This window comes from Streptomyces sp. NPDC003393, assembly GCF_053589015.1.
In genome coordinates this window covers 1-55902 of the sequence record NZ_JBSFRB010000009.1, presented here as the reverse complement: position 1 = coordinate 55902, position 55902 = coordinate 1, and the positions used below count along the sequence as shown (strand labels likewise).

Below are 55902 nucleotides of genomic sequence, written 5' to 3'. Positions count from 1 at the left end.
GGCGACGGACGACAGCCGTACGTTCCACTCCAGGCCGTCGAGCAGTGCGGCTCGGGACAGGTTGGAGCTGCCGACGTAGGCGGTGTCGAAGCCGGTGTCACGCCCGAAAAGCCATGCCTTGGCGTGCAGGCGCGTGGATCTCGTCTCGTAGTTGACCTTCACCGTGGCACCGAAGTTCCGGACCAGACGGTCGAGGGCGTGACGGTCGGTGGCACCCATGTACGTGGTCGTGATGACCCGGATCTTCACGTTCCGTTCCTTGGCGGCGCGCAGCGCGTCCTCCAGGACCCGGATCCCGTACCACTTCACGAAGGCGCAGATCAGGTCGATGCGGTCAGCGGTCGCGAGCTCGGCCCGCAGCTCGGCGCCCAGGCTGAGGTCTTCCGGCGAGTTGGTGAGGAGAGATGTCTCGGACAGCGGGGTGAGCGGGCGGACGGCGTAGGCCCCCGGTGCCTCCTGCTGGGCCAGCGCCAGCAGTTGCCGCGGGCCTTCCACGAGTGTGCTTATGGGCTCGGGGTCGCTCTGAGCGAGGGTGTCCGCCGCCAGTGACCTAAGGAGCCGGTTGGCGAAGGGCACATGCTTGTCCGGCGGGAGCTGGTTGAGCCTGTGGGTGATCACTTCGCTGATGTGACGCGCCAGCACATGGGGGGAGGACTCTTCGCTGACCGGTGCGTCGATGGCCTTCCACCCCATGGCCTCGAGCTGCCCCAGCTCATCGTGTACCCGCTGGGTGATCAGCTTCTCGTACACCCCGGCAATGGGCTTGCCCTGCTCCCGTGCCTGCGCCACCACGACCCCCTCGACCGCACGCCAATGTGCACTGTGCATCTGTTGTAACAGGGCGCACTGACAACGGAGGGTCGTGCCCACCCTTTACCCCAGGTAAGGCTCGCGACGGCGCTCGAGGAAGTGCCGGATGCGCAGCCGCTGTGTGTGATGCATGGGCAGCGTCCCCAACTCGTCCGGGGCGATGAACCGCAGCTCCATCGACTCGTCGGAGAGCGCCAGTTCCCCACCCGTGATGCGGGCGGTGAAGCACACGTTGAACTGGCGCCGAACCTCGCCGTCCGTGTAGGCGATCACATGCCGTGGATCGGTGTAGGTGCCCACAAGGCCCGTGATCTCGACGTCCAGGCCGGTCTCCTCCTTCACCTCGCGCACGGCCGTGCCCGGCAGCGAGTCGTCCATCTCCATGCCGCCACCCGGCAGCGCCCACAGCCCGTTGTCCCGGCGGCGTTGGAGCAGGATGCGCCCCGCCTCGTCGGTGACCACCGCCGAAGCGGCGACTACCAGGCTGTTCGGCTTGGGGGCGTTGGGATCGTCGTAGTACTCCGTACGCGCCATCGGCTATCCCTCCACCGGCCGGGCCGTGTCCCACACCGCGTCGAAGCTCGCGGCGTACGTGTCGAACATGCCCCCCTCGGTGCTGCGCCGCAGATGCCATACGGGAGCCGCGTACGCGTTGACGCCCCACACGTGGGTGTTGACGAGCATCTGGTCATCGGCACGGTACAGGGAGTTGTACAGCGTTGCGCCGTGGGTGCGTAGCTCGATGCCGGCTGTGCCGGCCAGCGGTTGGTAGTGCATCAGGGCAAGGCGGCAGCGGGAGTCGATGCCGTGGCCGTAGCGCTCCTCCCGTCCGCGCTGCCGGACGTTGGGACTGTCGGCGTCGCCGACCGCGATCCGCACGGTGCAGCCCTCGGCCGCCCGTTCGGTCAGCAGCGTGTTCAGCTTCGGATAGGCCTCGTGGAGGAAGACGGCAGCGTAGACAAGAACGTCGATGCGCTGGCGAGCCTGCTCGAAGAGGTCGATGAACACGGAGACGGGCAGGTCGGCGCGTTGCGTGTACAGCGCTTCGAGGTCGGGGCTGACACCGCGGGCTTTGCGAGGTTGCCGGATGGCGGGCCACAGGGCGTGCACGTCTTCTCCCAGGATTTCCGCGGCGCGTAAGGCGGTAGTCCGCCGCGGTACTCGGTTCAGATTGACCCATCGCTCGACGGACTTGGGATCCACCTCGGTCTTCGCCGCAAGGGCTTCATAGGTCCAGCCTCCCGCTGCCATGACAGCCCTCAGCCTCTCGTTCGGCATGCAGTCTCCCTCAGGGATCGAGACGTTCCTAGGGACGTTCTACTGCGTTCAGGACGTCCTGAAGTGCCCGTTGGGGGTGGTTCCTCCGTCCGAGGGAGCCAGGCAACGATTCCGGCGGTAACGACAGTTGACCCCGGCGGCCGCGCGAACGGCCCCGGGGCATGGCCAACGCTGCTGAGGAGCGCCGACAGCATGCAAACTACCGTTCCCGAGCCGGACCGCACGCCCCGTGCCAAGATGACCATCAGGGTCTACTCGGTCAACCGTGCGGGCACCGTGAGCGAGCCGCGCGCCACCGTGATCGTGCCCTACGACGACTTGCCGGAGCCCTCACTGCTGACGCTGGCGCCGTTCGCGCCGTGCCGCTGCCCGCGATGCAGGGAAGTAGGGGCCGAAGACGAGTAATTGGTCTGCGCGCCGGAACCGGACCCGTTCACAGAAGCGCGGCCACATCCAGCGCCAACCCCACGGCCAAAGTAACTGTCCTTCGGCTCAGCTTGTTGGTGTGCCGTGGCACGTCTCGTACGGTCCTTCCGAGCCGCACCAGCACGGAGTGCCCTGCTGCGGCGGCCACGCCACCGCCCGCCCGCGGGCCGCCAGCGTCGTCGCGTACTGCGGAAGCAGGGTCGGGTCCGACGGGGACGAGCCCTCCGAGGCGGCGAAGGCCTCGTAGGAGGGGAGGGTGCCGGAGACGATGCCGAGGTTCTGGGTGCCGGAGGCGGCCAGTTCTCGCAGGGACGCCTCTATGGTCGCCAGGTGGGTCTCGTGGGAGGGGTACTCCGTGGTGAGGTCCGGGTAGGCCGTGAGCAGTTCTTGCAGCTCCTGGGTCGGCCAGTGGAGGACCGCGACCGGGAAGGGGCGGGAGAGGGCCTCACGGTAGGTGCCGAGTTCGGCGCGCAGGCGGACCAGTTCGGCCCGGAGTTCCGCCGGGTTGTCGGAGCCGAGGGACCAGACGCGTTTGGGGTCGTGGAGTTCGTCCAGGGAGACCGGGGCGGTGTTCAGGGTGTCGGCCAGGGTGTCCCAGTCGTCGTGGGCCGCGCCCAGCATGCGGCGGACCCGGTGGCGGCCGAAGAGGAGGGGGTGCGTGGCGTACGGGGGTTCCGGGACGTCCCTGAGGATCAGGTCCACCGCCTCCGTGAACGTCTTGTGCGCCGACTCCAGTTCGTCGTGGGACTCCAGGGACTCCGCGATGATCACCCAGGGGGCCGGGTTGCGGGGGGCCGCCGTGCGGATGCCCTCGATGATCGCCCTCGCCTCCGCCTCGTGGTCGTACTCCCACAGGTTGGAGGCCTTCAGGGCGCGGACCAGGTGGGGGTTCTCCAGGCCGTCGCCGGAGGAGAGCAGACGGTCGTACAGGGCCGTCGCGGCGGGGCGGTCGCCGGACAGTTCCAGGTGCGCGGCGGCCCGGAGCAGCAGGGCCTCGGCGTCCTCGGGGTACAGGCCGGCGGTCCGCTCCAGGCGGGCCGCTTCGGCGGCGTGGTCGACGGTGTCGGCGTTGTCGGCGGGCGGCGTGTCGGGGCGCATGGGGGACACCGTACTGCCGGGCGGTGACGAACGTGAGGTATCTGCTGGCCAGGGTGCCCGGTGGTGGTCCGTCGGACGCGCGGGCGGGTCCGCGTCCTCGGCCGGTTCATCGGCCCGCCGCGACCGCCCCAGGTACGCCCGCCCCCGCTGCGCCCCCGCGCCCGCCCCGCAGCGCCCCCGCGCGACCGCCTCGGCGCGCCCGCCCCCACGCGGCCCCCCCCGACCGCCTCCGCCCGGCCGCCGCCCTCAGCGTCCTCCCCGCGCCGCCGCCACTGTCAGCGTGCCGGCCGCGGCCAGGCCCGCCGACACCAGCAACGCCACGTTCGCGCCGCGCGCCGGGCTCGCCGCCGACGTGGCGATCGCGATCGTCAGGGCGACGCCCGCGCAGGAGCCGATGTAGCGGAAGGTCTGCTGGGCGCCCGAGCCCATGGCCGCCCGCTGCGCCGGTACGGATTCGACGGCGACCAGCGGCAGGGCCGCGTTCAGCAGTCCGCTGCCCACGCCGCCCACCAGCAGTCCGGGGAGCAGGCGTACCCAGGAACCGGAGCCGATCGCGCCGAGCATCGTCAGGACGGCGACCGCGTGCAGGACGAAACCGAGGGCCAGTTGGCGGCGGGGGGAGAGCCGGCCCGCCAGGTGCCGTGCCAGGAGCGCGACGGCGAAACTCAGGCCCGACCAGAGCAGGAACAGCCAGGCCGTGGCGAGAGGGGACAGGTGGAGGTTCTGCTGCAGCAGGGCGGGCAGGAAGCTGAACAGGCCGATCACCGCGAGGCCCGTGAACAGGCCGCCCGCCGAGGACGCCAGGAAGGGCGGGTGGCGCAGCAGGGACAGGTCGATCATGGGGCCGGCCGTACGGCGCTCCACCGCCACGAAGACCCCGACCAGCAGCACCGCCGCCGCGAGCAGGACGCCCACCGAGGGGCGGAGCCAGCCGTCCCGGCCCAGGGTCAGGGCCGCCACCAGGGCGATGAGGGCCAGTCCGAAGGCCAGGGCGCCGGGAACGTCCGGGCGGCCGGGCCTCGGGGCGCGCGACTCGGACAGGGCGCGCGCGCCGAGCGCCGTGACCACCAGGGCCGCCGCGCCCAGGACGCCGTATCCGATGCGCCAGTTCGGCAGGGCGCCCGAGACCAGGGGGCCGACCGCGATGCCACCGCTCACGAACGCGCCCCAGACGCCGGTCGCGTGGAGCCGGCCGCGCGCGGTCGGGAAGGCGTGGACGATGAGACCCAGGCTGCTGGCCAGGAGCGCCGCGCTCGCCGCGCCCTGGGCGATGCGGGCCGACGTGAACTGCCAGGTGGAGGTCGAGAAGGCGCCGAGGACCGTGGTCAGGCCCAGGGCGAGCGTGCCGGCGAGGAAGACGCGGCGGCGGCCGTGGTCGTCGGCCAGGCTGCCGGCCACCAGGAGCAGCGCGGCCAGGCCCAGCGGGGTGCCGTTGAGCAGCCAGGCCTGGGCCGAGAGGGGGGTGTGCAGGGCGGCCGCGGTCTCGGGGAGCGTGACCATCGGCGCCGTGTACGTCATCAGGGCCACGGCGGTGGCGGCGCTGGTCACCGCGAGGGTGGCCCGGGGGCGTGGCGGCGAGTCCCGGAGTCCTTCCCGTGGACGGGCCGTGCCGCCTTCGGATGCGGCCGAAGCCGAGGTCGGGGGCGCGGGTTCGGCCGCGGCCGCGGTGGCGTCTGCCGTGGTGGGGGAGTCGAGGCCGGTCATGGCCTTGTCCTTCCGGGGGGCGGGGGGGTGCACGGGTTTTCGTGTCGGTTCAATGATTGAACTCGGGAGCTGTCGCCACCGTAGCAGCCTAGGTTCGTTCATTGAACCAAGGTGTCGGAAAGTGGCTACAGTGGGCCTCATGGCACTGGGCAAGGACTACGCGACGCAGGAGTGCTCGATCGCCCGCGCGCTGGAGATCGTCGGGGAGCGCTGGACGCTGCTCGTCGTCCGCGACGCGCTCTACGGCGTACGGCGCTACAACGACTTCCTGGTCCACCTCGGTGTCCCCCGCGCCGTTCTCGCCGCCCGGCTCCAGACGCTGACCTCCGAGGGCATCCTCGAGAAACGGCGGTACCAGCAGTCGCCGCCCCGGGAGGAGTACGTCGTCACCGAACGCGGGATCGCCCTGTGGCCCGCCCTGCGGGCGCTCGGCCTGTGGGGGCGCGAGCACTTCGGCGAGGAGCAACTGCGCGTCTTCCGGCACGCCGACTGCGGCACGGAGCTCGGGCCGTACGGCGAATGCCCCGCCTGCGGAACCGGGGTGCCCGTCCCGGACGTGCTCATGGAGCCGGGGCCCGGACTCGATCCCCACCCGGCGGACCCGGTCAGCCGGGCGCTGCTGCGGCCGAAGAGGCTGTTGCAGCCGCTCCAGACCGATCCTGTATGACGAAGTCGTCTGTACGATCGAGGCGACAGCCGGCTCCATGGACAGCCGGGACGAAAGGAAGGGGGAGTCGACCGTGATCCGTCACCGGGTCGGTGCGCGACTCGCTCCCGTGCTGCTGTCCCTGCTGGTCCTGGCCCTCCAGCTGTCGCTGCTCGACACCGGCAGTCTCTCCGTCACCGTCGCGGCCGGGGCGGCGCTCGTCGCCTGCGCCCTGCTCGCGGCGCGCTCCGTGCCGGTCATGCCGCTCACCCGGGTGCGAACAGCCATCCGCGACCGAGCACGCCGTACGGCCTTCCTGCCGCAGCGCGATCCCGACGCCGCGGGCCGGCGACGGCCTCGAGCGCCCGGACACGCCCTCCCGACGACCGCCGTCGCGTAGGGCGCACTTCCCGTTTCCTCCTCGGCCCTGCGCGGGTCCGGTCGTCATGCCGCCATGTCTTCGACCCCGGCACGACGTATGACCCCGGAGGGCTCATCCATGTCCGCACTGCTGTCCGTTTTCGCGACTCTGGTCGAGCGGCTCGCCGACCTGCTCCAGCCGCTGTTCCACGCCTCCGCGGCCGCCGCCGCGATCGTCCTGTTCACCGCGCTCGTACGCCTCCTCGTCCTCCCCCTCTCACGCGCCGCCGCACGCGGGCAGCGCGCCCGGGCCGCGCTCCAGCCGAGGGTCGCCGAGTTGCGGAAGAAGTACCGCAAGGATCCCGAGAGGATGCAGAAGGCGGTGCTCGAACTGCACGCCGAGGAGAAGGTGTCACCGCTGTCGGGATGCCTGCCCAACCTGCTCCAGCTGCCCGCCTTCTTCCTGCTGTACCGCCTCTTCTCCAGCTCGACGATCGGCGGCGAGGACAACGGGCTGCTCGGCCACCGGCTGCTGGCCGCCCCGCTCGGCGGCCGGTGGGCGGACGTCCTGGCGGACGGCCAGGTCTTCGGGGTGTCCGGGTTCGTGTACGTCGCGCTGTTCGCGGTCGTGGCCGCCGCCGCGACCCTCAACTTCGTGCGCGCGAAGCGGAGCGCGGCCGAGAGCGGTGCGGTCGCGCTCGGCGGCGGCGAGCAGACGCCCGGGCTCGGCGCGGTGAGCAAGGCCATGCCGCTCATGTCCTACGTCACGCTCGTCACCGTGGCGGTGGTGCCGCTGGCCGCCGCGCTGTACGTGGTGACCAGCACGGCGTGGAGCGCGGTCGAACGGGCGGTGCTCTACCGGTGACCCCGCGCGTGGACCTGCCCACGGTCCAGTACGTGAACGGGGTATTGCGGACTGGACCTCGACCTTGGAGGATCGACCGGTCCTCCGACGGCCGCGTCCGCCGCACCCAGGTCGCGTCGCTCGGCCGGGCTGCCCGCGATCGAGGGAGATGGGGAACATGAAGCTGCTGCGAGTCGGTACGGCGGGGGCGGAGCGGCCCGCGCTGCTGGACGCCGAGGGCACCCTGCGTGACCTGTCGGGAGTCGTCCCGGAGATCGACGGCGCGCTGCTCGCCGACGACGCGGCGCTCGGCCGGGTCCGGGCCGCCGCCGACGCCGGCGAACTGCCCGCGCTCGACGCGACCGGGCTGCGGATCGGGCCGCCGCTCGCCCGCATCGGCAAGGTCGTGTGCATCGGGCTGAACTACCACGACCACGCCCGTGAGACCGGGTCCGAGCCGCCCGCCGAGCCGGTGATCTTCTTCAAGGCGGCCGACACGGTGGTCGGGCCGAACGACACCGTGCTCGTACCGCGCGGCTCCACCAAGACCGACTGGGAGGTGGAGCTGGCGGTCGTCGTCGGCCGTACGGCCCGCTACCTGGAGTCCGACGAGGAGGCGCTCGCGCATGTCGCCGGGTACGCCGTGTCGCACGACGTGTCCGAACGCGAGTTCCAGATGGACCGGGGCGGCACCTGGGACAAGGGCAAGAACTGCGAGACGTTCAACCCGCTCGGGCCGTGGCTGGTGACCGCCGACGAGGTGCCCGACCCGCAGAACCTCTCCCTCAGACTGTGGGTCAACGGGGAGCTGAAGCAGGACGGCACGACCGCCGAGCAGATCTTCCCGGTCGCGGAAGTCGTGCGCTACGTCAGCCACTTCATGACGCTCTACCCCGGCGACGTCATCAACACCGGCACCCCGGCCGGCGTGGCCCTCGGGCGGCCCGACCCGAAGCCGTTCCTGCGCTCCGGCGACGTGGTCGAGCTGGAGGTCGAGGGCCTGGGGCGCCAGCGTCAGGAACTCAAGGACGCGTAGGCAGTCCCCGGAGGACCGGGGAACGGGGGGCTGCGGTGTTCCCGTGTCGGCCGCGCCGCTGGGACGGGTCACGCCCCCACGGCGGAGCCGCATGGCGGCGCCGCCGCGCCCCCGCTTCGGTCAGCCGAGGAGATCTGCCAGCCTGCGCCACTGCTCCCGCGGGAGTGCGTCGCGGTCGCCCGTGCCGGTGACGATCTGGAGGGCCACGTGGTCCGCGCCCGCCGCCCGGAACTCCTCCACGCGGGCCCGGATCCGGCTCTCGTCGCCCCAGGCGAACACCGCGTCGACCAGGCGGTCGCTGCCGCCGTGCCGCACATCCTCCTCGGTGAAGCCCAGGCGCAGGAAGTTGTCCGTGTAGTTCGGCAGTTGCAGGTACATCGCGAGGTAGCCGCGGGCCGTCTCGCGGGCGCGGTCCGGGTCCTCGTCCAGGACGACCTTGAACTCCGGTGCCAGCAGCGGCTCCTCGCCCAGGGTGTCCCGGGCTCGCGCGGTGTGCTCAGGGGTGACCAGGTACGGGACCGCGCCCGCCGCCCGGTCCCGGGCCAGCCGCAGCATGCGGGGGCCGAGCGCGGCCAGCACCCGGCGTGCGGCGGGCACCCCCGCGGCGTCCAGGCCGTCCAGATAGGCGACCATCGCCGAGTACGGGCGCCGGTACTGCTCCGCGAGCTTGGCGTGGCTCACCCCCAGGCCCAGGACGAACCGGCCCGGGTGGGAGGCCTCCAGCTCGGTGAGGCCGGCCGCGCACGCCTCGGCGTCGTACTCCCAGATGCTCTGGATGCTGGTGCCGACGACGAGCTTCGAGGTCGCTTCCAGCAGCGGGGCGGCGTTGTGGGGCGCGCTGCTGCCGCCGAGCCATGCGGCGCCGTAGCCGAGCTCCTCCAGTTCGGCCGCGGCCTCGGCGATCTCGCCGCGCCGGGTCGGGTCCTCCGAACGGAGGCCGATGCTCCAGACGCCGTACCGGCCGACCTTCTCCTTCAGCGCGGCCGTTTCCTTCGGCGTGGCTGCCGTGTCGCTCATCGATTCCGATCCCTCCGGGCGGGTGCGGTGATCATCTCGCGTACACGCACCCCGACCCGCGGGGCCTCGCCGTTGATCCCCCGAGGGGACTACGCCTCCCTCGGGGGATCACGGTTGTCCGTGGCCGGCCCGGCACGGCTACCGGTCGAGGAACGACTCCAGGGCCTCCACCACGAGCTGGTGGTCCTGCACCTGCGGCAGGCCCGACACCGTGACCGCGCCGATCACGCCGACGCCCTCGACGATGATCGGAAAGGAGCCGCCGTGCGCCGCGTAGGTGTCAGGGTCCAGGCGGGAGGAGTCCTCGAAGGTCGTCCCCTTGGCCCGGAAGCGCGCGCCGACCAGGTAGGAGGCGGAGCCGTAGCGCTCCACCACCCGGCGCTTGCGGGCGATCCAGGCGTCGTTGTCGGGGGTGGAGCCGGGCAGGGCCGCGTGGAAGAGCTGCTGGCCGGCGCGGTGGATGTCGATGGCCACCGGCGCCTGCCGCTCCCGCGCCAGCTCCACCAGCAGCGAGCCCAGCACCCAGGCGTCCTCGTGACTGAACCGGCTGAAGACCAGGCGGCGTTCCTGCGCCTGGAGCTCCTCGAGGGTGGGGACGGATTCCGGGGTCGCGGTCACAGTCGCACCGCCACTCCGTCGCGGGCCGAGCGGCGGGCCGCCTCCAGGACGTCGAGCGCGGCGGCCGCCTCACGGGCCGTCACCGGGTTCGGCGCACCCTCGCGCAGGGCGGCGGCCACGGCGGCGTAGTAGGCCGGGTAGTCGCCGGGCAGGGTCGGTACGGCACGGCCGCCGCCGGTCACCGGGGACTCCCCGGCACCCACCCGGCCCCACAGGGACTCGTCCTCCCGGCCCCAGCCCTCGGGACCCGGACGTGCCCCCGTCCGCAGCGCGTCCTCCTGCGGGTCCAGCCCGTACTTGACGTAGCCCGCCCGCGAGCCCAGCACCCGGAAACGCGGGCCGAGTTGGGCGGCGGTGGCGGAGACGTACAGGTGGGAGCGGACGCCGCCGGCGTGGGTGAGCGCGATGAAGGTGTCGTCGTCGGTCTGGGCACCCGCGCGGCGGATCACCGACTCGGCGTACACCTGTGTGACCGGGCCGAACAGGACCAGGGCCTGGTCGACCACGTGGCTGCCGAGGTCGTAGAGCAGACCCCCGATCTCCACCGGGTCACCCGACTCGCGCCAGCCGCCCTTGAGTGCCGGACGCCAGCGCTCGAAACGCGACTCGAACCGCCATACGTCGCCCAGCTCGCCGTCGGCCATCAGCCGGCGCAGCGTCAGGAAGTCGTTGTCCCAGCGGCGGTTCTGGAAGACGGACAGGAGCAGTCCGCGCTTCTCGGCGAGGGCCGCGAGGTCGCGTGCCTCGGCCGCCGTGCCCGCGACCGGCTTGTCCACGACCACCGGCAGTCCGGCCTCCAGCGCGGCCGTGGCGAGCGGGACGTGCGTCTTGTTCGGAGAGGCGATGACGACCAGGTCGAGTTCGCCGGCGCGGGCGAACAGCTCGTCGGGGCCGGCCACGGTCCGCACGCCCGGGTGCCCGGAGCGGGCCTGCGCCTGCCGATCCGGGTCGGAGGTGACGACCGTGTCGAGGACCAGGCCGTCGGTGGTGGCGATCAGCGGGGCGTGGAAGACGGAGCCCGCGAGGCCGTAGCCGATGAGGCCCACGCGGAGGGGGGTGCCTGTCGTACCTGTCATGGCACCCACTTTCGCAACGCTGTTGCCAAAGTGCAAGCGGCGGGGAGAATGGGGACCGTGAGCGGTACGAACAGCAGGGCAGGCACGGGCGGCGGAGCCGGAGGCGCGGGTGGCATCGGCGGGATCAGGGGCGACGCGGCGGGTGTGAACCTGCTGGGTGTGCGCAGCCACAACACCGCGCTGGTGCTCGACCTGCTGCGCACGGCCGGCGAGCGGGGCATCAGCCGGCTGGAGCTCGCCGAGCGCACCGGGCTGACCCCGCAGGCCGTCAGCAAGATCACCGCCCGGCTGCGGGAGCAGGGACTGGCCGCCGAGGCCGGGCGGCGCGCCTCCACCGGCGGCAAGCCGCGAACGGTGCTGCGGCTGGTGCCGGACGCCCGACACGCCGTGGGAGTGCACCTGGACCGCGACGAACTGCGGGTGGTCCTCGTCGACCTCACCGGCGCCGTCGTCGGGCAGTGGCGTGCGCCGCTCGACCTCGGGGCGGGGGCCGAGTCGGTGCTGGACGCCGTGGAGCGGTCGGTGCGACCGCCGGCCGGGTCGGTTCCGGAGGGCTCGGTCCTCGGGGTGGGCGTCGCACTGCCCGGGCCGCTCGACCACGCACAGGGGGTGCTGCACCGGGTGACCGGGTTCCCCGAGTGGGACGGCTTTCCGCTGCGGGACGCGCTCGCCGCGCGCCTGGGGCTGCCGGTCGTCGTCGACAAGGACACCAACGCCGCCGCGCTGGGGCTCACCGTCGCCGGAGAGGGCGGCTCCTTCGCCTATCTCCATCTCGGCACCGGACTCGGGGCCGGGCTGGTGATCGGCGGGAGCGTGCACCGGGGCGCGCGGACCGGGGCGGGGGAGTTCGGCCACCAGGTGATCCAGCTGGACGGGCCGCGGTGCGGGTGCGGTGAGCGGGGGTGTGTCGAGGCGTTGTGCCTGGCGGCCGTGGAGCGGGGGGACGTCCAGGAGGCGGCGCGGGTGCTGGGGGCGGGGGCGGCGAATCTGGTGGGGCTGCTGGACATCGATCTGGTGCTGCTGGGCGGGCGTACGGTCGCGTCCGCCCCGGAGGTGTTCGTGGCGGGGGTCGGCGCGGGGGTCGCCGCGCGGGCCCGGCGGGGCGGGAGCGCTGCGTGCGGGGTGCCGGTCCGGGCGGCGCCGGGCGGGGAGTGGCGGGTCGCGACGGGGGCGGCACAGCTGCTGCTGGCGCCGTTGTTCGGGCGGGGAGACGGATGAGGGCACCCGCGGGGACGGTCGCCGGGGAAGCGGGGTGCCTGCCCCGCGTGCCGGGCGCCTTCCCTCAAGGGGGTGCCACCCGCGTGCGTGCGTGCCGCCCGGGGTACGTCCGGGGCGCCGCACACCGGGTGAGGTGCACCGGGATGACGCACCGGGGCGGCGCGCCACGGGGGCGCCACTGCCCGCGGCCGAGTCGACTCGACCGCCCGCAGTTGCCCCGGCACGACTGCCCGCAGCCAGGTCGGCCGCTGGGCCGGTCGGGCGGAAACGCGGGGCTGTTCGAGGGGCGTGTCCGGGGTGGCTCCTTGGAGACGCCGGGACTCGGGAAGGTCACGTGGTCATGCGACTGTGCACGCCCCTGTTCCCCTGCCTTGCCGCAGCCGCCCTGCTCCTGACCGGCCCCGCCCCCGCCCGGGCCGACTCGCGTCCCGCCTGCGCGGGAACGGACGACCGTCAGTTCCCGATCGCCAGCCGTATCCACGGCGGCCCTGCCGCCTACCGCGCGGGCGGCGGACACGGCACCTTCTCCCTCGACCTCACCAACACCACCACCAGCACCTGCACCGCCGTCCACCCCGTCGTCGTCCTCGTCGACGACAAGCGCGCGCTCAAGGCCGGCCAGGTCCGGCTGGAGTTCTACGACGGCGCCCGAGCCCACCCCGTGCGCCTGGAGTCCACCGACCAGGACGAACTCGTCGGTCCGTTCGACGCCGGGCTGCCCGGGTTCACGGTGGGGCCGGGCAGCACGGTCACCGTGAAGGTCAGGCTCTCGTTCACCTCCGACGCCGTGGCGAACGAGGTCACCGCGACCGCCGCCGTCGTACAGCGGCACGACGACGACGGCGACTGGGTCGGGCAGTCCAACGACTACCGGTTCCGTATCCGGTCCCACCCCCACGCCCACACGCACAAGCACGCGCGGACGGACACCGCCCCGTCGGCCACCTCCACCCCCACGGCCTCCGCCGACCCCGCCGCCCCCGACGACGACCTCCCCTTCGCCGACCAGCTCGCCCGCACCGGCCTCGCCGCCGCGTACGCGGTGATCTCGGCCGTCGCCCTGCTGCTGGTCGCCGGCGGCACGCTGCTGCTGACCTGGAGGCGCCGCTGAACCCGTGGCCGGCCGCGGCGATCGACGACCCCGAGTGAGCCGCAGCCCACCCCGGCCGCGGATGCCGACACCTTCCGGCGCGGCCCGGCGCCCGTCTGCGCCGCCCTCCAACCCTGCCCCGCTGTCCGTACGGCACCGCGCGTGTCGCATCGTGGAAGCGGACCGCGGGAAGCCGAACCGTTCCGGCAAGATCGGGTCACTCGTTAGGCTGAGGCCCATGCAGGCCCGCGTACGGCAGGAGATCCGCAACATGGCAGAACGCAAGCCCGTCCAGTCGTGGCTCACCGACATGGACGGGGTCCTGATCCACGAGGGTGTCCCGATCCCCGGTGCCGACGCCTTCCTCAAGAAGCTGCGGGACTCCGGCCACCCCTTCCTGGTGCTCACCAACAACTCCATGTACACCCCGCGCGACCTGCACGCCCGGCTGAGGCGCATGGGCCTGGACGTGCCGGTGGAGAACATCTGGACGTCGGCGCTGGCCACCGCCCAGTTCCTGGCCGACCAGCGGCCGGGCGGCAGCGCCTACGTCATAGGCGAGGCGGGCCTGACCACCGCGCTGCACGACGTCGGCTACATCCTGACCGACCACGACCCCGACTTCGTGATCCTCGGCGAGACCAGGACGTACTCCTTCGAGGCCCTGACGAAGGCGGTGCGGCTGATCAACAACGGCGCCCGGTTCATCGCCACCAACCCCGACAACGTCGGCCCGTCCGCCGAGGGCGACCTGCCGGCCACCGGCTCGGTCGCCGCCCTGATCACCGCCGCGACCGGCAAGAAGCCGTACTTCGTGGGCAAGCCCAACCCGCTGATGATGCGTGCCGGGCTGAACGCGATCGGTGCCCACTCGGAGAGCTCCGCGATGATCGGTGACCGCATGGACACCGATGTGCTCGCCGGTCTGGAGGCCGGGATGCGCACGTTCCTGGTGCTGACCGGGGTGACGCAGCCGAAGGACGTCGACCGCTACCCGTTCCGGCCGTCCCAGGTCGTCGACTCGATCGCCGACCTGGTGGACCTGGTCTGACCCCTCCGTACCGCTTCCCGTCACCCGGACGGAGCAGCGGCGCTCCGCCGCGGATGCGGGACCGGTCCCCCGGGCGTCTCCTGGTACCCGGAGGTTCACGATGGGTTCACTGGACATGACGCTCTGTGCGGAGCTCCATCCCGTCACGGCCCCGCCCGGCACGGCGCACGCGGTGACCGGCCTGGTCCTCGCGGGAGCCGCGACGACCGCCGTCCTCCTCCTGCCCCGGGCGCTCGGCGCGACCCGCACCCGGGACGACGGCGAGACCGGGACCAAGACCGAGAACCGGGTCGAGAGCGAGGCCAAGCCCGAGACTCGGGCCGAGAGCGGGACCGAGACCAAGACCAAGCCCGGGGCCCGGGCCGAGAGCGGGACCGAGCCCGAGCCGCAGTCCGAGACAGAGGTCTGAGGGATGCGATCACGATGTCCGACACCGAACGTCTGAGGAGTGCCGGCCGTCTGCTGGCCGGGCTCGCCTGGCTGGTCCTTCTGCTCGGGGTGTGGGAGTGGGGAAGCGGCCGGGTCGAGGTGCGGCAGGACCCGGCCCGGCCGGCCACCGTCACCGGGGACATGGCCGCGGTCGGTCGCCCCACGGAGGACAGCCCGCCGCCCGCACCGTCCGGCCGCTGAAACACGACCCGCCCCGGCGCCCGGAGCATGTTCGCGCACCCCCTCTCACCTCGTGCAACCGGCTCACGCGCCACCTCTTCGGAACCGGCCCGTGAGCCCGAAGCGGCCTGGCAGCATGGAGCGCGGCCAGGGCGTACGCACCGAGGGGAGTCGCATGGACGGCAGCAGGGCGGCCCGGGCCCGGCGCGCCCCGCTGACCGTGGCGGTGCTGGGGGCGGCGCTGCTGCTCGGGGGGTGCGCGTCGGGGGACGGGGACGACAAGGACGGGGCCGGCGCCCGTATCAGCCGGCAGCCCAAGGCCGCCGACCCGTTCTGGGTCAACCCGGACGGCACCGCGGCCCGGCAGGTCGAAGCGTACGAGAAGGCCGGCAGGAAGGACGACGCCGAGCAGATCCGCAAGATCTCCGAGCAGCCCACCGGCGAGTGGATCGGTCCGGAGCATCCCGAGCGGGAGGCCCGGGCCTTCACCGAGGCCGCCGATCGCGCGGGCCGTACGGCCCTGCTGGTGCTGTACAACATCCCGCACCGCGACTGCGGACGGTACTCGCGGGGCGGAGCAGCCGACGGCGACGCCTACCGCGCCTGGATCGACGCCGTCGCCCGGGGCATCGGGGACCGCCCGGCGACGGTGGTCCTGGAGCCGGACGCCGTGCTGCACCTGGTGGACGGCTGCACCCCGGACGAGTTCCACGAGGAGCGCTACGACCTCCTGGAGGGCGCCGTCCGCACGCTCAAGTCCCTGAAGAACACCAAGGTCTACCTGGACGCGGGCAACGCCGGCTGGGGCCGCCCCGACCAGGTCGCCGAGCCGCTGGAGCGGGCGGGCGTCGGCCATGGCGACGGCTTCGCGGTCAACGTGTCCAACTTCTACTCGACGCCGGACTCCCTCGCCTACGGCAGGCAGCTGTCGGCCGAGGCCGGCGGGAAGCACTTCGTCGTCGACACCAGCCGCAACGGCAACGGTCCCTACACCGACGGCGACCCGGACGAGCGCTGGTGCAACCCGCCGGGCCGCGCCCTGGGCGATCCGCCCACGACCAGGACCGCCGACCCGCTCGCGGACGCCTACCTCTGGGTGAAGCGGCCCGGCGAGTCGGACGGCGAGTGCAAGGGCGGCCCGAAGGCGGGCCGGTGGTGGGCGAGCCATGCGCTCGCCCTGGCCAGGGCGAGCCGGTAGGCACGGTCCGGCTCGGCCACCGGCCGGCTCGGCGACCCGGGCCGGCTACGGCACCTTCACCCACCGCGCCGTGCTCGGCGTCCCCTGGTCGTCGACCACGAACAGCATGTACCAGCCCGACTGCACCAGATTCCGGTTCCTCGGCACCGTCACCGTGAGCTTGTTCCCGGACGCCTCGAAGTCCAGCGCGATCGAGCGCTGGTCGACGTCCGTGACGTGCGTGGAGGCGCTGGGCCGGATCAGCCGGACCTTCCTGATCGCGGTGGCGTGCCGCGAGGTGAACGTTCCCGAGGCACCCCGCGCGATGGTCACCGGGCCGCCGGAGAGCGAGGGCCGCGCGCCCCGGTACAGATACGGCGGCGTGTAGATCTCGATGCGCTGTTCGAACGTGCCCGGCTCGGTGCCGGCCTTGTCGCCGTAGAGCGGGTCGGAGCCGAAGAACATCACCCGGCCGTCGGGCAGCAGGATGGAGCCCGCGTGGTAGTCGCGGCCCACCAGCGGGTCGGCGACCCGCGTGAAGGTGTCGGACTTCGGGTCGTACAACCGGGCCTGGAGGATGTCGGAGTCGCCGCGGCCCCGGTAGTCCCGGGAACCACCGGAGACCAGCACGGTGTCGTCGGGGAGGATCGAGGACTGCGGATAGCGGGTGCCCTTCTCCAGGAGCGGCCCGTCGCTGAAACGCGGGTGCTCGGCCTTCAGGTCGATCAGCCGGGTCCTCCTGCTGGACCGCCTGGACTCGCCGACCCCGCCGCCGCCGATGACCAGGTACCTCTCGTCCTGGGCCGGCGGCAGCAGCACCGTGCCGGAGGTCTCCATCAGGTCCGGGTCGCTCAGCCCGGGCACCTTGCTGAACCTGTTGCTGCCGACGTCCCAGACGCCCGGGTCGCGGCCCACGTCGTCGGGGCCGTAACCGGCGTTCGAACCCGAGTAGAAGATCTTGCCGTTCCGCATCAGGAACAGCGCCGGATAGGTGGGGAACTGACGGGTCTTCGGCGTGTACGTCCACTTCTTCGTCCGGGGGTCGAAGATCTCGTTCTTGCCCGGGACCAGCTGGCCGATGTCGTCCAGGCCCGAGACGCCGAGGATCCTGCCGTCGCTCAGGGTGGTGAGCGTCGGATACCAGCGGGCCTCGTGCATCGGATCGACCTTGATGTACTTCTCCGCGACCGGGTCGAACTCGTACGCGTCCCGGATGCCCTGGAAGTCCTTCTTGTCCAGGGCGAGTTTCTGCGCGATGCCGTACGTGTTGCGGGCGTCCGCGCCGGTCAGGCCCTGGATCCGGTAGTTGTCCTGGGTCCCGGTCTCGTACGCGGCACCGCGCCGCTGCGCCTCGACGTAGATCCGGCCCAGCCCCGGGGTGTTGCCGAGGAACCTCCCTGTTCTCCGGTCGAAGTTCTTCTTCGCGCGCGGCACCAGCACCGGGTCCTTGGAGACGAAGGTCTTGCCGTTGGCCCGGCCGGTGAACCGGGTGCCCGCGGGCAGGGTGATCGGCTTGTCCGGGTTCTCGTTGTGCACGATCATCAGGCCGCCGGCCTTGGTGACGTCCCCCTCGAGCTTCTCGTACCGCTTGGTGCCGCCCGCGATCAGGATCTTGCCGTCGCCGAGTTGGGTGTGGCCCGTGCAGAACAGGTCGTCGGGTGTGGGCACCTTCTTGACGGTGCCCCTGACCGGGTCCCAGATCCGCGAGTCGAACCTCTTGGCGTCGAAGTTCTCCTGATCGTTGCCCGAGCCCGCGACCAGCAGCACCTTCCCGGTGTGCAGCAACACCGCGTGGATGGTGTTCTGCCGGTACTTCCCGGGGAACTCGACGATGTCCCAGTGGCCGTTGGCCGCCTTGTACTCGGGCTTGTCGATCGCGTACTGGTGGTAGCGCTCCGTGCCGAGGCGGTAGAGCCACGGCCCGTTCGTCCCGGCCAGGGCGAGGACCGCCACCGCGCCGATCCCGAGGCGGCGGGCCCGGCGGAGGCCGGCCTGCTGCTCCCTCACTCCTCACGTCCCCCCAGCCCGCCGAGGGCGATCCGCAGGGTGCGCTCGCCCGTCCCCTCCGCGCTCCTGCCGCCGGACCAGGCGCAGATGGGTCGGCCCGGTGGCGTGTGCTGTGGCTCCCGTGGCCCGCGGGGTTGTGGGTGCGACAGGTGCGCCGACGGAGGCATGTGCGGTGTGCGGACGGGCGGTGCGGAGTCCTGCGGATCGCCGTGCGGCACGGCCGTGACCGGCTCCGGCCTGCGCACGTCGTGACGCGGCGTCCACCGCCAGGCGAGGATCGGCGAGGCGGTGATCAGCAGCGCGAGGGCCGCCCACGTGATCATCGCGGGGTGGGCGTGACCGCGGGCGAAACCGGCGGCGAGGGAGCCCGCGAAGACGAGGAGGAAGAACCAGTGCGCGCGGAAGGTCCCGAACAGGGTGTCGGGGCTCGCCGACTCGCCCTTCGGGGTCACCACGAACCTGCTCCGGCGGCGCAGCACCGCGTCCAGCAACGCGCGGGCGTAGATCGGCGCGGACAGCGCCGCCATCACCATCCCGGCGACACCACCGGAGCCCTCCGGCTCGTGCGGGGAGACGTTGTGCCGGCGGTTCCGGACGTACAGGCCGATCTGGAGCGCCGAGGCGTTGCCGTACAGCATCAGCCACACCGTCGGGTCGATGTTCACGCCCGAGGCGCCCAGGCCCAGGAACAGCACGCAGCTCAGTGCGGCCAGGATCCAGTTGAGGGCGGACATCGGATAGAAGACGATCATCATGGTGTAGTTGAGGAGCCGGCCCGGCGGCAGCGAGCCGAAGCCCTTCCAGTACTGCTTGAGGATCGTCTCGTAGGTCCCGCGTGACCAGCGCAGCTGCTGGGTGAAGAAGTCCGTCCAGGCGTTCGGGCCCTCGCCGACGGCGAGCACGTCCGGGGTGTAGACCGACTTCCACCTGCGGCCCGTCTCCGGGTTCTTGGCCCGGTGCATCTCGAAGCCGGTCGCCATGTCCTCGGTGATCGAGTCGTACAGCCCGCCGATCTGCTTGACGGCGCTGATCCGTACGGCGTTGGAGGTGCCGACGAACATGGGCGCGCCGTAGCGGTTGCCGGCGCGCTGGACCAGGGCGTGAAAGAGGAACTGCTGCGACTCGGCGGCCTTGGTGACGAACGAGTCGTAGTTGCCGTAGACCTGCGGGCCGATGACGAAGCCGACGTCCGGGTCGCGGAAGTAGCCCAGCATCCGCTCCAGATAGTTGGGCAGCGGCACATGGTCGGTGTCGACGGAGGCGAAGAAGTCGTAGGCGTCGCCGTGCGCCTGGAGCCAGGCGTTGTAGTTGCCGTGCTTGGTCTTCGCGCGGTGCGGGCCCGTGGGCCGGTTCCAGCGCTCGACGCCCTTGCGGGTGAAGTGGTGCACGCCCAGGCGTGCGCAGACCGCCTTCACCTCCTCGTCGTCGCCCTCGTCGAGCAGCCAGACGTGCATCACGCCCCGGTGCCGCAGCCGCACGGCGGCCTCGAGGGTCTTCGTCACCATCTCCAGCGGTTCCTTGCCGGGCACGAAGGTGGTGAGGAAGGCCACACGGGTGCCGGTCTCGGGCACCACCGGGACCGGGTCGCGGGCGACCAGGGTGGCGTGCGCGTTGGACAGCACGTTCATGCAGCGGAAGAACTCGATGAGGCCGATCGAGACCAGCATCACCACGTCGAGGACCGGCAGGAAGCCGTACGCCGGGTGGTCCCGCTCGGTCCAGTGCCCCGGTTGCAGCAGCCAGGCCAGCAGGACCAGGGAGAGCAGCGGCGCGGCGGCGAGCATCAGCGCGACGCGGAGGCGGTGCGGCTCCTGCGAGATCAGCGAGCGGTACCGCACCCGGTAGGGCCGGTCCGGGTCGGGCCGGGTGAGGGGACCGGCCAGGCGGCTGTAGTGCTCGTAGTCGTATCTCGGCAGGGTCGTCCGGAGCGTGCGCAGACTCCCGGTGTGGCCGGAGCGGCTTGTGTGACTGTCGCGGTCTGTGTGGCCCGTGCGACCAGTTCGGCGGGTGCGGTCATACTGCTGCCAGGCGCCCGTCGGCGTCGACGTCATGAGTCATCCCCCCACACGCAGGTCACGCGCGTGTCATCGGATTCGTGCCGGTTGCATGGCTGCCCTGCTCGGCGGCCGTCGACGCACAGGAGCCGCTTTTCCCCGTACATCGGGCAGCAGGCTCAAACGGCCATTCGACGCACGCGCCAGGGCGGCACACCCGTGCGAGGGGTGGTGCGGGGGTGGGTGGCGGAGTGCCGATGGGTGCGATGGGCGGAGGGGGCGCGGGTGGCGGAGCGCCGATGCGGTGCGGAAAGGAGGGTGGTGGCCAAGCTGCTTCGCCGGGAAGCGGCGTCGGGGGTGTGGGTGGCGAAGCCCCCACAACGCGCGGCGAAGCCGCGCAAACACAACGATGGCGAGACTGGTTCGCGCTTTCCGCGAACACGTCTCGCCATCGCCATCGTGCGCCGCCAGGGACTCGAACCCCGGACCCGCTGATTAAGAGTCAGCTGCTCTAACCAACTGAGCTAGCGGCGCCTGCTGACGTGGACAACTTTACAGGACGGGGAGGGGTGCTCCTGACCACCGGATGTCCGGAAGCCGTCCTGTTGTCGGTGTGGGCATGCCCAAGGGGTGACCATCGCCCCATTTGGTCTAGACCGGCGGACGGCGGCACGCCGTAGCCGGCCCGAGCCGGGACGCGAGAGGCCCCCCGCTTTCGCGAGGGGCCTCTCGACTCGTGCGCCGCCAGGGACTCGAACCCCGGACCCGCTGATTAAGAGTCAGCTGCTCTAACCAACTGAGCTAGCGGCGCATGACTCTCGCCTTCCGCTTCCCGCGGTCGGCGACGAAGAAAATAGTACCTGGTCCCCAGGGGTGCTCGGGACCACCCCGGGCAGGGCGGACCGGCATGGCCGTGCGGGCCGCGCCGCGCGCGGCCACGCCGGTCGAAGCCGGTCCGGCGCCCATACGGATCAAAGCACCGCGCTGAGGAACTCGCGGGTGCGCTCGTGCTCCGGCTCGCCGAAGATCTTGTCCGGCGGACCGGACTCGATCACCCGGCCGGAGTCGAACATCATCACCTGGTCGGAGATGTCGCGAGCGAAGCTCATCTCATGGGTGACGCAGAGCATCGTGATGTCGGTGGTGTGCGCGATCTCCCTCAGCAGGTCGAGCACGCCGGCGACCAGCTCGGGGTCCAGCGCCGAGGTCACCTCGTCCAGCAGCAGGATCTCCGGCCGCATGGCCAGCGCCCGCGCGATCGCCACCCGCTGCTGCTGGCCACCGGAGAGCTGCGACGGGTGCGCGTCGACCTTGTCGGCGAGCCCGACCAGGTCCAGCAACTCGCGCGCCCGCTGCTCGGCCTCCTCGCGGCTCAGCCCGAGCACGTTGACGGGTGCCTCAGTGATGTTCCGCAGCACGGTCATGTTCGGGAAGAGATTGAACTGCTGGAAGACCATGCCGATCTTCTTGCGGATCTGCCGCAGGTGCTTCTCGTCGGCCGGCCTCAGCCGGCCGTCCGGACCGGGCATGTGGGACAGCGGCCGGCCGTCCACCCAGATCACGCCGTCGCTGACCCGCTCCAGGGTCATCAGCAGCCGCAGGATGGTCGTCTTGCCCGAACCGCTCGGCCCGATCAGCGTCACGTGCTCGCCGCGCCGGACGCTGAAGTCCAGTTCGTCGAGCACGACGTGGTCACCGAAGCGCTTGACCACATGGTCGAAGCGCACCAGGTCGGAGGGTGCCTGCGGCACCGCGTCCGCCGGGCTCGTCTTCTGCAGGGGATCAGTGGCCAAGGCGCCTCTCCAGCTTTCTCATCAGGAGCGAGGTCGGATAGCTAGCCGCCAGGAAGATCAGTCCAGCCAGGGTGAACGTCTCGGCGTACACGAAGTGGGTGGCCCCGTACTCGCGGGCCTGGGAGACCATCTCCGACACCGTGATGACGGCCAGGAACGGGGTCTCCTTGAACATGGAGATGCCGTAGTTGCCCAGCGCGGGCAGCACGTTGCGCACGGCCTGCGGCAGCACCACCGCCTGCCAGGTGCGCCGGGTCGACAGCGACAGCGCCCGGCAGGCCTCCCACTGGCCCTTGGGCACGGCGTCGATGCCCGCCCGGTACACCTCCGACAGGTAGGAGGCGTAGTGGATGCCGAGCACCGCGATGCCGATGACCAGCGGCTCGACCGTGTGGAAGATCGCGTAGGCGCCGACCAGCTGCACCAGCATCGGCGTGGACCGCACGAACTCGGTGACGGCCCGCACGGGCACCGTGACCAGCCGGGTCGGGGCACGGCCCAGCACGGCGACGATCAGCCCCAGCACGGCGGCCACGAGGGTGCCGAGGACGGTGGCCAACAGCGTGGTCTCGAAACCCTTCAGCAGCAGGGGCAGCGCGTCCCCCATCGCGCCCCAGTCCCACTGGTAGTTCACCGGGCACCTCCCGCCAGTTCGGACCTGCGCGGCGACTCGGCGCTCCGGGTGCGCAGCAGGGAGCGGACGTCACCGCGCTGGCCGAGCCGGGACTTCGCGTGCCGCTCCAGGGTGTTCATCAGCAGGGTCAGGACGTAGGCGATGACGAAGTACAGCACCAGCAGCGTCAGATAGGCCCATGTCGTCTCGCCGGTGCGGGTCCGCATCTGCTGCACCACCGTGGTCAGGTCCGCCGCCTGGATCAGCCACAGCAGCGGGGTGGACTTCACCAGCTGGATCAGCAGGTTCGTGAACGGCGGGATCATCTGCACCCACGCCTGCGGCAGGATCACCCGGCGCATCCGCTGCGACGGCGTCATGTTCAGCGCCACCGCCGCCTCCCACTGCGCCTTCGGTACGGCGTTCAGCGCGCCGCGCACCACCTCGGAGCCGTAGGCGCCGTAGTTCATGCCGAAGGCCAGTACCCCGCAGAACAGCGGGGTGAGCTGGTACTGGAAGAGCAGCGGGAAGGCGTAGAAGAACCAGAACAGCTGCACGTACAGGGAGGTGCCGCGGAAGAACTCCACGATCACCCGGGACACGCCTCGCACCAGCACGGACCGGCTGCCCGCCATGAAGCCGAACACGAAGGACAGCACGAGCGCGACGGCCGCGCCGAGCACCGTGGCCTCCAGCGTCACGGTCAGGCCGGACCACACCTGGGAGAAGTGGCTGAAGAAGTAGGAGAAGAAGTCACCCATGCGCAGGCGTCCCTGTCAGCCCTTGCAGAGGTCGGCGGTCTTGAGGTTCGCGGGCGGGATGGTCTCCTTGCCGAAGCCGTACTGCCCGATGAGCTTCACATAGCGGGCCTGGTCGGAGGTGATCTTCTTCAGCTGCTCGTTGAAGGCGTCCCGCAGCTCCTCGTTGCCCTTGCGGAAGACGGCGCCGCCCGGGCTGTACTGCTTCTTGCCGTCGACCTCCGGGATGAACGGCTGGGTGACCTCCAGCCCGCTGTTGGTCTTGGCCAGCCAGTTCAGCGAGATGCTGGTCAGCAGGAAGGCGTCGATCCGGCCGGCCTTGACCGCGTCCGCGCCGTCCTGCGGGTTCTGCAGCGTCTTGATGCTGCCGGCGGGTATCCCGGCGCCGGTGGCGTAGTCCTTCTCGACGGCGCCGGACATCACGCCGATGGTGACCCCGGCCTTCTTCGCGGCCGCCAGGTCGGTCAGCTTCTTCGGATTGCCCTTCTTCACCATCATCGCGGTCGGCGAGATGAACTCCGGCTCGGAGAACAGCGCCTTCGCGCAGCGGTCCGGGATGATCGCCATACCGGCGCTGATCACGTCGTACTTCCCGGCCTGCAGGCCCGGAATCAGGCCGTCCCACTCGGAGAAGGTCGGGCGCAGCTCGGGCACGCCGAGCGCCTTGAAGATCTCCCGGTGCAGCGTGGGCGCCTCACCCTTGAGCTCGCCGTTCTCCTTGTAGCCGTAGGGGGCCTCGTTGGCGTACGCCACCTTCACGTAGCCCTGCTTCTTCAGCTGGTCCAGCTTCCCGCTGCCGTCATCGCTGTCCGTCTTGCTGCAGGCGCTGAGGAGTCCGGGGACCGTCAGCAGGCCGCCGACGGCCGCGGTTCTGGTGAGAAAGCCCCTGCGGGACAGGTTCGGAAACTCGGTCATGGACGTGGAACCTCCAGAGAGCCTTGCCGGACGGGCCAGATACGGCCAGTGGGGGCCCCTTCCCGACTCACGGGAACTATGCGGGTCTGCCGTCGGACGTGATGGAACGGTGACGTGGGCGAGACGGTTCCGTTTCGCGGCGGCGGGGAGCACGGGCTGAGGTGCACAGGCAGTGGCACCGGTACGAACGGAGCGTGCCCGTCGTCCCGGCCGGCCGGGTCACCGGGTGGAACGGTGTCGCGACAACTGGGTACCCGAGCGGTGGAACCTGCCGGGCGCCGCCGGACGACTCGGCGAGCGCTCTGCCCGTACTGCCCGGAAGAACAGCAGAAAGGCTGGTCATGACCGCACTCGGAGTCCTCTACCCGGGCCACTTCGCGGACGACGACTATCCGCGCATCGAGCAACTCCTGGGCAGCGACGTCCGGGTGGACCTGGTGCATGTCGCCTGCGAGGACGCCTACCGGGCGGCGGCGGTGCGCGAGGCGGTCCCGGCCGAGCGGCTGACGCGGAACGTCGAAGGGCTGCGGCTGGCCGGCGCGGAGGCGGTGGTGTGGGCGAGCACCAGCGGCGGCTTCGGGCCGGGCCTGCACGACGCCCACACGCAGGTGCGCACCCTCGCCCGGGCCGCCGGCATGCCGGCCTCCGCCACCTCCTTCGGCTTCGTGCACGCGGTGCGCGAGATCGGCGCACGTCGTGTCGCGGTCGCGTCGCCGTACCCCGAGGACGTGACCGCCCTGTTCGTGGACTTCCTGCGGGCCGGCGGCATCGAGGTGGTCGCCGAGCACAGCGGCGGTGCCGCCACCGCGGCCGAGGTGGCCGGCTGGGGCGAGCCGGAGGTGCTGTCCCTGGCAGGGGCCGTGGACACCACCGGGGCCGAGGCGCTGCTCCTGCCGGACACGGCCCTGCACACCGTCTCCCACATCCCGGCCCTGGAGGAGCGGTGCGGCACACCGGTCCTCACCGCGAACCAGGTCACCGTGTGGGAGGGGCTGAGGCTCACGGACCGCCGGGTCAACGCGCCCGACCTGGGCGCGCTGTTCATGCGGGAGCCGATCGTCCAGGTGTGATGCCTTGGCGCGGTTGCGGCCCCGGTCGCGGGGGCGTTACCTGGAAGAGTCCGGCGGTGCAGCGAGAACGCCCGGGGCCCACGGCAGCACCCGGCGGTCCGGTTGGCCTGTGTGTCCCCGTCCCTGTGTGTCCCCGTCCCCGGCAGCGGCCCGTCGGTGCCAGCGTCCGACGCGGAGGTGACCCAGGTGAAAGCCGTCGTCTATGAAAAGCCCTACAACGTGGTGGTGCGGGACGTCGACGACCCGCGCATCCAGCACCCCAACGATGTGATCGTCCGGGTCACGTCGTCCGCGATCTGCGGCTCGGACCTGCACATGTACGAGGGCCGCACGGCCGCGGAACCGGGCATCGTCTTCGGGCACGAGAACCTCGGCATCATCGAGGAGGTCGGCAGCGGCGTGACCTCCCTGTCCGAGGGCGACCGGGTCGTGATGCCGTTCAACGTCGCGTGCGGGTTCTGCAAGAACTGCCTCGCGGAGAATACCGGGTTCTGCCTGACGGTCAACCCCGGCTTCGCCGGCGGAGCCTACGGATATGTGGCGATGGGCCCGTACCTCGGGGGCCAGGCGGAGCGGGTGCGGGTGCCCTACGCCGACTTCAACTGCCTGAAGCTGCCGCCGGGAGAGGAGTACGAGACCGACTTCGTGCTGCTCGCGGACATCTTCCCGACCGGGTACCACGGCTGTGAGCTCGCCGGGGTCTCGCCCGGCGAGTCCGTGGCGGTCTTCGGCGCCGGTCCGGTCGGCCTGATGGCCGCCTACTCGGCGCTGCTGCGCGGCGCCGCCAAGGTGTTCTCGGTGGACCGGGTGCCGGAGCGGCTCGCCAAGGCGGAGGAGATCGGAGCCATCCCCATCGACTTCACCAAGGGCGACCCGGCCGAGCAGATCAAGGAGCAGACGGACGGCGAGGGCACCGACAAGGGCGTGGACGCCGTCGGCTACCAGGCGCAGTCCCACCAGGACACCAGTCACGAGGAGCCCGCCGTCGTCCTCAACACGCTCGTGGAGACGGTACGGCCCACCGGCAAGCTCGGTGTGCCGGGCCTGTACGTGCCCTCCGACCCGGGCGCACCCGACGAGCACGCCAAGCACGGACAGCTGCTGGTCTCCATCGGCCGGATGTTCGAAAAGGGTCAGCAGATGGGCACCGGCCAGACCAACGTCAAGCGGTACAACCGCCAGCTGCGCGACCTGATCATCGCCGGGCGGGCCAAGCCCAGCTTCGTGGTCTCCCACGAGCTGCCGCTGGAGGACGCGCCTCAGGCGTACCAGAAGTTCGACAAGCGGATCGAGGGCTACACCAAGGTGGTCCTGCATCCGGGACACGCGCTGGCGGCCTGAGGGACGCAAAGAGGCGGACCCGGAGACGGGAAGAGGCGGACCGAGAGACGGGTGAGGGAATAAGCGGAGAGCGTCTCCTGTTGTGGCCGCGCAGGCAGGACAGCGCACGGCACACACAGGAGGCGCCCCCGTGTTGGCGAACGAGATCCGCGGCGAAGCCCACGGCACCGCACCCGTACCCCTTTCCGTACTGGACCTGGTGACCGTGGGAGCGGGCCGCACCGCCACCGACGCGCTGCGGACCAGCGTCGCGATGTCGCGCCTCGCCGAGGCCAGGGGGTACCACCGCTACTGGGTCGCCGAGCACCACTCCATGCCGGGCGTCGCCTCCTCCTCACCGGCCGTGATCCTCGCCCACCTCGCCGCCCACACCGAGCGCATCCGCCTCGGCTCGGGCGGCGTGATGCTGCCCAACCACGCCCCGCTGGTCATCGCCGAGCAGTTCGGCACGCTGGAGGCCATGGCCCCCGGCCGGATCGACCTCGGCCTCGGCCGGGCCCCCGGCACCGACGGCGCCACCGCCGCCGCGCTGCGCCGCACCGACCACCTGAACGAGGGCGCCGACGACTTCCCCCAGCAGCTCGCCGAACTCACCCGCTTCCTCGACGACGACTTCCCCGACGGCCACCCCTACCGCCGGATCCACGCCGTCCCCGGCCCGGTCCAGGCCACCTCCCCGGGCGGCGTGCAGTCCCCGCATCGGCCGCCGATCTGGCTGCTCGGCTCCTCCGGCTTCAGCGCCCGCCTGGCCGGCATGCTCGGCCTGCCGTTCGCCTTCGCCCACCACTTCTCCGCGCAGAACACCGTCCCGGCCCTGGACCTGTACCGCGAGTCGTTCCGGCCCAGTGCGGTGCTCGACGCCCCGTACGCCCTGATCGGCGTCGCCGCCCTGGCCACCGACGAGGAGAAGGAGGCCCGCCGCCAGGTCCTGGCCGCCGCGCTGAACATGGTCCGCCTGCGCACCGGCCGCCCCGGTCTGGTCCCCACCCCGGAGGAGGCGGAGGCGTACGAGTTCAGCCCGATGGAGCGTGAGTTCATCACCTCCTGGAACGCCAACGTCATCCATGGCACGCCCGACGAGGTCCGCGACGGCCTGGACGAGCTGCAGAAGCGCACCGGCGCCGACGAGCTCATGATCACGAGCAACGCGCACAGCGGAGACGTGCGCCTGCGCAGCTACGAACTCATCGCGGACGTCTACGGGTTGCCCGGCACCGCTTCCTAGGCGGGCTCGCCACCGGCTGCCTGCCGCCGCTACCGGCGTCCGCAGGCGTGGCCGGCGAGGAGTTCGGAGATGCGGTCCGGCGGCACCGGGCGGGAGTAGAGCCAGCCCTGCCCGGTGTCGCAGCCGATGCGGCGCAGCCGGCTGGCCTGGTCCGAGGTCTCCACGCACTCGGCGGTGACGGTCAGCCCCAGCCGGTGGGCCAGCTGGATCATCGCCTCCACGATCACCTCGTCGGCGGGGCTCGGCCGGCCCGCCGCGGCCTCCCGCGTCCGCGCCGGCCGGACGTCCGCCTGCGGGGGTTCCGCCCGGCGGTCCTCCGCCTGCCTGTCCTCGGTCTGTCTGTCCTCGGTCTCCCGCATCTGTCGCTCCGCGTACTGGAAACCGCGCACGAAGGACCCGTCCAGTTTCAGCGCCGACACCGGCAGCCGGCTGAGGTAGGCCAGGTTGGAGTAGCCGGTGCCGAAGTCGTCGATGGCGATGTGCACGCCCATGTCGCTCAGCGACCGCAGGGCCTGGAGCGGCCGTCCGGCCGAGCCCATCACCGCCGACTCGGTCAGCTCCAACTGGAGCAGGTGCGGCGCCAGTCCGGTCTCCGCCAGCACCTGGGCCACGTCCGCGACCAGGTCGGAGTCCCACACCTGGCGGACCGCCACGTTGACGCTGACGAAGATCGGCGGCTCGTCCGGATGGTCCAGCTGCCAGCGCCGGGCCTGGCGGCAGGCGGTGGCCAGGATCCAGCGGCCGAGCGGCACGATCGAGCCGTCCTCCTCCGCCAGTGTGATGAACCGATTCGGCGTCAGCACGCCGAACTGCGGGTGCCGCCAGCGCACCAGCGCCTCGACCCCGCGCAGCCGCCCGTCGTCCAGGCCGACCAGCGGCTGGTACTCCAGCGTGAACTCGCCCCGCTCGACGGCCGCGCGCAGCGTGGACACCAGCGCCTGACGGGTCATGCGGTGCGCGTTGCGCTCGGGGTCGAACAGGGTCCAGCGGGCCCTGCCGTCCGCCTTCGCCCAGTACAGGGTGGTGTCGGCCGCCTGCATCAGGGCGGTGGCCGAGGTCCCGGCCGCCTGCCGCTCGACCACGCCGATCGACGCCGACACCGACAGCCGTCTGCCGGAGATCTCGAACGGCTCCTGAAGCGCCGTCAGCACCGACTCGGCCAGGGTGGCGAGTTGCTCGGTGCCGGTGGAGTCCTCGACGAGCAGCGCGAACTCGTCGCCGCCGAGCCGGGCCACCAGCGGGGCGCCGGACCGGCCGGGCGCGGCCGCGTCGGCGCAGCTCGTCAGCCGCTGGGCGACGGCCGAGAGCAACCGGTCGCCGACGCGGTGGCCGAGGGTGTCGTTGACCGCCTTGAAGCCGTCGAGGTCCAGGTAGCACAGGCCGATCCGGCCGGTCCCGCCGCGCTCCTCGGCGTACGACGTGGCCGGTGCCGTCGGCTCCGCCTCCAGCGCGGCCGACAGGCGCTCGAAGAACAGCGTGCGGTTGGGCAGCCGGGTCACCGGGTCGTGCATCCGCACATGACGCAGCCGGGCCTGGAGTTCGCGCCGCGCGCTGACGTCGGCGACGGACAGCAGCACGCCGGGGAGTGCGTCGGTGGGTCCAGGGGGCCCGGCCGGTCCTGTCGGGCTCTCGGGCGGCAGGGGGGCGACCGTGACCTGGACCCACAGGGAGCGGCCGTCGGCGTGCTTGAGACGGCGGGTGCAGCGCAGCCGGGCCTGCCGGCCGCGCAGGACCTCGAGGTAGGCGTGCCAGGTGCGCGTGTCGGAGGCCAGGTCGACCAGGTCGGCGGCGGCCTGCCCGGCGAGTTCGCCGGGACCGGTGCCGAGCAGCGCGCCGAAGGAGTCGTTGGCGCTGACGACCAGCCCGTCGCCGTCGAGGACGGCCATCGCGAGGGGGGCGGCGTCGAAGACCGAGCGGAAGGGCTCGAAGGCGGAGGCGGGGTGGGAGATCTGCGAGGGGCGGGCGTCCGGCGGGAGCCGCGGCTCCCGTGCGGATCGGGGGGTCTCGGGGAGCGGAAGGTCCTTCGGGGACTCGGCCAAGCCGGTGAAATCCAGTGGCGCGGGAGCCGGTTCCGCCATCGGAGTGAGGCCGGGGGCGCGGAGAAGGGCCGGTGAGGGTGTCGGGGCCGGCGCCGGGGCAGCGTCGGCGGGGGCGGCCGGACCGGTCGGGGAGAGTGCGGAAGGGCCGGAGGCGGGGGGCGCGGGAGGGACGGGGCCCGCGGCGGAGACGGCCTCCTCGCCGACGGCGGCCACGAGCGGCCCGGTACCGGGCGACTTCGTAACATCACTCTGTGTGACTTTCGGCTGGATGAGGTCTGCCGCGGGCGTCGGCCCTTCGGACGTTCCGCTCACCGCTCGCTCCCGCAATGCACTCGGTCTTCGTATCGGTCTCGTCGGGTGGCCGGCCGGGTGACGCACGGCCGCCGGGCCCGTGTCCGCGCAGGAAGTGCCAGGAAAGTGTGCCGATCATAGATGCCGACGCCTGACCCGTTCCAGCCACGTGCCGGTCCCGCCGTACGGCGGATCCTTCCGGCAGTTCGTTTCTGCTCGTGCCTGGACGGGTTCTTCCGGCAACCGACCACTTGTGACGTTCCGTGAGTGGTTCGGGGGTGTCGCCTTCTGGATCCGCCACGGCGGCGAACTCCCCACGGACCCCGGCCGCGAGCACCGCACAGGCGACGGCCCGGTGCGGCGCGAATTCGTACCACTCACCCTTCCCTCACCCTTCCGGTGCAGACAAACAGGGCGTACACCTACAAAGTCCCACAGGCTGGGTGCGGTGTCCCCGTGAACCGCCCCCGGAGGTCCCTGTGCCGCGTCAGCTCCCTCTGAAGGCGCTGGGCCGTGACGCCCTCGGAGCGCTGACCGGGAGGGCGGCACGGCCCCGACTGCGCAGTACGGCGGCCGTGTTCAGCGTCCTGTCGGCGGTCGCCGCCACCTCGATCCTGAGCGGTCCCTCGGTCGCCGAGCCCTTCTCGCCGGCGCCCTGCGAGCTGCGGCGGACCGACGCGCACCACTCGGAGGGGGTGGACACCTGGAACGCCGCCTATGCCCGGCCCACCAAGCCGATCGACGCCGTGATGGTCTTCCTGTCCTTCCCCGACTCGACCCCACTCACCACCCCGGCGGAACTCGCCGCCGACCACTTCCCGGCGACCAGCCGGTTCTACGCACAAGCGTCCTACGGCAGGTTCGTGCTGCGCCCGCATCCGCTGAAGCGCTGGATCCGGATGCCCCGGCCGTCCACCGCGTACGCCATGCACCGCGACTGGAACTTCGCCGACCGGGCCGCCTATCTGCGGGACGCCCTCGCGGCGGCCGACAAGCAGGTGGACTTCTCGCGGTACCAGGTCGTCTACTTCGTCGCCGATCCGGACGCGCCCGGCGTCGACTCGGACGCCACGAAGGTCGTGAACCTGGACACCCCGCTGCGGGCCGACCACACGGACATCCGCCGGGTGGTGACGGTGTTCGAACGGCATCCCCCTGACCGGCTGGTGCTCGCCCACGAGACCGGACACGTCTTCGACCTGCCGGACCTGTACCACCGGCCCTCGGACGGCAAGGGCGACTGGGACACCTATGTGGGCGACTGGGACCTGATGGGCAGCCAGTTCGCGCTCTCGCCGGACCTGTTCGCCTGGCACAAGTGGAAACTCGGCTGGCTGGACCCGCGTCAGGTGGCGTGCGTACGAGGAACCGGGCCGACCCGGCTGACGCTGGAGCCGGTGGAGGTGGGCCCGGCGGGCGTGGACGTGCCCGATGCCCAGTCGCCGGGGTCGGGTGCCGCCGGGCCGCCGATGTTCGGGCTGGGCGGCGGCACCAAGCTCGCGGTGGTGCGGACCGGGAGCGACAGCGCGCTGGCGTTCGAGGTGCGGGAGTCGATCGGGAGCGACATCGCCGGGTGCCGGGAGGGGGTACTGGTGTACCGGGTGCGCAGCGAGACGCAGTCGGGCGGCGGCCCCGTCCAGGTGATCGACGCCCACCCGCACACCTCGGCCTGCACGAGCAGCTCGGTCTACCCACCGCTCGCGGACGCGCCCGTCGGCGTCGGGGAGAGCTTCACGGTGCCGGGCGACGGCGTCCGTGTGCAGGTGCAGGACCGCACCCCCTCGGGCGCGTACACGGTCGAGATCACGCCCGGCTACCCCACGTCGCAAGCGGGTTGACCCCACGGAAGGCGCGTGGAGGTGGGGCGGGTGGCGAGGCGCGGATGCGGGGCGGCGCGTGGAGGGGCGCGGGTTGGTGAAGCACCGACGGGGGCGGTGCGCGGAGGGAGTGTGGGATGGCGAGGCGCAGATGCGGGGCGGCGCGTGGAGGGGCGCGGGTTGGTGAAGCACCGACGGGGGCGGTGCGCGGAGGGAGTGTGGGATGGCGAGGCGCGGATGCGGGGCGGCGCGTGGAGGGGCGCGGGTTGGTGAAGCACCGACGGGGGCGGTGCGCGGAGGGAGTGTGGGGTGGCGAGGCGCGGATGCGGGGCGGCGCGTGGAAGAGGGGTGCCAACGAAGCTGCGACGAGAAGAGGCGTCGGGGGGTGTGGGTGGCGAAGCCCCCACAACGCGCGGCAGAGCCGCGCAAACACAACGATGGCGAGACAGGTTCGCGCTTTCCGCGAACACGCCTCGCCATCGCCATCGTGCGCCGCCAGGGACTCGAACCCCGGACCCGCTGATTAAGAGTCAGCTGCTCTAACCAACTGAGCTAGCGGCGCCTGCTGACGTCGTAGACCTTAGCATCCTGGTCGGCGGGAGGAAAAATCGAAATCCGTACGGCCGCACGGGCCGCCCGCACGGCCGCCCAGACCAGGACCTCCGGGCCGGGCAGCCACGGGTGGCGGGTGTCCGGAGCGACCAGCCAGCGGGACGTGGATCGCGTGAGCCCGGTGCCGCCGACCGGGGCCGGCACGGTCACCGCGTCACCGTTGCCGTGGCACAGCAGCGGGGGTACGCCGCCGGCGCGTCCGGAGCCGTCCTGACGGGTCCGGGACCCCCAATCCTCCCAGTCCAGCAGCGACGGCAGCCGCTGCGCGGTGCCCGGGGCGGCGAACAGCAGCATCCGCCCCCGGCGGACGGCCACCGGACCCGTGCCCGGGCCCTCCACCCACAGCCGGTCCAGCATCCGGCGGCCGAAGATCGCCGGTGCGCTGACCACGTCGAAGGCGGCGCCGCACGGCAGCACGACGGGCGCGTCCGGCCGTTCCCGCCAGAACGCGAGCGTGCTGCGGGGGTACGGGCCGGCCGAGGCGAGCCAGGCCGCGCCGTCCGCGGTGACGCCGGAGGCGTCGGAACGGTGGCCTGCCGTGAGGTCGGGGCGGTCGGCGAGCGGTTGCTTCCCTGTGCGGCTCATGCGATACGTCTACCGAGCGTGAGCCGGTCCATTCACAGGGTTGCCGGAAACCGGGACAGAACGGGGAGTCGGGGAGTATCTTGCCCACCTGGCATATGCCGGTGTGACCCGGCGGGGATGCGCCAGGCGGCGGAAGAGCTGTGCGGCGGTGGTGCGTCAGACGGGGTCGGCCGGATTGGTGTGCAGACCCTCGGCTCCGCGCAGCAGGTCCCGTCCGAACTCGACCATCTTCTTGGCATAGTCCTCGGTCCACTCCGCCCGCTCGGCGATGTCCGCCGGGCTCAGCCGGTCGAACCGCCGCGGGTCGGCGAGCTGGGCCGCCGCGATCGCCTGGAACTCCACGGCACGGTCGGCCGCCGCACGGAACGCGAGCGTCAGCTCGGTCGCCCGCGCCAGCAGCGCCCGCGGGTCGTCGATCGACTCCAGGGCGAAGAAGTGCTCGGAGTCGGCGACGGCCTCGGCGGGCTCGAAGAGCAGGGGCGCGGGGCGTAGCCGCGGCTCGTTCCGGCGCGGCTCGGGCTCCGCCATCTTGTGTCCTCCTCGTACGGTTCGATCGGTGACACCTCTACGGGGCCACCCTCCATTGTCCCGCGCCCGTGCAAGGGGGCGGTCGCATCGCGGCGCCTGCCCGTCCCGGGGTCACGCGGGAGCCGGCGGACCGGACCGAGGCAGTTACTACCCACCCCGGCGGTTCTCAAGGCCCGGACATACTCAAGGCGCCCACGGCACGCGATGTTCCCGCAGCCGGGCCAGTACCGCGTGGTTCGCCTCCCAGCCGTCGGGGAACTTCACCGTGACGCCCAGCTGGACCGGCTCCGTGGAGGGGTGGTCGTCCAGCAGGTCTCCGACTCCCGCGCGGCAGATCACGATGCACGCGTGCCGGTGACGGGAGGCCAGGACGCACAGGCGGCCGGTCTCCAGGTGGAAGGCGGTGGCGTCGGGGCGGCCGGAGAGCGGATGCAGGACCACCGTGACGTCGAACTCCCGGCCCTGGAGCCGGTTCGCCGTGTCCACTGTGACGTTCGTTACACCGAGCTCCGCCAGCGCCGCCCGCACGGCCGCCGCCTGGTCGCGGTGCGCGGTGCCGACGGCGATCCGGTCGGCGGTCAGCGGAGCCGGGTCGGGGGACCGCTCCGAGACGGCGGATCCGCCCCGCTCCAGCAGCCGCGCCACGACCGCCGCCACCGCCCGCACCGCCTCGGGGTCCGTGCGCGGAGTGTGCCGCGCGGGCAGCTCCAGCAGGCCCCAGCCCGCTGCCGCGGCCTCGTCGATCACCCGGTCGGGGCCCGAGCCGTCCGAGGACACCGCGAAGGCGAGCCGCCGGTCACCGGGCTCGGTGCCGCTGCGGAACGGCGTGTACGGGTAGAACGCGTCCGAGACCAGCGGCGCCGCCGACGCCGGGAGCCGCCAGGACACCGGCAGCCGGTGCTGGGGCAGCTCGGGGTTGTGGGCCAGCAGGGTGGTCACCGCGGAGGCCGACGGGTCGTACGACAGCCCCGCCCACTGCTCGCCACCCACGATCGAGAACGGGTCCAGCTGACCGGGGTCGCCCACGAACAGCGCCCGCTCGAACAGCCCGGCCACGGCGAGCAGCGCGTCGGAGCGCATCTGGTACGCCTCGTCGACGATCGCGTGCCGCCACGGCTCGTCGACCTTCACATGCGCCCACTTCGCGGCCGTCGACAGCACGACGTCCAGACCGGCGAGATCGGCCGCCTTCGCCGACTTCCGTACGTTGGGCAGGCCGTCGAGGGCCTTGTCGTAGGGGTCGGTGTCGCTGCTGTGCAGCCGGCCCACCGGCAGTTCGGGGTTCTTCTCCGCCAGCCGCACCACCAGGTCGTCGACCTGCGCGTTGGTCTGCGCGACCACCATCAGCGGCCGGCCGGCCTGGGCCAGCTCCAGCGCCGCGCGGACCACGAGCGTCGACTTGCCCGCACCCGGCGGGGAGTCGACGACGACACCGCGGTGCGTGCCGTGCAGGGTGTCGCGCAGGATCGCCCCGGTGGCGCGGGCGGCCGCCGCACCCGGATCGAGGGCGGCGCCGTCCCCAGGTCGCCGGGCGGGGTGCGCGGGGGCGGTCACAGCACGTCCTCCTCGGTCACCGGGTCCGGGAGCTCCGGCACGCTCTCCTCGTTCGGCGGGCCGCCGTGCGTCCACGGGGTCTGCTCGGGGTCGGGCAGCTTCGCGCCGCCGCGCTGCTCGTGCTCGAACAGCGTGAAGCACACGTGGTCGCCCTTCTCCGGCACGGAACCGGCCTCGGGCTCCTTGCCGCGGCCCATCTTGTCGACGATCCGCAGCACGATCAGCCACCCGTCCGCCCCGGGACCGTCCGTAGCGGCAGGGTCTTCCCGCGGACCCCGGTCCTCCGCGACGCCGACGAACTCCGCCGACTGCGGCTTCCCGCCCAGCGAGCGGTACACCCGGACCCGCTCGCCCAGGTGCGGCCGGTCGTCCGTGCGCACGGTGACCAGCGGGCGCGGGCTGGGCCGTCTGCCCTCGCTGTACGCCATGGTCACGTCGGTCACCTCGCCCGCGAACGCCTCCCCGGCCAGCCGCCGCCCCGCCATGACCAGCGGGTCGTCCAGCGCCTCCTGGGCGTCGAGGCGGGCCTGCTCCCGCTCGCGAGCGGCCAGCTTGTTCGCGGCGGTGACCGCGTCGTCGCGGCGCGGCTGCGGCGGTTCCCCTGCCAGCACCCGGTCGCGGTGGCCGGTGAACGACCAGCGGTCGCGCGTCCACCGCTCCGCCACGTGGGCGCCCTCGGGCAGCGCCCGCAGCAGGTCCAGACCGTCCCAGACCTTCTCCCACGTGGGGCGCGTGCACTGTTCGACGAGCCCGCGGATGTGCTGCTCGGCGGCGGTGAGGGCGCCGAGCCGGCCGTCGGCCTCCAGGCCGTCCTCGGCGGCGGCCAGCGCGGTACGGGCCCGGTCGTAGCGCTCGATGGCGGGGGCGAGCAGCTTGTTGTCGAACGCCGGGTCGGTGGCCGGGCCCGCGGGCGGGCACTCGAGCTGGCCGGCCGTGTCCCGCGCGAGCTCCGCGCGCAGCGCGGCCTCGGCGCCCGAGACGCCCTCCGGCGGGGCGATCCACGCCAGCAGCGCCCCCAGGTGCTGGTCCTCCAGGCTGGACTGGCCGGTCGTCCAGTGCCGGGCCAGCACATCGCTGAGCGCCAGCAGCAGCGACGAGCCCGGCACCCGGGCCCGCTCCCCGAAGTGGGTCAGCCACCGTCCGAGCAACGGCACCCTCGGCGGGGCCGGGTGCGGGGCCTCGGGGTCCTGCTCGGCGGTGCGCCGGAACCGCATGGAGCGTCCGAGCAGCCGTACGAAGTCGATGCCCGCGCGGCTCGGCACGATCAGCTGGGGCGCGTCCGCGCACAGCTCGACCTCGACCTTGACCCGCTTGCCGGTCTCCGGGTCGGTCTCGCTGCGCTCGGCCGCCTCCACGGTGTCGGCGTAGGAGTCGATGTACGGCAGGATCACATCGGCCAGCTCGGCCAGGAACGCGAACCTGAGGTCCCGGTCGCGCGGCTGCGGCACGGCCAGCAGCCGGGGCGCGTCCCGGTCGGTGCCGACCAGCGCGCCCAGCGGAGCGCCGGCCTCACCGGCGGTGGTGAGCGGCACGAAGACCAGCGGGCGCCCGGAGAGATGCCGGTGGCGGACGGTCGCGGCGGGCTGGGCGCGCCCGGCGCGCACGGCCTCCAGCCGGGCCAGGGTGGTGATCAGCGACACGCCGCCTCCCGGAGGTCCCGGTGCGCGCGGTCCCGCAGGGCCGGGTGGCCGCCGGGTGCCTCCTGGTGGCCGCTCAGCGCCTCCGCCCGCAGCCTGGCCGCCCTGCGCAGGGCGGCCACCGCCGGGTCGTCCGGGTCGCCGGCCTCGCCGTGCGCCGCGGCCAGGACGTCCTCCACCGTGGTCAGGCCGCCCAGCTCGGCGCGGACCGAGCGGCCCAGGGCGGTCACGGCGCCCTGGGCGCGAGAGTTCGCCCGGCAGTGGAAGGCCAGCTCACAGGCGGCCAGGCACTCGGGCGCGTAGGTCGCCGGGACCGCCTCGACCGCGGCCGTCAGCTCCTCGGCGGGCAGCTCGGGCGAGAAGCACACCCCTTCGGGGAGCGTGTCGGCGATGTCCTGGACCCGCGTGAGGCGCGCGAGCTGGCGGGCGGTCACCGCGCGCTGTTTGCGGACGTCCACGGCGGAGGCGGTGGGCAGATTGGAGAAGTCCTTGGGGCAGACGAGCAGCACCCGGTGACGCACCCGCGGGGCGGGTGTCCCGTCCGAGGCGTCGTCCTGGCCGGCGACCTCCCGGATGTCCCGGGTGATCCGGGCGGCGACGTCCTCCAGCGCCAGGACGTACACCGCGGCCTGGCGCGCCGCCGCGCCGACCTTCGCCGGGTCCGCGGAGCCGTCCAGCATCGGGAACGACTTGATCTCCACGACCGTCCAGCTGCCGTCCGGGTGCACCGCCACCGCGTCCGGCTCCAGGTAGGCGGGGGAGCCGGCCACCTCCAGGGCGAGCATCGGGTGGTCCAGCAGCGTCCAGCCGCCCGCCGCCGTCGCCTCGCGCAGCGCCATCGCCGTACGCTCCGCGCGTCCCTCGGGGCCCGCCGCGGTCAGGTCCGGGACCGGGGCGCCATGCGGCGGCTCCGCGCCGGCGTCCAGCCGCTGGTGCGCCAGCCGCAGCAGTTCGGCACCGCCGTCGGCCTTGACCCGGGCCTCGAACGCGTTGCCCCGCACGAAAGCGAACTGGGACTGGCCGAACGCCGAGGGCGACCCCAGCGCGCCGGCCAGCGCCGCCTTGTCCACGCCCGCGCCGTCCAGGATCGCGCGCCGCCTGCACCCCGGGTTCGCGGCCAGTGCCGCCAGCGCACGGGCGTCCAGCGCCCGGGCCGGGACACCGGGGCCGCGCAGCTCAGCGAGCCGGTGCCGGAGCCTCGTCCCCCGCGTCCTGGGAGGAGGCACCCGGCTCGGCTCCGGAACCGAGCCGTGCTTCGCGCTGCCGTGGAATTCGCTCACCCGCCGAAGTCTGGCATCCACCACTGACAATCGGGGAACCAGCGCCGCTCGCGAGCCCCGCGACGGCCGGGACACGAGCCGCCAGCTCCGCCCGGGCCAGGTCCACGCCCCGCATCAGGTACGGCGCGAGCAGCAGCCCGACACCCATCACGGCCACGCCCGCCACCGCGTCCAGCAGGTAGTGGTTCGCGGTGCCCATCACCACCAGCGCGGTCAGCAGCGGGTAGGCGACGCCGGCCGTCTTCGCCCAGCGCGTGCCGCCGTGGCGCCACAGCATGATCCCGCACCACAGCGCCCAGCCCACGTGCAGGCTCGGCATGGCCGCGTACTGGTTGGTCATGCCGCCCAGGCCGCGCGGTGCGCTGGCCTCGCCGCCCCACCAGCCGTACGAGCTGTAGTGGGCCATGGTGTCCACGAAGCCGTGTTCCGGGGAGAGCAGCCGGGGCGGGCAGGTCGGCAGCAGCGTGAAGCCGATCAGCCCGATGAAGGTGGACCCCATCAGCCAGGTGCGGGCCGCGCGGTAGTGCGTGGTGTGCGCCCGGAACAGCCACACCAGGATCGCGGGCGTCACCACGTAGTGCAGTGAGGCGTACCAGAAGTCGGCCGGCACGCCGAGCCAGGGCTCGCGCGTGAAGAGGCGGTTGAGGGGGTGCTCGGCGTTGAGGTGCAGCAGCTTCTCCAGCCGCAGGATCGCCAGTCCGTGGTCGACGGCGCCGGAGACGTCACCGCGGACCAGCAGCCGACCCGCCGAGTAGCAGCCGTACACCAGCAGGATCAGCGGCAGTTCCGTCCACCAGCGCAGCCGGGTCCGCGGGGTCGCCTCGGTGCGCGGTGCCGGTGCCTCCGTCTGCGGCATCCGATGCCCCTCCCCGTTCTCGTCGCTCTTGTCGGTGCTGCGGCTCCCGGTGATCTCCGGTGTGTCCGGCCGGTCGTGCCACTTTACGGTCTGTGCGCCCGCCTTCAGGGGGCACCCCGGCCCTCAAAGACGCAGAGATCGACCCTCGGGTTGCTCCTGCACAGGGTGCGCGATGATGGAAGGGTTGCGTATGAAGATCGTACTTTTTTCCCGGAAGGCTCCCCATGGCACCGCGCATCCTGCTGGCCCGGCACGGACAGACGCAATGGTCGCTGTCCGGCAAGCACACCGGCAGGACCGACGTCCCCCTCCTCGAGGAGGGTCGGCGCGGCGCCAAGCTCCTCGGCGCGCGGCTGCACCGGCCGCCCTTCGACGGCCTGCCCGGTGTCGAGGTCCGCACCAGCCCGCTGTCCCGCGCGCGTGAGACGTGCGAACTGGCGGGCTTCGGCGACCGCGCGACGCGCTGGGACGCGCTCGTGGAGTGGGACTACGGCGCCTACGAGGGCCTCACGCCGGGGCAGATCCAGGACGAGCGGCCGGGCTGGCTCATCTGGCGCGACGGCGTCCCGGGCGGAGAGACGCTCGCCGAGGTGACCGCCCGCGCGGACGAGGTGGTGGCCTGGGCGCGGGCCGAGGACCGTGACGTGCTGGTCTTCGCCCACGGGCACATCCTGCGGTCGATCGGGGCACGCTGGCTCGGGCTGCCGCTGGACTTCGCGGCGCGCATACGGCTCCATCCGACGTCGCTGTCGGTGTTGGGGTGGGCGTACGAGGAGCCGGCGATCGAGAGCTGGAACGACCTGGGGCACCTGGTCGCTTGACTTGCTCCTCGGGCTGAAGCCCGAGGATTCTGGCCTTCCTTGACTGGTTGCTGTGCCGTTACGCGGCACGGTTTCCGGTCGGGAATCCGTGGCTTCCTGTTTCTTCGCGCTGTGCCGGGATGGCTCCTGGTCTTACCGGCGCTCCGCAGGCCGATACCGCCAGTCCGGCGGCCGTCTTGATGTTGATCGCGGCGTTGGTGTCCCGGTCGTGGACGGTGCCGCAGGCGCTGCAGGTCCATTCCCGCACGTTGAGGGGTTTGGGTCCGTCCACGGTGCCGCAGGTGGAACAGGTCTGGGAGGTCGGTGTGAACCGGCCGATCTTGACCAGGGTGCGGCCGTACCGGGCGGCTTTGTACTCCAGCATGCTGATGAACTGTGCCCAGCCGGCGTCGTGCACGGACTTGGCCAGCTTCGTGCGGGCCAGTCCCGCCACCGACAGGTCCTCCACGGCGATCCCTTGGTTCTCGCAGATCAGCTTCGTGGAGAGCTGGTGGTGGAACTCACGGCGTGCATCAGTGACTCTGGCGTGGGCGCGGGCGACCTTCAGGCGGGCCTTGGCCCGGTTCTTTGATCCCTTCTGCTTGCGGGACAGTTCCTTCTGGGTCTTCTTCAGCTTCTTCTCCGCGCGCCGCAAGAACCGCGGGGAGTCGATCTTCGTGCCGTCGGACAGGACCGCGAAGTGGGTCAGGCCGAGATCGATGCCGATGGTGCGGTCGGTCGCGGGCATCCGTGCGGCGTCGGCGGCGGGGTCGGTGTCGATGACGAAGGAGGCGAAGAATCTTCCCGCCGCGTCCTTGATGACGGTGACGGAGGTGGGCGTGGCGGGCAGGGGGCGGGACCACTTCACCTTCACCGCGCCGATCTTGGGCAGGTTCAGACGGCCGCTGCCGGTGATGCTCCAGCGGGCATTGGCGGTGAACCGGATGGCCTGCCGGGCGTCCTTGCGGGACTTCAAGCGGGGTGGACCGGTCCCGGGTCCCTTGCGGGTGGAGCCCAGGGAGGCGAAGAAGTTGCGGTACGCCATCTCGGCGTCCCGCAGGGACTGCTGGAGCACCACCGCGGAGACCCCGCCCAGCCAGGACCGCTCCCTTGTCTGCTTCGCCTCGGTGATCAGCTTCCGGGACAGCTGTCCGACTGTCGGGAACGGCTGTCCGGCCTTACGGGCGTTTTCACGGGCGCGGACCGCGTCGTTGAACACGACGCGGGCGCACCCGAACGCCCTGGCCAGCGCGGCCTGCTGAGCGGCGTCGGGATACACCCTGAAGGCGTACCGGAGCTGCATGACGATCACACTAGGCACGTCGAACCCACGTCGTCACCCAGAACATGTGAGCGACCCGTCACCGTCACGCAGCAGAGTCCGGCTCCGCCGGAACGCCACCGCGAGGCTCCGCGTCGCGACCACAGGACTCGCTTCACCCCCGGCCTGAAGGCCCGAGCACTGCGAATGATTCCTGGTAGCGCCCGGTGCCCGTGGGGTGCCGGGGTGGGGAGCGCGGACGGGCCCTATGACCGTGGTGTGCTCGCGTGCCGCTCCAGGAACTCGGACACCCCGCCGGCCCGCCGGTGCGGCAGCAACACCCGGGCCGTTCCCGCCAGCATCGTCTGGATGCGGGAGGACTGGACCTGGTCCAGGAGGTCCAGGACCCGGCTTCCGGCGGCCGCCGCCTCGTCGGGACGCCCCCCGCGCGCGAGGTCGTCGGCCAGTTCCGCCGTGTAGAGCGCGATGTTCCGGGTGAAGTGGGGGTCCTGGAGCCGCGCGGCCCGCCGCGCGTGCCGCGCCGCACGCTCCCAGTCGCCGAGCGTGGACCAGCACTGCGCCTCCAGCCCCTGGAGCTCGGCCTCGCCGTAGAAGCTCATCCACTCCGGGTCGGCGTCCGAGGTGCCCCGGTCGTAGAGCGCCTGTGCGCGGGTGAGGGCCTGCGCGCAGCCGGTGCGGTCGGCGAGCCCCGCCCAGCCGCCCGCCTCGCGCAGCGACAGCAGCGACATCAGGCGTGCCGAGCCGAGCCCGCGCGCGACGCGCTGGGCGGCCTGCGCGGCGCGCACCGCCTCCCGCGGCCGTCCCGCGTCCCGGGCGAGGAACGCCGTGTTGCAGAACGCGTGCGCCTCCAGGGCGGGGTCCGAGGTCATACGCGCGGTGGCCAGTGCCTCCGCGTAGTGCGAGCGGGCGTCGTCGAAGCGGCCGGAGTCGTGCGCCAGCCAGCCCACCGAGATGGCCAGTTCACCGGCTCCCGAGTGCAGCCGGTCGGCGGTGGCCTGCCGGGTCGCGCCCGCGTCGAGCAGCGCGTAGGCCGCGCGCAGCGGGGCTGCCGCGCGCCGGTAGAGACCGTCCGCGCCGTGCCGGTCGTCGAGCAACCGGATCCTGCGGACGGCCTCTTCGAGGGCACCGACGTCGCTCGCCCCTGCCCGGCGGACCGAGCGGTCCGCGGCCGAGGCGTCGAAGGCGAACCCCAGGGGGCCCAGCGAGGCGGCGGCCACCGTGGCGCCCCCGCGGGTCATGAATGCGCGACGCAGCACGTCGCTCTCCTCGTGGTCTTCGTGCGGGTGGTACAGGTCTTGCAGGTGGTACAGGTCTTGCGGGTGGTACGGGTCTTGTGGGCGGTACGGGTGTTGCGAGTGGTACTCGTCTTGCCGGTGGTACGGGTCCTGCGTGTTGTACGGGTCCTCTGTGTCGTAGGGGTCATCACCGCGGTACGGGGCCCGCGTGCCGTACGAGTCGTGCTCCCCGTACGGGTGATACGGGTGGGACGCCCCCGGCGTCTCACGCGGGGCGCGTTCCTGGGCCGTGACGCGCGGGCGGGGAGCCTCGTCCGCCCGCGCACGCGCCGCGCGCCCGCGGACCGTTGAGCGGGGCGCGAACCCGAGGTCGGTGAGTGTCCGGCCGGGGAACATGTGCAGGAACACCCGTTCGTAGGCGTAGTTGGGGCATCGGATCTCACCCGCCTCGACCCGTCCGATGTAGCGCGCGTCACAGCTGACCCGCTCACCGATCTCGCGGGCAGCGCGCCGCACCGCCGCGGCGAACTCGGCCGGCGAGCGGTGTCCCCGCAGTTGCCGGAAGGCGAGATTCGGCCGCGGTGGCCGGGGGGACTGAGACGAGGTCACCGTTGACGACGCCATGGCCGGGCCCTCTCGTGCGAACCGTCGAACCATGCCGGAGACAGAGTGAGTTGTCCGACTTGCCCGAGTGACACCCTGTTTCCGGCGAGCAAGAACGTACCTGCTGTGTCCGACTCGCCACGCAGCGTTTGGCTACAAACCGGATATCTCATCCACGATCTGCCATGAACTGCCATCCTTTGCGGCTGACTTTGTGCGTAGCCGTTGACGCGGTGCCGCGTTGAACCCGGTGGTCCGGGAGCCGCCCGGCTCCCGACCCGCTCGCTCACGAGGAGGGGTACGCGTGGTGGAGGCCGGGATGCAGACCGACGGAAGCGTCGATTCCCGCGCGCCGTCGCCGATGCCGCCGATGTCGCCGACGGCGGCGACCGGGGCCGGGTGCGACCTGGTGACGGTGCCGGCACGGCAGGGCCTGGAGGCCGTCGACATCCTGCGCCGCGGAGCGGCGGACGCCGTGGGGCCCGTACTGCACGACGACGGCGGGGACACGCTGGCCTTCGTGGTTCCGGCGGGCACGGCCGCGGGCTGGGACGTCCCGGGGAGCACCTGCACGAGGACGGACGGCCGCGGACTGCGGACGGCTCCCGAGCCGCCGGTGGAAGGCTCGGACTGGCTGGTGCCGCCCGGGGAGGCCGACCTCGCGACGGACCCCGCCGTGCTGCGGCGCGCCCTGGGCGAGGCGGCGCGGATGATCGAGGCGGCGGACAGCTGCAGCTGACTCTCCGGCCCGCGTGACCGGCTCGCGCGCGTGCGGCCCGCAGCCGCTTGCGACAATGGCGCCATGGGAAGGACCAGGAATCCGCGCCGCGCACGCGGAGCCGCCGAGGCCGTCGTCGAGCAGGTCGACGGCGGGCTGGCCGAGCTCATACCCGACCGGGAGCGGGCACGGGGCTGGACCCTGCTGATCGACGGGGCCCCGCAGTCGTACGTCGACCTGGACGACCCGGCGTATCTGTCCTTCGAGTACCAGCGACGGCTCGGGCACGTCATCGACCTCGCGGCACCCGCGGGGAAGCCGATCCACGCCGTGCACCTCGGCGGAGGCGCGTTCACGCTCGCCCGGTACGTCGCCGCCACCCGGCCCCGCTCCACCCAGCAGATCGTCGAGCGGGACGCGGCCCTCGTCCAACTGGTGCGCCGCGCGCTGCCGCTGGACACGGCCGCCCGGATCCGGGTGCGGTCCGTGGACGCCCGCGTGGGACTCGCCAAGGTGCCGGACGGCTGGGCCGATCTGATCGTCGCGGACGTGTTCAGCGGGGCCCGTACGCCCGCCCACCTCACCTCGACTGAGTTCCTCGACGAGGTCCGCCGAGCCCTGAAGCCCGGCGGGCTCTACGCCGCCAACCTCGCCGACGGCCCGCCATTGGCCCACGTCCGCGGTCAGATCGCCACCGCCGCCGCCCGGTTCGGGGAACTCGCCCTGGTCGCCGACCCGACCGTGCTGCGCGGCAAGCGCTTCGGCAACGCGGTGCTCGTCGCGGGCGACCTCCCGCTGCCGGTCGCCGAACTCACCCGCCGAGCCGCCTCCGACCCCCACCCCGGCCGTGTCGAACACGGGCGCGCCCTCGCCGACTTCACCGGCGGAGCCCTCCCCGTCACCGACGCCGCGGCGGTCGCCTCGCCGGCTCCGCCGGCGTCCGTCTTCCGCTGACCACCGCCACGGACGAAGGCGACGGGCTGCGACGGACCGGCCCCCAGGGCATCACGCCCTACGGCCCCGAAGGCGTCAGGCTCCAGTGCGGCACTAGTAGTTGCCGATCTCCACGTGCGGTGGTCCGTCGTGCCAGGTGCAGAAGACCGACACCCGGTTCGTGCCCGAGGTGAACTCCACCCGGATCCAGCTCTCCGTCTTCCACACCTGCATCGACCAGCCCGTACCCGGGGTGGCCGAGACCAGGGTCGCCGAGGCGGTGCCGAGGTCGAAGACCGCCCGGCCGCCCTCCGTGTCGTAGCTCTTGACGTGGCCGGAGGCGGTGGGGGAGGGGTCCGCGTGGTTCGTACCGGGCGCCGGCTTCGAGGCGTCGGGAGCGGCCGGGGTGCGGGGCGACTCGCTCGTCCGCCGCGAGGGGCTCTGCGACGGGGCCGGCCGTTGCGTGGAGGAGGCAAGGGGCGCCGACTCCGGCGTGGCCGCCCCGCCGGCCGCGATCGGCAGGGCACGCGGCGGGTCGTAGGCGGTGCCCGCCATCACCGTGTGCACACCCCACCACGACAGCGTGACCGCCGCGCTCGTCGCGAGCGACCACGCCAGTACGTGGACGAGTCCTCTGTGCATCGCGGCCATAGTGCCTCACCCGCCCCACCGATGTCGCACGAATGCGGCCGGGGTGAGTTCCTCCACAGGAGTCGGCCCGGTTCGTCCACAGGCCGCCGGGAGCGGCGGGGAGTTGTCCACAGGCCCGCACCGGATCCGTTCGCATGGCGTACGGTGCGGCGCATGGCACGTGTGCTCGTGGTCGAGGACGACCAGTTCGTACGCTCGGCGCTCATCCGGCACTTGACCGACGCCTCGCACACCGTGCGCAGCGTCGGCACCGCGCTGGAGGCGCTGCGCGAGGTCGCCCACATCCGCTTCGACGTGGTCGTCCTGGACCTCGGACTGCCCGATCTGGACGGCTCCGAGGCGCTGAAGATGCTGCGCGGCATCACCGACGTCCCCGTCATCATCGCCACCGCCCGCGACGACGAGGCGGAGATCGTCCGGCTGCTCAACGCCGGGGCGGACGACTACCTGACCAAGCCGTTCTCCGTCGAGCATCTCGCCGCGCGCATGGCCGCCGTGCTGCGCCGGGCCCGCTCCGGCGCCGCCGAGGCCGCGCCGTCCACCGTGCTGCGCGTCGGCGGGCTGACCGTCGACCCGCTGCGCCGTCAGGCCGCACTGGACGGCGCCCGACTGGACCTCACCCGGCGCGAGTTCGACCTGCTCGCCTTCCTGGCCTGCAGGCCCGGTGTGGTCGTCCCGCGCAAGCAGCTGCTGGCCGAGGTGTGGCAGCAGTCGTACGGCGACGACCAGACCATCGACGTCCATCTGTCCTGGCTGCGGCGGAAGCTGGGGGAGACCGCCGCCCGGCCCCGGTATCTGCACACCCTGCGGGGCGTCGGCGTCAAGCTGGAGCCACCCGGAGCGGAGCCGGCGCGATGAGATGGGCACTGGTCAAGGTCTGTCTGGCGGTCACCACGATGGTCGTGGTCGCCTTCGCGGTCCCGCTGGGGCTGGTCATCAAGGAGATGGCCCGCGACCGTGCCTTCTCCAACGCCGAGCGCCAGGCCGCGGCCGTCGCGCCCGCGCTGTCCATCACCACCGAGCGGGACCAGTTGGAGCGGGTCGTCGCCTCGGCCGGCTCGGACGCGCAGATGGCGGTGCACATACCGGCGGCCGACGGCGAGCCGGCCGTCGACATCGGCCGCCGTCACGCCGCCGAAGCGGACATCGTCACGGTGCGGAAGATGGGCCGTGCCTCCACCACCGAGGTGCCCGGCGGATCCACCCTGCTCCAGCCGGTCGCGCTCAGCTCCGGCGCCATCGCGGTCGTGGAGGTCTACGTCCCCGAGGCCGAGGTCACCAACGGCGTCGGCACGGCCTGGGCGGTGCTCGCCGGCGTCGGAGCCGCGCTCGTCGTCGGCTCGGTCGCCGTCGCCGACCGGCTCGGCGTGCGGATGGTGCGGCCCGCGCGGCGGCTCGTCGAGGGCGCGCACGAACTGGGGGAGGGAAAGCTGGGCGCCCGGGTGCCCGAGGAGGGGCCGACCGAACTGCGACTCGCGGCGGTCGCGTTCAACTCCATGGCCGACCAGGTCGTCCAACTCCTGGCGAACGAGCGGGAGCTGGCGGCGGACCTGTCCCACCGGCTGCGCACGCCCCTGACCGTGCTGCGGCTGAACGCCGCCTCCCTCGGCGAGGGCCCGACCGCCGAGCAGACCCGGGCCGCGGTCGCTCAGCTGGAGCGCGAGGTGGACACCATCATCCGCACCGCCCGCGACGCCAAGCCGCAGACGGCGGCCGCCGGTCCGGGCGCGGGCTGCGACGCGGCCGAGGTGGTACGGGAGCGGATGGAGTTCTGGTCCGCGCTGGCCGAGGACGAGGGACGCAAGTGGCGTGTGGCCGGGGTCGACCGGCCGGTGCGCACACCCGTGGCCCGCGCCGATCTCGCCGCCGCACTGGACGCCCTGCTCGGCAACGTGTTCCGGCACACCCCCGAGGGCACGGCCTTCGCGGTGGACGTGCACCACGGGGACGACGCCGTGATCGTGCTCGTCTCCGACGCGGGCCCCGGCATACCCGACCCGGAGGCGGCCATGCTGCGCGGAAGCGGATCCGGCAACGACGGATCCACCGGGCTCGGCCTGGACATCGTGCGGCGCCTGGCGGAGTCCACCGGCGGCGACGTCCGGATCGGCTCCTCGGTGCTGGGCGGGACCGAGGTGCGCATCTGGTTCCAGCTCGCCGGACGCGGACCGGCGGGCCGGGCGCGCCGAGGGGCCGTACGAAGACGCCGGACGGGCCGGCTGGTCCCCACCTTTAACCGTCCCCGATCCCTTCCTTAAGCGCACCCTAAGATCCCCGACCGCCGCCCGTATCAAGGGGTTTGTCCCCTTCGGGACCGCTAGCGTGCTGCCGCACCCCACCCCAGTGAACAGCGAAGGCAGGCACGCGCATGAGCACGCACCGGCGCAGGATCAGTGGCAGGAACAAGGCGATAGGCGGTCTGGTGGCGGCCGCCGCGATCGGTGGCGGAGCGCTCGTGTTCACCGCCACCGCGCAGGCGGCCGGGGTCGGCGCCGCGTACACCAGGACCAGTGACTGGTCGACCGGCTACACCGCGCAGTACGTCGTCACCAACAACAGCGGTCAGACCGAGAAGGACTGGACGCTGGAGTTCGACCTGCCGACGGGCGCGAAGCTCAGCTCGCTGTGGAACGGTGAGTTCACCGCGAGCGGGCAGCACGTCACCGTGAAGCCGGCCAAGTGGGACACCGCCGGGCTCGCCCCGGGCAAGTCGGTCACCGTCGGCTTCGTCGTCAACGGCACCGGCGACCCCACCGGATGCCGTATCGACGACGCCGCGTGCTCCGCCGACGGCGGCGCCACCCCCGAACCCAGCGGTCGGCCCACCCAGTCCGCGACCCCGACGCCCACTCCCACCCCCACCAGGAGTTCCACGCCGACGCCGACCCCCACCCCGTCCCGGAACACCGGAACGGGCACCACCGCCTCCGCCGGCTTCGCGCCGTACGTCGACACCTCGCTCTACCCGGCCTTCGACCTGCTGAAGAGCGCGGACGCGACCGGGGTGAAGAACTACAACCTCGCCTTCGTCACCGACGGCGGCGGCTGCACCCCGAAGTGGGGTGGTGTCACCGACCTCGGCAGCGACGGCGTGGCGTCCCAGATCGGCGCGCTGCGCGCCAAGGGCGGCGACGTGCGCGTCTCCTTCGGCGGCGCCTCCGGCTCGGAACTCGCCACCACCTGCTCCTCGGCGGACGCGCTGGCGGCGGCGTACGGCAAGGCCGTGGACCAGTACAAGCTCACCAAGGTCGACTTCGACGTCGAGGGCGGCGCACTGCCCAACACGGTCGCCAACACCCGCCGCGCCCAGGCCATCGCCAAGCTCCAGCAGCAGCACCCGGGCCTGGACGTCTCCTTCACCCTGCCCGTCATGCCCGAGGGCCTGACCCAGGACGGCGTGAACCTGCTGGCGAACGCCAAGTCCAACGGGGTGAGGATCTCCACCGTCAACATCATGGCGATGGACTACGGCGCCTCCTACAGCGGCGACATGGGCACCTACGCCGAGCAGGCCGCCACCGCCACCCAGGCGCAGATCAAGAGCGTCCTCGGCCTGTCCGACAGGGCCGCCTGGAAGGCGGTCGCCGTGACCCCGATGATCGGTGTCAACGACGTCTCCTCGGAGGTCTTCAAGGTCGACGACGCCACCCAGCTGGTGAACTTCGCCCAGTCCAAGGGTCTCGGCCGGCTGTCCATGTGGTCGGCCACCCGCGACAAGCAGTGCGCCGGCGGCACCAAGCCGACCGCGGACGCCACCTGCAGCTCCATCGCCCAGGACCCGTTCGCCTTCTCCAAGGCGTTCGGCGCCTTCGAATGATCGTGCCCGTCCGCGCATGAACCCCGTGGGGCGCGGCACTCCCCTACTGCTTTCGCGTGCCGCGCCCCACAGTCCCCCCGTAGGCGGGTTCCTCCCCTACCCGCGGTCTTCCTTCGGTGTTCCCCCGGTGTTCCCCGGTGTTCCTTCGGTGCCCCGCCTGGTCCCGTCTGGTCCCGTCTGGTCCCGTCTGGTCCTGCCTGGTCCCGTCCGGTCAGAGAGCGTCCACCGGCGGAAGCTGCCCGCTGCGGGCCGCCTTCCCGTACCAGTGGGCGCTGGACTTGGGGGTCCGCTGGAGGGTCTCGTAGTCGACGTAGACCGCGCCGAACCGCTTGGCATAGCCGTAGGCCCACTCGAAGTTGTCCATCAGGGACCACAGGTAGTAGCCGCGCACGTCCGCCCCGTCCGCGAGGGCGCGGTGGACGGTCGCGAGGTGGGCGTGCAGGTAGGCGACGCGCTCCGGGTCGTGCACGCGGCCGTCGCCGTCCACCTTGTCGGGGAAGGCCGCGCCGTTCTCCGTGATGTACAGCGGCACCCCCGGCGCCAGCCGGCTGTAGCGCATGATCAGCTCGTGCAGTCCGCCCGGGTCGATCGTCCAGCCCATCTCCGTGCGCTCGCCCGGCGTCTGGTGGAACGCCACGTCCGCCGAGCCCGGCCACGGCGAGTGCTCGCTCGCGCCGTGGCCGTCCGTGCGCGGGCCCTCGGGCGCTCTCTCGGGGGAGGAGACCAGTGCCGGCGTGTAGTAGTTGAGGCCGAGCGCGTCCAGCGGCTGCCTGATGTCCGCGAGGTCCTTGTCCAGGACGAACGACCAGTCGGTGACCGACGAGGTGGCCTCCAGCAGCGTGGCCGGGTACGCCCCTTGCAGCATCGGGCCGTGGAAGACGCCGTTGGCCAGGTCGTCGATCCGCTGGGCCGCCGCGAGGTCCGCCGGGTCCTGCGTCAGCGGCCGGATCACCTGGGAGTTGAGGCTGACCGCGATCGAGTCGCGGGCGGGCAGCACCGAGCGCAGCGCCTGCGTGGCCAGCCCGTGCGCCAGGTTCAGGTGGTGGGCCGCGCGCAGGGCGGCCTGCGGCTCGGTCCGGCCGGGCGCGTGCACCCCGGAGCCGTAGCCCAGGAAGGCGCTGCACCACGGCTCGTTGAGAGTGATCCACTGCTCCACGCGGTCGCCGAGCGCCTCGCCGACGAGCTGCGCGTACTCCGCGAAGCGCAGCGCGGTGTCCCGCTCGGGCCAGCCGCCCGCGTCCTCCAGTTCCTGGGGCAGGTCCCAGTGGTAGAGGGTGAGCGCCGGCTTGATCCCGTGGGACAGCAGCTCGTCGACCAGCCGGCGGTAGAAGTCCAGGCCCACCTGCACGGCGGGACCCCGGCCGGTGGGCTGCACCCGCGGCCAGGACACCGAGAAGCGGTAGGCCGTCAGCCCCAGCTCCGCCATCAGGGCCACGTCGTCGCGGTAGCGGTGGTAGTGGTCGACGGCGACGTCCCCGGTGTCGCCGCCGGCCGTCCTGCCGGGCGTATGGCTGAAGGTGTCCCAGATCGAGGGGGTGCGGCCGCCCTCCCGCACCGCACCCTCGATCTGGTACGCGGACGTCGCCGCGCCCCAGAGAAAGGCGGGAGGGAAGGACACGGTCATCGGTTCGGGCATGGAATCGCTCCCACGAGTCGAGTGGGACCCATTATGCATGGGAGCGCTCCCACGTCGCCAGGGGGGTGCCACGCCTCGCTCGACCACTTTCGAGGCCTTCGCAGTCGCCTGCTCGGTGGCCGCGCGGCCAGACGCCCCTTACGTCGACTGCCGTACCACCAGCTCCGTCGGAAGGACCACCTGGCGGTGGCCGGTGCCGCGGCGGGTGATCTCGTCGAGCAGGAGGTTCGCCATGGTGCGGCCCATCTCGTGGACCGGCTGGCGGACGCTGGTCAGCGGGGGGTCGACGTGCCGGGCCACGATCGAGTCGTCGAAGCCGATGACGGCGACGTCGTGCGGCACCCGCAGGCCCGCGGCGCGCAGTTCCAGCACCGCGCCCGAGGCCATCACGTCGGAGGCGGCGAACACGGCGTCGAGACCGGGGTGCCGGCGCAGGAGTTCACGCATGGCCGCGCGCCCGCCCTCCTCCGTGAAGTCGCCGGACGCGACCAGGTCCTCGTCGGCGGTGTGGCCGGCCTGCCGGAGCGCCTCACGGTAGCCGTCGAGCCGGGCCCGGGCCACGTCCATGTCCAGCGGACCCGTGATCGTGGCGATGGCCCGGCGGCCGCCCGCCAGGAGGTGCTCGACCGCGACCCGGGCGCCGCCCGCGTTGTCCGAGCGGACGTGCCCGAGCGGCTCGGCGGCGTTGCGGCGCCCGGCCAGCACGGTCGGTACGGCGAGTTCCTCCAGCTGGTCGGGCAGCGTGTCGTCGCTGTGCACCGCCATCAGCAGCACCCCGTCCACGCGCTGTGCGGACAGGTAGGGCGCGAGCCGGGAGTACTCGGTCGCGTCCCGTGCCAGCACCAGCAGCAGCTGCATCCCGGCCCCGGCCAGTCCGGCGGAGACCCCTCGGATGATCTCCGAGAAGTACGGCTCGGAGAAGAGCCGGGTCTCGGCGTCGGGGACGACCAGGGCGATCGAGTCGGTGCGGCGGGTGACCAGGGCGCGGGCCGCGCGGTTGGGAACGTAGCCGAGTTCGGCGATCGCCTGCTCCACGGCGGCCCGGGAGCGGTCGCTGACCTTGGGTGAGCCGTTGATCACCCGGGAGACCGTGCCGCGGCCGACGCCCGCTCGGGCGGCGACGGCGTTCAGGGTCGGGCGCCGGACGTCCGCGGTCCTGTGCGGCTGCGGCAGTTCGGCAGCGGTCATCGTTCACCTTCCGGTGCGTCGTGGGCGGCCGCTTCATTCTCACCCAAAAAAATCCGGCCACTGCCCCCGCGCCCGGCCCGGAGTCGCCCCTTCCACGGCCGAACCCTCGGTGACCTGTGTAAACGAGGCGTGCGGCGGGCGGATGACGCAGGTGTTACGCCGAGTTGTGCGACACATTCACGTGACGCGCGGAACACGCTTGGGCAACAACGCCGTTTTCAACTCTTGACACCTGGCCCGGCAACAAGGAGTCTTCCGAACATGCCGCGTGGGAGCGGTCCCACGGGTGACCGGGGCTCTCTCCCGTGTGGCCGAAACCACCAACGGCCCTTCCCTCTGTACTCGTCGTCACACCGTTGACCAGCACCGTTTCACCGCACGCCGAGTGCAGTGGGCTGGCCGCTGCTCGATCCGAGAGGGCAGGTCCGGACCGTCGTACCTCGGCGGTCGGATTCCTGAGGTCCCGTTCCCCACTGGAACAAGGAGTAGTGGAATGCGCATCACCCGTACCGGCGGTGGCCGGGGTCGCAGAGCAGCGGCCGTGGCCACGACGGTCCTGACGGCTTCGGCCCTGCTGCTGACTGGCTGCAGCAGCGACGACGGCGGCTCTGACGCCGCGGACTCCGACGGGAACATCACGCTCAAGGTGCAGGACTTCGGACAGTTCGGCTACAAGGAGGCCGGTCTGTTCGCGAAGTACCACGAGCTGCACCCGAACATCACGGTCAAGGAAGAGACGTCCGCCAACGAGCCTGACTACTACACCAAGTTCCTTCAGCAGCTGAACTCGGGCAGCGGTCTCGGGGACGTCACGGGTATCGAGGTCGGCCGCATCACGGAGGTCGTCTCCACCCGGGCCGACAAGTTCGTCGACCTGAGCAAGTCGATCGACGTGAACGACTGGGTGACCTGGAAGGAGAAGCAGGCCACCACCAAGGACGGCAAGGTGATCGGCGCCGGCACCGACATCGGCCCGATGTCGCTGTGCTACCGCAGGGACCTCTTCGAGAAGGCCGGCCTGCCGACCGACCGCGAGGACGTCGCCAAGCAGCTCCAGGGCGGCTGGGAGTCCTACATCGAGCTCGGTGAGCAGTACCAGAAGAAGGCGCCCCAGGGCACCTACTTCATGGACTCCGCGAGCGCGATGTACAACGCGGTCGTCTCCTCCTCCCCGGAGCAGTACTACGACGCCGACGGCAAGCCGATCTACAAGGACAACCCGGCCGTCAAGAAGGGCTGGGACCTGGCCGCCGAGGCCGCGTCGAAGCACCTGACCAAGGGCCTGGCCCAGTTCCAGGACCCGTGGAAGGCGGCCCTGCGCAAGGGCAGCTTCGCCACCGTGGTGTGCCCGGCGTGGATGGCAGCCCAGATCCAGAACTACTCCGGTGACGACTACAAGGGCAAGTGGGACATCGCCAAGGCGCCCGGCAGCGCCGCGGCCAACTGGGGCGGTTCCTTCCTGGCCGTTCCCAAGAGCGGCAAGCACATCAAGGAGGCCACCGAGCTGGTCAAGTGGCTGACCGCGCCGGAGCAGGAGGCGGCTGTGTTCAAGGCGGCCGGTATCTTCCCGTCGAACAAGGGTGCCTACCAGCTGGCCAGCGTGAAGAACGGCAAGCTGCCGTACTTCAACAACGCCCCCATCGGCAAGATCTACGCCGAGGAGGCCAAGACCATCCCCGCGGCGGTGCTCGGCCCGAAGGACGGCACCATCAAGGACACGATCTCCAATCAGATCAACAACATGGAGCAGCGCGGCACCAAGCCCGACAAGGCCTGGAAGGACGCGACCGAGGCCATCGACAAGGCGATCGGCTGACCCACCGTGTGCGGGCGGCCCGCCGGCCGCCCGCACCGCGCCCGCGCACCGGGCCGCACCGCGGCCTTCGCGGCGGGCGTGAGGGTCGTCCGCGCCGCAGTACTGCAGGCGACCCGGCCGTACGGACGCAGGCCCGCGTATCCGAGCAGCCTCCCCGCACGGGTGCGCGAGCCGACTCCGTACCACCGCGAGAACCCGGCGGACGCGGCGCGGGCCGTACCGCATGGTGACGTGGAGGGTCCGCCGCACGGACCGGGCCGCGGGCCGGGTCCGGTATGGCACGAAGCACCTCGTCACCCCGCAGCACTCAGCGGGGCCCGGAAGCCGGCGGCCGGGTCCCGCATCACACGCACGTCAGGCCGCGGCGCGGACCGCTCGATACCGTGGCGATCCGCTCGGGGAGCGACGGGATGGGCGCCCGGCCCGCGAAACTCGCCTCCCACCCCGTACCCGGCCGAGATTTCCAGGGAAGGACTCCCTCCGTGGCAACGACAACCCCCACACGGGGTGCCTACACCCCGCCACCACGCGGCACCGGCGCCGCATCGAAGACACACAGCAAGTGGCGCACCCGACTCTGGCGCTTCGACGACAAGGCGTCGCCGTACGCCTACATCGCCCCCTTCTTCCTCATCTTCGGTGCCTTCGGGCTCTACCCGCTGCTCTACACCGGCTGGATAGCCCTGCACCGGGTGGAGATGACGGGCCTCGACCAGTCCGAGTGGGTCGGCTGGCACAACTTCTCCGTGATCCTGCAGGACTCCGAGTTCTGGACGGCCGTCGCCAACACCTTCATCATCGGCGTCATCTCCACCGTCCCGCAGCTGCTCGTGGCCCTCGGCCTGGCCCACCTGCTCAACTACAAGCTGCGCGCCAGCACCTTCTGGCGGACGGTCATCCTCACCCCGTACGCCACCTCGGTGGCGACCGCCGCCCTGGTCTTCGCCCTGGTCTTCCGCCCCGACGGCGGCCTGCTCAACTGGGCGCTCCACTTCTTCGGCGTCGGCAACATCGACTGGGGCAACGGCCACTGGTCGTCGAAGATCGCCATCTCCGTCATCGTGATCTGGCGGTGGACGGGCTACAACGCCCTGATCTACCTGGCGGCCATGCAGGCAGTGCCCAGTGATCTGTACGAGGCGGCCTCCATCGACGGTGCCACGCGCTGGCAGCAGTTCCGCAAGGTGACCATTCCCTCGCTGCGTCCGACGATCCTGTTCACCATCGTGATCTCGACGATCGGTTCGATGCAGCTGTTCGGTGAGCCGTTGCTTTTGCAGGGCGGCACCCTCGGCTCCGTCGGCGGCAGTGACCATCAGTACGAGACGCTGAGCATCTATCTGTACAACTACGGCTGGAAGCTGGGGCATCTGGGTCCGGCCGCGGCCGTGGCCTGGGCGATGCTCGTGCTGCTGCTGCTGATCGCCCTGATCAACTGGATCGTCGGCCGGTTCGTGCGCAAGAGCGCGGCCTGACGGGAGCGATATCCATGACCACGACCAGTCCCACCAAGACCGCCACGCCGAATCTTCCCCCGGCCAGGCACGCCGCCCCGTCGGAAAAGCGCGGTGGCCGGTTCGGCATCCGTGCCGGCCAGCAGCTCCAGGGCGGCCCCTTCACCTACATCGCGCTCGTCGTCGTCGGCCTGGGCTCGATCTTGCCGTTGTACTGGACGCTGGTGGCCGCCTCCAACAGCCAGCAGCGCGTCCTGGACAGCCCCCCGCCGCTCGTGCCGGGCGGCAGGCTGTGGCACAACCTCCAGGCGGCCTGGGAGCAGGCGCACCTGGGCAAGGCCATCGTCAACAGCGTCATCGTGTCCGGCTGCATCACCGTGGCCACGCTGTTCTTCTGCACCCTGGCCGGGTACGCGTTCGCCAAGATGCGTTTCCGCGGCCGTGGCGTGCTGATGACCGCGGTGATCGCGACGCTGACCATTCCGCCGCAGCTCAGCGTCGTCCCGCTGTTCATGCTGATGTCGGACATCGGGTGGGGCGGACACCTGGAGTCGGTGATCTTCCCGACCCTGGTCGGTGCCTTCGGTGTCTTCTTCATGCGCCAGTACCTGCTGGAGGCACTGCCGTACGAGTTGATCGAGGCGGCCAAGGTCGACGGGGCGAGCAACATCCGCATCGTGTGGAACGTGGTGCTGCCCGCGGCCCGCCCGGCGATGATGGTGCTCGGCATGCTCACCTTCGTGCAGGCCTGGAACGACTTCTTCTGGCCCTTCCTCGCGCTGAACCAGGAGAACCC

Annotated in this window: 50 protein-coding genes and 3 tRNA genes (1 of these 53 only partly in view); 24 read left to right on the top strand and 29 right to left on the bottom strand. The window is 72.1% G+C overall.

All coding sequences use genetic code 11. The features are described 5' to 3' along the window. The 3 genes from ACWDUZ_RS12150 to ACWDUZ_RS12140 form a co-directional block, all read right to left on the bottom strand. Nucleotides 1-792, bottom strand: the beginning of a protein-coding gene (locus ACWDUZ_RS12150) for a DUF3427 domain-containing protein (protein ID WP_451631837.1). It extends 2358 nt beyond the left edge of the window; the window shows 792 of its 3150 coding nt (coding positions 1-792); the start codon lies at nt 790-792; the stop codon falls past the left edge of the window. Between the two features lie 81 nt (nt 793-873). Further along, a complete protein-coding gene (locus ACWDUZ_RS12145; protein WP_451631721.1) occupies nt 874-1344 on the bottom strand; it encodes an NUDIX domain-containing protein in 471 nt (156 codons plus the stop codon). Nucleotides 1345-1347: 3 nt separating this feature from the next. Continuing rightward, nucleotides 1348-2088: an XRE family transcriptional regulator gene (locus ACWDUZ_RS12140; protein WP_451631720.1), complete on the bottom strand. Its 741-nt coding sequence runs from the start codon at nt 2086-2088 to the stop codon at nt 1348-1350. A 192-nt stretch (nt 2089-2280) separates the two neighbouring features. On the opposite strand from ACWDUZ_RS12140, the gene ACWDUZ_RS12135 reads away from it, so the two are divergent. Next, nucleotides 2281-2493 (top strand): hypothetical protein, encoded by a 213-nt coding sequence (locus tag ACWDUZ_RS12135; protein ID WP_451631719.1) that lies wholly within the window; start codon nt 2281-2283, stop codon nt 2491-2493. Between the two features lie 87 nt (nt 2494-2580). On the opposite strand, the gene ACWDUZ_RS12130 is transcribed toward ACWDUZ_RS12135, so the two are convergent. Both ACWDUZ_RS12130 and ACWDUZ_RS12125 read right to left on the bottom strand, forming a co-directional pair. Beyond that, nucleotides 2581-3612 (bottom strand): SEC-C domain-containing protein, encoded by a 1032-nt coding sequence (locus ACWDUZ_RS12130; protein ID WP_451631718.1) that lies wholly within the window; start codon nt 3610-3612, stop codon nt 2581-2583. 246 nt (nt 3613-3858) lie between these two features. Then, nucleotides 3859-5316 carry an MFS transporter gene (locus tag ACWDUZ_RS12125; RefSeq protein ID WP_451631717.1) on the bottom strand — a complete coding sequence of 486 codons (1458 nt, stop codon included), beginning with the start codon at nt 5314-5316 and terminating at the stop codon, nt 3859-3861. A gap of 139 nt (nt 5317-5455) precedes the next feature. Here ACWDUZ_RS12125 and ACWDUZ_RS12120 point away from each other — a divergent pair, with 139 nt between their 5' ends. From ACWDUZ_RS12120 to ACWDUZ_RS12105, 4 genes are all read left to right on the top strand, one after another. Further along, entirely contained in the window at nt 5456-5983 is a 528-nt protein-coding gene (locus ACWDUZ_RS12120) for a winged helix-turn-helix transcriptional regulator (RefSeq protein WP_451631716.1), read from the top strand. A gap of 73 nt (nt 5984-6056) precedes the next feature. Next, a complete protein-coding gene (locus ACWDUZ_RS12115; RefSeq protein WP_451631715.1) occupies nt 6057-6362 on the top strand; it encodes a DUF6412 domain-containing protein in 306 nt (101 codons plus the stop codon). Nucleotides 6363-6473: 111 nt separating this feature from the next. Beyond that, nucleotides 6474-7187: a YidC/Oxa1 family membrane protein insertase gene (locus ACWDUZ_RS12110; RefSeq protein WP_451631836.1), complete on the top strand. Its 714-nt coding sequence runs from the start codon at nt 6474-6476 to the stop codon at nt 7185-7187. A gap of 157 nt (nt 7188-7344) precedes the next feature. Further along, nucleotides 7345-8202 carry a fumarylacetoacetate hydrolase family protein gene (locus ACWDUZ_RS12105; RefSeq protein ID WP_451631714.1) on the top strand — a complete coding sequence of 286 codons (858 nt, stop codon included), beginning with the start codon at nt 7345-7347 and terminating at the stop codon, nt 8200-8202. A gap of 120 nt (nt 8203-8322) precedes the next feature. On the opposite strand, the gene ACWDUZ_RS12100 is transcribed toward ACWDUZ_RS12105, so the two are convergent. The 3 genes from ACWDUZ_RS12100 to ACWDUZ_RS12090 all read right to left on the bottom strand — a co-directional run bounded on the left by ACWDUZ_RS12100 (nt 8323) and on the right by ACWDUZ_RS12090 (nt 10913). Next, nucleotides 8323-9219 carry an LLM class F420-dependent oxidoreductase gene (locus ACWDUZ_RS12100; protein WP_451631713.1) on the bottom strand — a complete coding sequence of 299 codons (897 nt, stop codon included), beginning with the start codon at nt 9217-9219 and terminating at the stop codon, nt 8323-8325. Between the two features lie 138 nt (nt 9220-9357). Beyond that, nucleotides 9358-9837, bottom strand: a complete 480-nt coding sequence (locus tag ACWDUZ_RS12095; protein ID WP_451631712.1) for a heme-degrading domain-containing protein — start codon at nt 9835-9837, stop codon at nt 9358-9360. Beyond that, nucleotides 9834-10913: a Gfo/Idh/MocA family oxidoreductase gene (locus ACWDUZ_RS12090; RefSeq protein WP_451631711.1), complete on the bottom strand. Its 1080-nt coding sequence runs from the start codon at nt 10911-10913 to the stop codon at nt 9834-9836. The genes ACWDUZ_RS12095 and ACWDUZ_RS12090 overlap by 4 nt, the downstream gene beginning before the upstream one ends. 48 nt (nt 10914-10961) lie before the next feature. Here ACWDUZ_RS12090 and ACWDUZ_RS12085 point away from each other — a divergent pair, with 48 nt between their 5' ends. The 6 genes from ACWDUZ_RS12085 to ACWDUZ_RS12060 all read left to right on the top strand — a co-directional run bounded on the left by ACWDUZ_RS12085 (nt 10962) and on the right by ACWDUZ_RS12060 (nt 16079). Continuing rightward, nucleotides 10962-12131 (top strand): ROK family transcriptional regulator, encoded by a 1170-nt coding sequence (locus tag ACWDUZ_RS12085; RefSeq protein ID WP_451631710.1) that lies wholly within the window; start codon nt 10962-10964, stop codon nt 12129-12131. Between the two features lie 340 nt (nt 12132-12471). Beyond that, the gene (locus ACWDUZ_RS12080) at nt 12472-13242 is read left to right on the top strand and encodes a hypothetical protein (RefSeq protein ID WP_451631709.1); all 771 of its coding nucleotides are present in this window, start codon (nt 12472-12474) and stop codon (nt 13240-13242) included. Between the two features lie 250 nt (nt 13243-13492). Continuing rightward, nucleotides 13493-14272, top strand: coding sequence for an HAD-IIA family hydrolase (locus ACWDUZ_RS12075; protein ID WP_451631708.1), 780 nt, complete (start codon nt 13493-13495; stop codon nt 14270-14272). Between the two features lie 100 nt (nt 14273-14372). Continuing rightward, the gene (locus ACWDUZ_RS12070; RefSeq protein ID WP_451631707.1) at nt 14373-14681 is read left to right on the top strand and encodes a hypothetical protein; all 309 of its coding nucleotides are present in this window, start codon (nt 14373-14375) and stop codon (nt 14679-14681) included. A 14-nt stretch (nt 14682-14695) separates the two neighbouring features. After that, nucleotides 14696-14902 (top strand): hypothetical protein, encoded by a 207-nt coding sequence (locus ACWDUZ_RS12065; RefSeq protein ID WP_451631706.1) that lies wholly within the window; start codon nt 14696-14698, stop codon nt 14900-14902. 154 nt (nt 14903-15056) lie between these two features. Beyond that, nucleotides 15057-16079, top strand: coding sequence for a glycoside hydrolase family 6 protein (locus ACWDUZ_RS12060; RefSeq protein ID WP_451631705.1), 1023 nt, complete (start codon nt 15057-15059; stop codon nt 16077-16079). A gap of 45 nt (nt 16080-16124) precedes the next feature. On the opposite strand, the gene ACWDUZ_RS12055 is transcribed toward ACWDUZ_RS12060, so the two are convergent. The 8 genes from ACWDUZ_RS12055 to ehuB all read right to left on the bottom strand — a co-directional run bounded on the left by ACWDUZ_RS12055 (nt 16125) and on the right by ehuB (nt 24138). Next, nucleotides 16125-18065 (bottom strand): galactose oxidase-like domain-containing protein, encoded by a 1941-nt coding sequence (locus ACWDUZ_RS12055; RefSeq protein WP_451631704.1) that lies wholly within the window; start codon nt 18063-18065, stop codon nt 16125-16127. Then, the gene (locus tag ACWDUZ_RS12050; RefSeq protein ID WP_451631703.1) at nt 18062-20116 is read right to left on the bottom strand and encodes a glycosyltransferase family 2 protein; all 2055 of its coding nucleotides are present in this window, start codon (nt 20114-20116) and stop codon (nt 18062-18064) included. Before ACWDUZ_RS12050 ends, ACWDUZ_RS12055 begins: the two co-directional genes overlap by 4 nt. A 403-nt stretch (nt 20117-20519) precedes the next feature. Continuing rightward, nucleotides 20520-20593 (bottom strand) — tRNA-Lys (locus ACWDUZ_RS12045). A 203-nt stretch (nt 20594-20796) separates the two neighbouring features. After that, nucleotides 20797-20870 (bottom strand) — tRNA-Lys (locus ACWDUZ_RS12040). Nucleotides 20871-21030: 160 nt separating this feature from the next. After that, nucleotides 21031-21852 carry an ectoine/hydroxyectoine ABC transporter ATP-binding protein EhuA gene (gene ehuA / locus ACWDUZ_RS12035; protein WP_451631702.1) on the bottom strand — a complete coding sequence of 274 codons (822 nt, stop codon included), beginning with the start codon at nt 21850-21852 and terminating at the stop codon, nt 21031-21033. Then, nucleotides 21842-22459 (bottom strand): ectoine/hydroxyectoine ABC transporter permease subunit EhuD, encoded by a 618-nt coding sequence (gene ehuD, locus ACWDUZ_RS12030; protein WP_451631835.1) that lies wholly within the window; start codon nt 22457-22459, stop codon nt 21842-21844. The genes ehuA and ehuD overlap by 11 nt, the downstream gene beginning before the upstream one ends. A gap of 23 nt (nt 22460-22482) precedes the next feature. Continuing rightward, a complete protein-coding gene (ehuC, locus tag ACWDUZ_RS12025) occupies nt 22483-23226 on the bottom strand; it encodes an ectoine/hydroxyectoine ABC transporter permease subunit EhuC (RefSeq protein WP_451631701.1) in 744 nt (247 codons plus the stop codon). A 15-nt stretch (nt 23227-23241) separates the two neighbouring features. Then, on the bottom strand, nt 23242-24138 hold the full coding sequence (gene ehuB, locus ACWDUZ_RS12020; protein ID WP_451631700.1) for an ectoine/hydroxyectoine ABC transporter substrate-binding protein EhuB: 897 nt from the start codon (nt 24136-24138) through the stop codon (nt 23242-23244). A gap of 341 nt (nt 24139-24479) precedes the next feature. On the opposite strand from ehuB, the gene ACWDUZ_RS12015 reads away from it, so the two are divergent. The 3 genes from ACWDUZ_RS12015 to ACWDUZ_RS12005 all read left to right on the top strand — a co-directional run bounded on the left by ACWDUZ_RS12015 (nt 24480) and on the right by ACWDUZ_RS12005 (nt 27774). Continuing rightward, on the top strand, nt 24480-25208 hold the full coding sequence (locus tag ACWDUZ_RS12015) for a maleate cis-trans isomerase family protein (protein ID WP_451631699.1): 729 nt from the start codon (nt 24480-24482) through the stop codon (nt 25206-25208). A gap of 186 nt (nt 25209-25394) precedes the next feature. Further along, nucleotides 25395-26549, top strand: a complete 1155-nt coding sequence (locus ACWDUZ_RS12010; RefSeq protein ID WP_451631698.1) for a glutathione-independent formaldehyde dehydrogenase — start codon at nt 25395-25397, stop codon at nt 26547-26549. Nucleotides 26550-26682: 133 nt separating this feature from the next. Beyond that, on the top strand, nt 26683-27774 hold the full coding sequence (locus ACWDUZ_RS12005; RefSeq protein ID WP_451631834.1) for an LLM class flavin-dependent oxidoreductase: 1092 nt from the start codon (nt 26683-26685) through the stop codon (nt 27772-27774). 29 nt (nt 27775-27803) lie between these two features. On the opposite strand, the gene ACWDUZ_RS12000 is transcribed toward ACWDUZ_RS12005, so the two are convergent. Next, nucleotides 27804-29852, bottom strand: coding sequence for a putative bifunctional diguanylate cyclase/phosphodiesterase (locus ACWDUZ_RS12000; RefSeq protein WP_451631697.1), 2049 nt, complete (start codon nt 29850-29852; stop codon nt 27804-27806). 731 nt (nt 29853-30583) lie between these two features. On the opposite strand from ACWDUZ_RS12000, the gene ACWDUZ_RS11995 reads away from it, so the two are divergent. Then, the gene (locus tag ACWDUZ_RS11995) at nt 30584-31942 is read left to right on the top strand and encodes a M6 family metalloprotease domain-containing protein (RefSeq protein WP_451631696.1); all 1359 of its coding nucleotides are present in this window, start codon (nt 30584-30586) and stop codon (nt 31940-31942) included. Nucleotides 31943-32409: 467 nt separating this feature from the next. On the opposite strand, the gene ACWDUZ_RS11990 is transcribed toward ACWDUZ_RS11995, so the two are convergent. From ACWDUZ_RS11990 to ACWDUZ_RS11960, 7 genes are all read right to left on the bottom strand, one after another. Then, nucleotides 32410-32483: transfer RNA gene (locus tag ACWDUZ_RS11990), tRNA-Lys, on the bottom strand. Next, nucleotides 32474-33118, bottom strand: coding sequence for a bifunctional DNA primase/polymerase (locus ACWDUZ_RS11985; protein WP_451631695.1), 645 nt, complete (start codon nt 33116-33118; stop codon nt 32474-32476). Before ACWDUZ_RS11985 ends, ACWDUZ_RS11990 begins: the two co-directional genes overlap by 10 nt. 156 nt (nt 33119-33274) lie before the next feature. Beyond that, nucleotides 33275-33646 carry a hypothetical protein gene (locus ACWDUZ_RS11980; protein WP_451631694.1) on the bottom strand — a complete coding sequence of 124 codons (372 nt, stop codon included), beginning with the start codon at nt 33644-33646 and terminating at the stop codon, nt 33275-33277. A 183-nt stretch (nt 33647-33829) separates the two neighbouring features. Beyond that, nucleotides 33830-35200 carry an AAA domain-containing protein gene (locus ACWDUZ_RS11975; protein WP_451631693.1) on the bottom strand — a complete coding sequence of 457 codons (1371 nt, stop codon included), beginning with the start codon at nt 35198-35200 and terminating at the stop codon, nt 33830-33832. Then, nucleotides 35197-36840: a hypothetical protein gene (locus tag ACWDUZ_RS11970; protein ID WP_451631692.1), complete on the bottom strand. Its 1644-nt coding sequence runs from the start codon at nt 36838-36840 to the stop codon at nt 35197-35199. The genes ACWDUZ_RS11975 and ACWDUZ_RS11970 overlap by 4 nt, the downstream gene beginning before the upstream one ends. Beyond that, nucleotides 36831-38063, bottom strand: coding sequence for a hypothetical protein (locus tag ACWDUZ_RS11965; RefSeq protein ID WP_451631833.1), 1233 nt, complete (start codon nt 38061-38063; stop codon nt 36831-36833). The genes ACWDUZ_RS11970 and ACWDUZ_RS11965 overlap by 10 nt, the downstream gene beginning before the upstream one ends. Next, the gene (locus ACWDUZ_RS11960) at nt 38014-38973 is read right to left on the bottom strand and encodes a phosphatase PAP2 family protein (RefSeq protein WP_451631691.1); all 960 of its coding nucleotides are present in this window, start codon (nt 38971-38973) and stop codon (nt 38014-38016) included. The genes ACWDUZ_RS11965 and ACWDUZ_RS11960 overlap by 50 nt, the downstream gene beginning before the upstream one ends. A gap of 224 nt (nt 38974-39197) precedes the next feature. Here ACWDUZ_RS11960 and ACWDUZ_RS11955 point away from each other — a divergent pair, with 224 nt between their 5' ends. After that, nucleotides 39198-39794 (top strand): histidine phosphatase family protein, encoded by a 597-nt coding sequence (locus tag ACWDUZ_RS11955; protein WP_451631690.1) that lies wholly within the window; start codon nt 39198-39200, stop codon nt 39792-39794. A gap of 58 nt (nt 39795-39852) precedes the next feature. On the opposite strand, the gene ACWDUZ_RS11950 is transcribed toward ACWDUZ_RS11955, so the two are convergent. Together ACWDUZ_RS11950 and ACWDUZ_RS11945 are read right to left on the bottom strand one after the other, a co-directional pair. After that, entirely contained in the window at nt 39853-41076 is a 1224-nt protein-coding gene (locus ACWDUZ_RS11950) for an RNA-guided endonuclease InsQ/TnpB family protein (protein WP_451631689.1), read from the bottom strand. A 224-nt stretch (nt 41077-41300) separates the two neighbouring features. Further along, entirely contained in the window at nt 41301-42914 is a 1614-nt protein-coding gene (locus ACWDUZ_RS11945; RefSeq protein WP_451631688.1) for a hypothetical protein, read from the bottom strand. 298 nt (nt 42915-43212) lie between these two features. Here ACWDUZ_RS11945 and ACWDUZ_RS11940 point away from each other — a divergent pair, with 298 nt between their 5' ends. Both ACWDUZ_RS11940 and ACWDUZ_RS11935 read left to right on the top strand, forming a co-directional pair. Next, nucleotides 43213-43632, top strand: a complete 420-nt coding sequence (locus ACWDUZ_RS11940) for a hypothetical protein (protein WP_451631687.1) — start codon at nt 43213-43215, stop codon at nt 43630-43632. A 63-nt stretch (nt 43633-43695) separates the two neighbouring features. Further along, complete coding sequence (locus ACWDUZ_RS11935) at nt 43696-44565, top strand: spermidine synthase (protein WP_451631686.1); 870 nt, start codon at nt 43696-43698, stop codon at nt 44563-44565. A 93-nt stretch (nt 44566-44658) separates the two neighbouring features. Here the strand turns inward: ACWDUZ_RS11935 and ACWDUZ_RS11930 are convergent, their stop codons facing one another. Further along, nucleotides 44659-45186, bottom strand: coding sequence for a hypothetical protein (locus ACWDUZ_RS11930; protein ID WP_451631685.1), 528 nt, complete (start codon nt 45184-45186; stop codon nt 44659-44661). Nucleotides 45187-45348: 162 nt separating this feature from the next. Between ACWDUZ_RS11930 and ACWDUZ_RS11925 the strand changes: the two genes are divergently transcribed. From ACWDUZ_RS11925 to ACWDUZ_RS11915, 3 genes are all read left to right on the top strand, one after another. Then, complete coding sequence (locus tag ACWDUZ_RS11925) at nt 45349-46053, top strand: response regulator transcription factor (RefSeq protein ID WP_451631684.1); 705 nt, start codon at nt 45349-45351, stop codon at nt 46051-46053. Next, the gene (locus ACWDUZ_RS11920; protein WP_451631683.1) at nt 46050-47453 is read left to right on the top strand and encodes a sensor histidine kinase; all 1404 of its coding nucleotides are present in this window, start codon (nt 46050-46052) and stop codon (nt 47451-47453) included. The genes ACWDUZ_RS11925 and ACWDUZ_RS11920 overlap by 4 nt, the downstream gene beginning before the upstream one ends. Nucleotides 47454-47563: 110 nt before the next feature. Next, nucleotides 47564-49012, top strand: coding sequence for a glycoside hydrolase family 18 protein (locus ACWDUZ_RS11915; protein WP_451631682.1), 1449 nt, complete (start codon nt 47564-47566; stop codon nt 49010-49012). Nucleotides 49013-49223: 211 nt separating this feature from the next. Here ACWDUZ_RS11915 and ACWDUZ_RS11910 read toward each other — a convergent pair whose 3' ends face one another. Then, nucleotides 49224-50648, bottom strand: coding sequence for a GH1 family beta-glucosidase (locus ACWDUZ_RS11910; RefSeq protein ID WP_451631681.1), 1425 nt, complete (start codon nt 50646-50648; stop codon nt 49224-49226). 138 nt (nt 50649-50786) lie between these two features. Further along, a complete protein-coding gene (locus ACWDUZ_RS11905; protein WP_451631680.1) occupies nt 50787-51836 on the bottom strand; it encodes a LacI family DNA-binding transcriptional regulator in 1050 nt (349 codons plus the stop codon). Nucleotides 51837-52329: 493 nt separating this feature from the next. Here ACWDUZ_RS11905 and ACWDUZ_RS11900 point away from each other — a divergent pair, with 493 nt between their 5' ends. The 3 genes from ACWDUZ_RS11900 to ACWDUZ_RS11890 all read left to right on the top strand — a co-directional run. Beyond that, the gene (locus tag ACWDUZ_RS11900; protein WP_451631679.1) at nt 52330-53652 is read left to right on the top strand and encodes an ABC transporter substrate-binding protein; all 1323 of its coding nucleotides are present in this window, start codon (nt 52330-52332) and stop codon (nt 53650-53652) included. A gap of 482 nt (nt 53653-54134) precedes the next feature. Next, nucleotides 54135-55127 carry a carbohydrate ABC transporter permease gene (locus tag ACWDUZ_RS11895; protein ID WP_451631678.1) on the top strand — a complete coding sequence of 331 codons (993 nt, stop codon included), beginning with the start codon at nt 54135-54137 and terminating at the stop codon, nt 55125-55127. 14 nt (nt 55128-55141) lie between these two features. After that, a partial coding sequence (locus ACWDUZ_RS11890; protein ID WP_451631677.1) for a carbohydrate ABC transporter permease occupies nt 55142-55902 on the top strand: 761 nt, incomplete at its 3' end.

Coding starts and splice junctions, on each gene's coding strand:
- ACWDUZ_RS12060 (WP_451631705.1), top strand. CDS start 15,057: ATGGACGGCAGCAGGGCGGCCCGGGCCCGGCGCGCCCCGCTGACCGTG.
- ACWDUZ_RS12065 (WP_451631706.1), top strand. CDS start 14,696: ATGTCCGACACCGAACGTCTGAGGAGTGCCGGCCGTCTGCTGGCCGGG.
- ehuC (WP_451631701.1), bottom strand. CDS start 23,226: ATGGGTGACTTCTTCTCCTACTTCTTCAGCCACTTCTCCCAGGTGTGG.
- ACWDUZ_RS11950 (WP_451631689.1), bottom strand. CDS start 41,076: ATGCAGCTCCGGTACGCCTTCAGGGTGTATCCCGACGCCGCTCAGCAG.
- ACWDUZ_RS12080 (WP_451631709.1), top strand. CDS start 12,472: ATGCGACTGTGCACGCCCCTGTTCCCCTGCCTTGCCGCAGCCGCCCTG.
- ACWDUZ_RS12100 (WP_451631713.1), bottom strand. CDS start 9,219: ATGAGCGACACGGCAGCCACGCCGAAGGAAACGGCCGCGCTGAAGGAG.
- ACWDUZ_RS12070 (WP_451631707.1), top strand. CDS start 14,373: ATGGGTTCACTGGACATGACGCTCTGTGCGGAGCTCCATCCCGTCACG.
- ACWDUZ_RS12145 (WP_451631721.1), bottom strand. CDS start 1,344: ATGGCGCGTACGGAGTACTACGACGATCCCAACGCCCCCAAGCCGAAC.
- ACWDUZ_RS11955 (WP_451631690.1), top strand. CDS start 39,198: ATGGCACCGCGCATCCTGCTGGCCCGGCACGGACAGACGCAATGGTCG.
- ACWDUZ_RS12075 (WP_451631708.1), top strand. CDS start 13,493: ATGGCAGAACGCAAGCCCGTCCAGTCGTGGCTCACCGACATGGACGGG.
- ACWDUZ_RS11985 (WP_451631695.1), bottom strand. CDS start 33,118: ATGAGCCGCACAGGGAAGCAACCGCTCGCCGACCGCCCCGACCTCACG.
- ACWDUZ_RS11900 (WP_451631679.1), top strand. CDS start 52,330: ATGCGCATCACCCGTACCGGCGGTGGCCGGGGTCGCAGAGCAGCGGCC.
- ACWDUZ_RS11940 (WP_451631687.1), top strand. CDS start 43,213: ATGCAGACCGACGGAAGCGTCGATTCCCGCGCGCCGTCGCCGATGCCG.
- ACWDUZ_RS12130 (WP_451631718.1), bottom strand. CDS start 3,612: ATGCGCCCCGACACGCCGCCCGCCGACAACGCCGACACCGTCGACCAC.
- ACWDUZ_RS11930 (WP_451631685.1), bottom strand. CDS start 45,186: ATGCACAGAGGACTCGTCCACGTACTGGCGTGGTCGCTCGCGACGAGC.
- ACWDUZ_RS11920 (WP_451631683.1), top strand. CDS start 46,050: ATGAGATGGGCACTGGTCAAGGTCTGTCTGGCGGTCACCACGATGGTC.
- ACWDUZ_RS12090 (WP_451631711.1), bottom strand. CDS start 10,913: ATGACAGGTACGACAGGCACCCCCCTCCGCGTGGGCCTCATCGGCTAC.
- ACWDUZ_RS11960 (WP_451631691.1), bottom strand. CDS start 38,973: ATGCCGCAGACGGAGGCACCGGCACCGCGCACCGAGGCGACCCCGCGG.
- ehuD (WP_451631835.1), bottom strand. CDS start 22,459: ATGGGGGACGCGCTGCCCCTGCTGCTGAAGGGTTTCGAGACCACGCTG.
- ACWDUZ_RS12140 (WP_451631720.1), bottom strand. CDS start 2,088: ATGCCGAACGAGAGGCTGAGGGCTGTCATGGCAGCGGGAGGCTGGACC.
- ACWDUZ_RS11905 (WP_451631680.1), bottom strand. CDS start 51,836: ATGACCGCTGCCGAACTGCCGCAGCCGCACAGGACCGCGGACGTCCGG.
- ACWDUZ_RS11915 (WP_451631682.1), top strand. CDS start 47,564: ATGAGCACGCACCGGCGCAGGATCAGTGGCAGGAACAAGGCGATAGGC.
- ACWDUZ_RS12015 (WP_451631699.1), top strand. CDS start 24,480: ATGACCGCACTCGGAGTCCTCTACCCGGGCCACTTCGCGGACGACGAC.
- ehuB (WP_451631700.1), bottom strand. CDS start 24,138: ATGACCGAGTTTCCGAACCTGTCCCGCAGGGGCTTTCTCACCAGAACC.
- ACWDUZ_RS11935 (WP_451631686.1), top strand. CDS start 43,696: ATGGGAAGGACCAGGAATCCGCGCCGCGCACGCGGAGCCGCCGAGGCC.
- ACWDUZ_RS12105 (WP_451631714.1), top strand. CDS start 7,345: ATGAAGCTGCTGCGAGTCGGTACGGCGGGGGCGGAGCGGCCCGCGCTG.
- ACWDUZ_RS11910 (WP_451631681.1), bottom strand. CDS start 50,648: ATGCCCGAACCGATGACCGTGTCCTTCCCTCCCGCCTTTCTCTGGGGC.
- ACWDUZ_RS11945 (WP_451631688.1), bottom strand. CDS start 42,914: ATGGCGTCGTCAACGGTGACCTCGTCTCAGTCCCCCCGGCCACCGCGG.
- ACWDUZ_RS12120 (WP_451631716.1), top strand. CDS start 5,456: ATGGCACTGGGCAAGGACTACGCGACGCAGGAGTGCTCGATCGCCCGC.
- ACWDUZ_RS12000 (WP_451631697.1), bottom strand. CDS start 29,852: ATGGCGGAACCGGCTCCCGCGCCACTGGATTTCACCGGCTTGGCCGAG.
- ACWDUZ_RS11980 (WP_451631694.1), bottom strand. CDS start 33,646: ATGGCGGAGCCCGAGCCGCGCCGGAACGAGCCGCGGCTACGCCCCGCG.
- ACWDUZ_RS12125 (WP_451631717.1), bottom strand. CDS start 5,316: ATGACCGGCCTCGACTCCCCCACCACGGCAGACGCCACCGCGGCCGCG.
- ACWDUZ_RS12050 (WP_451631703.1), bottom strand. CDS start 20,116: ATGACGTCGACGCCGACGGGCGCCTGGCAGCAGTATGACCGCACCCGC.
- ACWDUZ_RS12085 (WP_451631710.1), top strand. CDS start 10,962: ATGGGGACCGTGAGCGGTACGAACAGCAGGGCAGGCACGGGCGGCGGA.
- ACWDUZ_RS11925 (WP_451631684.1), top strand. CDS start 45,349: ATGGCACGTGTGCTCGTGGTCGAGGACGACCAGTTCGTACGCTCGGCG.
- ACWDUZ_RS12135 (WP_451631719.1), top strand. CDS start 2,281: ATGCAAACTACCGTTCCCGAGCCGGACCGCACGCCCCGTGCCAAGATG.